The 57671-nt window shown below is 39.1% G+C and carries 50 protein-coding genes, 2 pseudogenes and 1 riboswitch (1 of these 53 running past the window's edge); of the genes and pseudogenes, 15 read left to right on the forward strand and 37 right to left on the reverse strand.

The annotated features are described in order from the left end of the window. Window positions 1–286 precede the first annotated feature (286 nt). The gene (locus AVJ19_RS06470) at window positions 287–661 is read left to right on the forward strand and encodes a hypothetical protein (RefSeq protein WP_111858955.1); all 375 of its coding nucleotides are present in this window, start codon (window positions 287–289) and stop codon (window positions 659–661) included. Window positions 662–725: 64 nt separating this feature from the next. Here the strand turns inward: AVJ19_RS06470 and AVJ19_RS06475 are convergent, their stop codons facing one another. Together AVJ19_RS06475 and AVJ19_RS06480 are read right to left on the reverse strand one after the other, a co-directional pair. Continuing rightward, on the reverse strand, window positions 726–2444 hold the full coding sequence (locus AVJ19_RS06475) for a cation acetate symporter (protein ID WP_111858956.1): 1719 nt from the start codon (window positions 2442–2444) through the stop codon (window positions 726–728). Window position 2445: 1 nt separating this feature from the next. Then, entirely contained in the window at window positions 2446–2781 is a 336-nt protein-coding gene (locus tag AVJ19_RS06480; protein WP_111858957.1) for a DUF485 domain-containing protein, read from the reverse strand. Window positions 2782–2966: 185 nt separating this feature from the next. Here AVJ19_RS06480 and AVJ19_RS06485 point away from each other — a divergent pair, with 185 nt between their 5' ends. Both AVJ19_RS06485 and AVJ19_RS06490 read left to right on the forward strand, forming a co-directional pair. Continuing rightward, entirely contained in the window at window positions 2967–6458 is a 3492-nt protein-coding gene (locus tag AVJ19_RS06485; protein WP_111858958.1) for a PAS domain-containing hybrid sensor histidine kinase/response regulator, read from the forward strand. Window positions 6459–6850: 392 nt separating this feature from the next. After that, on the forward strand, window positions 6851–7618 hold the full coding sequence (locus AVJ19_RS06490; protein ID WP_111858959.1) for a hypothetical protein: 768 nt from the start codon (window positions 6851–6853) through the stop codon (window positions 7616–7618). A 49-nt stretch (window positions 7619–7667) separates the two neighbouring features. On the opposite strand, the gene AVJ19_RS06495 is transcribed toward AVJ19_RS06490, so the two are convergent. From AVJ19_RS06495 to pyrE, 5 genes are all read right to left on the reverse strand, one after another. After that, window positions 7668–8270: an alpha/beta fold hydrolase gene (locus AVJ19_RS06495; protein ID WP_111859019.1), complete on the reverse strand. Its 603-nt coding sequence runs from the start codon at window positions 8268–8270 to the stop codon at window positions 7668–7670. Window positions 8271–8295: 25 nt separating this feature from the next. Then, window positions 8296–8694: an OsmC family protein gene (locus AVJ19_RS06500; protein ID WP_111858960.1), complete on the reverse strand. Its 399-nt coding sequence runs from the start codon at window positions 8692–8694 to the stop codon at window positions 8296–8298. 103 nt (window positions 8695–8797) lie between these two features. Beyond that, the gene (locus tag AVJ19_RS06505; RefSeq protein WP_111858961.1) at window positions 8798–9745 is read right to left on the reverse strand and encodes a pirin family protein; all 948 of its coding nucleotides are present in this window, start codon (window positions 9743–9745) and stop codon (window positions 8798–8800) included. A gap of 192 nt (window positions 9746–9937) precedes the next feature. After that, window positions 9938–10489 carry a hypothetical protein gene (locus AVJ19_RS06510; protein ID WP_111858962.1) on the reverse strand — a complete coding sequence of 184 codons (552 nt, stop codon included), beginning with the start codon at window positions 10487–10489 and terminating at the stop codon, window positions 9938–9940. A 79-nt stretch (window positions 10490–10568) separates the two neighbouring features. Then, on the reverse strand, window positions 10569–11219 hold the full coding sequence (gene pyrE, locus AVJ19_RS06515) for an orotate phosphoribosyltransferase (RefSeq protein WP_111858963.1): 651 nt from the start codon (window positions 11217–11219) through the stop codon (window positions 10569–10571). Between the two features lie 41 nt (window positions 11220–11260). Between pyrE and AVJ19_RS06520 the strand changes: the two genes are divergently transcribed. Then, a complete protein-coding gene (locus tag AVJ19_RS06520; RefSeq protein WP_111858964.1) occupies window positions 11261–12079 on the forward strand; it encodes an exodeoxyribonuclease III in 819 nt (272 codons plus the stop codon). Window positions 12080–12579: 500 nt separating this feature from the next. Continuing rightward, window positions 12580–12927 carry a Spx/MgsR family RNA polymerase-binding regulatory protein gene (locus AVJ19_RS06525; RefSeq protein WP_111858965.1) on the forward strand — a complete coding sequence of 116 codons (348 nt, stop codon included), beginning with the start codon at window positions 12580–12582 and terminating at the stop codon, window positions 12925–12927. A gap of 134 nt (window positions 12928–13061) precedes the next feature. Here AVJ19_RS06525 and AVJ19_RS06530 read toward each other — a convergent pair whose 3' ends face one another. Next, on the reverse strand, window positions 13062–13490 hold the full coding sequence (locus AVJ19_RS06530; RefSeq protein ID WP_111858966.1) for a DUF2147 domain-containing protein: 429 nt from the start codon (window positions 13488–13490) through the stop codon (window positions 13062–13064). Between the two features lie 154 nt (window positions 13491–13644). Here AVJ19_RS06530 and AVJ19_RS06535 point away from each other — a divergent pair, with 154 nt between their 5' ends. Then, window positions 13645–14559, forward strand: a complete 915-nt coding sequence (locus tag AVJ19_RS06535; protein WP_111859020.1) for an alpha/beta hydrolase — start codon at window positions 13645–13647, stop codon at window positions 14557–14559. Between the two features lie 748 nt (window positions 14560–15307). Beyond that, a complete protein-coding gene (locus AVJ19_RS06540; protein ID WP_228203305.1) occupies window positions 15308–16198 on the forward strand; it encodes a GGDEF domain-containing protein in 891 nt (296 codons plus the stop codon). 15 nt (window positions 16199–16213) lie between these two features. Here AVJ19_RS06540 and AVJ19_RS06545 read toward each other — a convergent pair whose 3' ends face one another. From AVJ19_RS06545 to prfB, 3 genes are all read right to left on the reverse strand, one after another. Continuing rightward, complete coding sequence (locus tag AVJ19_RS06545) at window positions 16214–17287, reverse strand: alkene reductase (protein WP_111858968.1); 1074 nt, start codon at window positions 17285–17287, stop codon at window positions 16214–16216. 38 nt (window positions 17288–17325) lie between these two features. Continuing rightward, window positions 17326–17625 (reverse strand): ArsR/SmtB family transcription factor, encoded by a 300-nt coding sequence (locus AVJ19_RS06550; RefSeq protein ID WP_068975610.1) that lies wholly within the window; start codon window positions 17623–17625, stop codon window positions 17326–17328. Between the two features lie 182 nt (window positions 17626–17807). Beyond that, a protein-coding gene (gene prfB / locus AVJ19_RS06555; RefSeq protein WP_100249700.1) for a peptide chain release factor 2 occupies window positions 17808–18903 on the reverse strand; the annotation gives its coding sequence in 2 pieces (ribosomal slippage) (window positions 17808–18830 and window positions 18832–18903; 1095 coding nt in all). A gap of 459 nt (window positions 18904–19362) precedes the next feature. On the opposite strand from prfB, the gene AVJ19_RS06560 reads away from it, so the two are divergent. Then, a complete protein-coding gene (locus tag AVJ19_RS06560; protein WP_111858969.1) occupies window positions 19363–20133 on the forward strand; it encodes a putative porin in 771 nt (256 codons plus the stop codon). Between the two features lie 79 nt (window positions 20134–20212). Here AVJ19_RS06560 and recJ read toward each other — a convergent pair whose 3' ends face one another. From recJ to AVJ19_RS06585, 5 genes are all read right to left on the reverse strand, one after another. Further along, entirely contained in the window at window positions 20213–21916 is a 1704-nt protein-coding gene (recJ, locus tag AVJ19_RS06565) for a single-stranded-DNA-specific exonuclease RecJ (protein ID WP_111858970.1), read from the reverse strand. A 14-nt stretch (window positions 21917–21930) separates the two neighbouring features. Then, the gene (pdxH, locus tag AVJ19_RS06570; RefSeq protein ID WP_111858971.1) at window positions 21931–22587 is read right to left on the reverse strand and encodes a pyridoxamine 5'-phosphate oxidase; all 657 of its coding nucleotides are present in this window, start codon (window positions 22585–22587) and stop codon (window positions 21931–21933) included. A gap of 21 nt (window positions 22588–22608) precedes the next feature. Continuing rightward, window positions 22609–23943 carry a phosphoglucosamine mutase gene (gene glmM, locus AVJ19_RS06575; RefSeq protein ID WP_111858972.1) on the reverse strand — a complete coding sequence of 445 codons (1335 nt, stop codon included), beginning with the start codon at window positions 23941–23943 and terminating at the stop codon, window positions 22609–22611. 173 nt (window positions 23944–24116) lie between these two features. After that, complete coding sequence (gene guaB, locus AVJ19_RS06580) at window positions 24117–25583, reverse strand: IMP dehydrogenase (protein WP_111858973.1); 1467 nt, start codon at window positions 25581–25583, stop codon at window positions 24117–24119. 74 nt (window positions 25584–25657) lie between these two features. Then, window positions 25658–25948 (reverse strand): hypothetical protein, encoded by a 291-nt coding sequence (locus AVJ19_RS06585; protein WP_162626548.1) that lies wholly within the window; start codon window positions 25946–25948, stop codon window positions 25658–25660. A gap of 115 nt (window positions 25949–26063) precedes the next feature. Between AVJ19_RS06585 and AVJ19_RS06590 the strand changes: the two genes are divergently transcribed. Then, window positions 26064–26501 carry a hypothetical protein gene (locus AVJ19_RS06590; RefSeq protein WP_111858975.1) on the forward strand — a complete coding sequence of 146 codons (438 nt, stop codon included), beginning with the start codon at window positions 26064–26066 and terminating at the stop codon, window positions 26499–26501. Between the two features lie 64 nt (window positions 26502–26565). Here AVJ19_RS06590 and AVJ19_RS06595 read toward each other — a convergent pair whose 3' ends face one another. From AVJ19_RS06595 to AVJ19_RS06610, 4 genes are all read right to left on the reverse strand, one after another. Further along, on the reverse strand, window positions 26566–26844 hold the full coding sequence (locus AVJ19_RS06595; RefSeq protein ID WP_111858976.1) for a hypothetical protein: 279 nt from the start codon (window positions 26842–26844) through the stop codon (window positions 26566–26568). Further along, window positions 26828–27193, reverse strand: coding sequence for a YkgJ family cysteine cluster protein (locus AVJ19_RS06600; RefSeq protein WP_111859021.1), 366 nt, complete (start codon window positions 27191–27193; stop codon window positions 26828–26830). The genes AVJ19_RS06595 and AVJ19_RS06600 overlap by 17 nt, the downstream gene beginning before the upstream one ends. A 136-nt stretch (window positions 27194–27329) precedes the next feature. After that, window positions 27330–28136, reverse strand: a complete 807-nt coding sequence (locus AVJ19_RS06605; RefSeq protein ID WP_111858977.1) for an MBL fold metallo-hydrolase — start codon at window positions 28134–28136, stop codon at window positions 27330–27332. A gap of 276 nt (window positions 28137–28412) precedes the next feature. Beyond that, a complete protein-coding gene (locus tag AVJ19_RS06610; RefSeq protein ID WP_111858978.1) occupies window positions 28413–28991 on the reverse strand; it encodes a TMEM165/GDT1 family protein in 579 nt (192 codons plus the stop codon). Between the two features lie 114 nt (window positions 28992–29105). Continuing rightward, window positions 29106–29251: riboswitch (yybP-ykoY riboswitch) on the reverse strand. Window positions 29252–29317: 66 nt separating this feature from the next. Between AVJ19_RS06610 and AVJ19_RS06615 the strand changes: the two genes are divergently transcribed. Continuing rightward, window positions 29318–29992 carry a methyltransferase type 11 gene (locus tag AVJ19_RS06615; protein WP_228203306.1) on the forward strand — a complete coding sequence of 225 codons (675 nt, stop codon included), beginning with the start codon at window positions 29318–29320 and terminating at the stop codon, window positions 29990–29992. Between the two features lie 59 nt (window positions 29993–30051). On the opposite strand, the gene AVJ19_RS06620 is transcribed toward AVJ19_RS06615, so the two are convergent. The 3 genes from AVJ19_RS06620 to AVJ19_RS06630 form a co-directional block, all read right to left on the reverse strand. Beyond that, complete coding sequence (locus AVJ19_RS06620) at window positions 30052–32019, reverse strand: 2-oxo acid dehydrogenase subunit E2 (protein ID WP_171334172.1); 1968 nt, start codon at window positions 32017–32019, stop codon at window positions 30052–30054. Then, entirely contained in the window at window positions 32019–34730 is a 2712-nt protein-coding gene (gene aceE, locus AVJ19_RS06625) for a pyruvate dehydrogenase (acetyl-transferring), homodimeric type (RefSeq protein WP_111858980.1), read from the reverse strand. The genes AVJ19_RS06620 and aceE overlap by 1 nt, the downstream gene beginning before the upstream one ends. Before the next feature lie 270 nt (window positions 34731–35000). Continuing rightward, window positions 35001–35744: a M23 family metallopeptidase gene (locus tag AVJ19_RS06630; RefSeq protein ID WP_111858981.1), complete on the reverse strand. Its 744-nt coding sequence runs from the start codon at window positions 35742–35744 to the stop codon at window positions 35001–35003. 106 nt (window positions 35745–35850) lie between these two features. Between AVJ19_RS06630 and AVJ19_RS06635 the strand changes: the two genes are divergently transcribed. After that, on the forward strand, window positions 35851–36291 hold the full coding sequence (locus AVJ19_RS06635; RefSeq protein ID WP_111858982.1) for a DUF721 domain-containing protein: 441 nt from the start codon (window positions 35851–35853) through the stop codon (window positions 36289–36291). Window positions 36292–36388: 97 nt separating this feature from the next. Here AVJ19_RS06635 and lpxC read toward each other — a convergent pair whose 3' ends face one another. The 7 genes and pseudogenes from lpxC to murG all read right to left on the reverse strand — a co-directional run bounded on the left by lpxC (window position 36389) and on the right by murG (window position 44523). Further along, window positions 36389–37291 carry a UDP-3-O-acyl-N-acetylglucosamine deacetylase gene (gene lpxC, locus AVJ19_RS06640; RefSeq protein ID WP_111858983.1) on the reverse strand — a complete coding sequence of 301 codons (903 nt, stop codon included), beginning with the start codon at window positions 37289–37291 and terminating at the stop codon, window positions 36389–36391. Between the two features lie 124 nt (window positions 37292–37415). Further along, window positions 37416–38599: pseudogene (gene ftsZ, locus AVJ19_RS06645) on the reverse strand (cell division protein FtsZ). A gap of 162 nt (window positions 38600–38761) precedes the next feature. Next, window positions 38762–40024 (reverse strand): cell division protein FtsA, encoded by a 1263-nt coding sequence (gene ftsA / locus AVJ19_RS06650; protein WP_111858984.1) that lies wholly within the window; start codon window positions 40022–40024, stop codon window positions 38762–38764. A gap of 62 nt (window positions 40025–40086) precedes the next feature. Then, window positions 40087–40941 carry a cell division protein FtsQ/DivIB gene (locus AVJ19_RS06655; RefSeq protein WP_111858985.1) on the reverse strand — a complete coding sequence of 285 codons (855 nt, stop codon included), beginning with the start codon at window positions 40939–40941 and terminating at the stop codon, window positions 40087–40089. 4 nt (window positions 40942–40945) lie between these two features. Next, window positions 40946–41872 (reverse strand): D-alanine--D-alanine ligase, encoded by a 927-nt coding sequence (locus AVJ19_RS06660; RefSeq protein ID WP_111858986.1) that lies wholly within the window; start codon window positions 41870–41872, stop codon window positions 40946–40948. 91 nt (window positions 41873–41963) lie between these two features. Continuing rightward, a complete protein-coding gene (gene murC / locus AVJ19_RS06665) occupies window positions 41964–43412 on the reverse strand; it encodes a UDP-N-acetylmuramate--L-alanine ligase (protein WP_111858987.1) in 1449 nt (482 codons plus the stop codon). A 13-nt stretch (window positions 43413–43425) separates the two neighbouring features. Beyond that, window positions 43426–44523 carry an undecaprenyldiphospho-muramoylpentapeptide beta-N-acetylglucosaminyltransferase gene (murG, locus tag AVJ19_RS06670; RefSeq protein ID WP_111858988.1) on the reverse strand — a complete coding sequence of 366 codons (1098 nt, stop codon included), beginning with the start codon at window positions 44521–44523 and terminating at the stop codon, window positions 43426–43428. 356 nt (window positions 44524–44879) lie between these two features. Here murG and AVJ19_RS22760 point away from each other — a divergent pair, with 356 nt between their 5' ends. Further along, window positions 44880–45599, forward strand: a complete 720-nt coding sequence (locus AVJ19_RS22760) for an MFS transporter (protein WP_322873942.1) — start codon at window positions 44880–44882, stop codon at window positions 45597–45599. A 47-nt stretch (window positions 45600–45646) separates the two neighbouring features. Continuing rightward, on the forward strand, window positions 45647–46072 hold the full coding sequence (locus tag AVJ19_RS22765) for an MFS transporter (protein WP_322873944.1): 426 nt from the start codon (window positions 45647–45649) through the stop codon (window positions 46070–46072). 64 nt (window positions 46073–46136) lie between these two features. Here the strand turns inward: AVJ19_RS22765 and gshB are convergent, their stop codons facing one another. After that, window positions 46137–47090: a glutathione synthase gene (gene gshB / locus AVJ19_RS06680; protein WP_111858989.1), complete on the reverse strand. Its 954-nt coding sequence runs from the start codon at window positions 47088–47090 to the stop codon at window positions 46137–46139. Between the two features lie 115 nt (window positions 47091–47205). Here gshB and AVJ19_RS06685 point away from each other — a divergent pair, with 115 nt between their 5' ends. Further along, a complete protein-coding gene (locus AVJ19_RS06685; protein ID WP_111859023.1) occupies window positions 47206–47406 on the forward strand; it encodes a DUF3565 domain-containing protein in 201 nt (66 codons plus the stop codon). On the opposite strand, the gene AVJ19_RS06690 is transcribed toward AVJ19_RS06685, so the two are convergent. Together AVJ19_RS06690 and AVJ19_RS22470 are read right to left on the reverse strand one after the other, a co-directional pair. Further along, window positions 47398–47940 carry a hypothetical protein gene (locus AVJ19_RS06690; RefSeq protein WP_162626549.1) on the reverse strand — a complete coding sequence of 181 codons (543 nt, stop codon included), beginning with the start codon at window positions 47938–47940 and terminating at the stop codon, window positions 47398–47400. The two genes, AVJ19_RS06685 and AVJ19_RS06690, sit on opposite strands and share 9 nt — an antisense overlap. Next, window positions 47940–48106, reverse strand: a pseudogene (locus tag AVJ19_RS22470) (restriction endonuclease); the annotation flags it as partial. The gene AVJ19_RS06690 and the pseudogene AVJ19_RS22470, both read right to left, overlap by 1 nt. 55 nt (window positions 48107–48161) lie before the next feature. On the opposite strand from AVJ19_RS22470, the gene AVJ19_RS06700 reads away from it, so the two are divergent. After that, window positions 48162–49097, forward strand: a complete 936-nt coding sequence (locus AVJ19_RS06700; protein ID WP_111858991.1) for a restriction endonuclease — start codon at window positions 48162–48164, stop codon at window positions 49095–49097. 134 nt (window positions 49098–49231) lie between these two features. On the opposite strand, the gene guaA is transcribed toward AVJ19_RS06700, so the two are convergent. The 4 genes from guaA to AVJ19_RS06720 all read right to left on the reverse strand — a co-directional run. Then, window positions 49232–50800, reverse strand: a complete 1569-nt coding sequence (gene guaA, locus AVJ19_RS06705) for a glutamine-hydrolyzing GMP synthase (protein ID WP_111858992.1) — start codon at window positions 50798–50800, stop codon at window positions 49232–49234. Between the two features lie 406 nt (window positions 50801–51206). Beyond that, window positions 51207–52388, reverse strand: coding sequence for a PstS family phosphate ABC transporter substrate-binding protein (locus tag AVJ19_RS06710; RefSeq protein ID WP_162626550.1), 1182 nt, complete (start codon window positions 52386–52388; stop codon window positions 51207–51209). Between the two features lie 452 nt (window positions 52389–52840). Further along, the gene (locus AVJ19_RS06715; RefSeq protein ID WP_228203308.1) at window positions 52841–53050 is read right to left on the reverse strand and encodes a hypothetical protein; all 210 of its coding nucleotides are present in this window, start codon (window positions 53048–53050) and stop codon (window positions 52841–52843) included. 74 nt (window positions 53051–53124) lie between these two features. Then, window positions 53125–57671, reverse strand: the 3' end of a protein-coding gene (locus tag AVJ19_RS06720) for a filamentous haemagglutinin family protein (RefSeq protein ID WP_162626551.1). Its footprint extends 7540 nt past the window's final position; only the last 4547 of its 12087 coding nucleotides appear in the window; the start codon falls outside the window, past its right edge — the gene reads right to left on this strand; the stop codon is at window positions 53125–53127.

A 57671-nucleotide genomic window follows, 5' to 3' on the forward strand; every position in this document is an offset into this window, starting at 1 on the left:
CCCAAAATTTGATAGCTACGACTACTACTGGCAAAAACATATAAAATAAGAATACTCAGTTGTACCAAAAGTAACCAAGCTGAAGGCAACAATTTGAAGCCTTTCCAGAATTGAAGCAAAGCTTGCATATTTATTCCTAATCATTGTTATTTTCGTATTTGATTCATTATATTTTACAGAAAATTTTAAAAACTCATCAATACATTCACAATTATTCATTGAATACTAAGCATGCATTCTAGTGACAGAATGTGACTTGCGAAAAAAATCACTCAAGGACATGATGATGAAAACAACAATATATTGGGTCATGTTGTCTAGCTGTATTGTGCTAACAGCATGCAGTAAAAACAGTCCACTTTTAGAAAATAACAAAGATTATATTGGCGAATGGAAAAATGAGTCGAGTACATTAAACATTGCTCAAGATGGCAAAGTAAAGTTCGCAGAACATATCAAATCAGAACGGAAAAATGCATCTAGTGATATGAAGTCCTCTACCATTTCCAATATCAATGCACCTTTAACCGAGTTTAATACGCAGTATTTTCAAATTGGACAAGGTGATTTATCCAAACAATTTAAAATTAATAAAGCACCTTTTCAGCAAGATGGGCAATGGCGTGTGGTTTTAAATGGAGAAGTCTATATGCGAAATTAATTTTTCATCCACCACCGAACATAAAAAAAGTCCCTGATGGGACTTTTTTTATGCAAGTTTGGACTTAGTGATCAGATGCACCAGAGATACCAATACCTGTTTGTGAGCGTACAAACTGTGCATTAAATGCTTTACGTTCAGCTTGTGCACGTGGTGAATTATCTGTTACAGAGAACAACCAACAGCAAATGAATGCGAGTGGCATTGCAAAGATTGCAGGACCATTGAACGGATTCACTGGTGTCTCAGAGATCCCAAAAGTATCTACCCAAACTGCTTTAGATAAGATAATTAAAGTCACTGCTGTAATTAGACCCACCAAGCCACCGATCACTGCACCACGTGTTGTTAAACCACGCCAGAACATTGAAAGTACAAGTACTGGGAAATTCGCACATGCTGCCACAGAGAATGCTAGACCCACCATGAATGCTACGTTTTGTTTCTCAAACAAAATACCTAAGATCATCGCAAAGATCGCAAGACCTAAAGTTGCAATTTTAGACATACGAAGTTCAGATTCAGGTGTTGTTTGACCTTTCTTCAATACGTTTGCATATAAGTCATGAGAAATCGCAGATGCACCAGACAATGTCAAACCAGCAACAACTGCAAGAATTGTTGCGAATGCGACTGCTGAAATGAAGCCCATGAACAAGTCACCGCCCACTGCATCAGACAAGTGAACCGCAGCCATATTGTTACCACCAACAAGTTCTAACTTGCCAGTCACCGCCATTTTTGCAACATCAAGGAATTGTGGGTTGTTTGATACGAAAAGGATCGCACCGAAACCAATGATGAATGTTAATAGATAGAAGTAACCAATGAAACCTGTTGCTACAACCACTGATTTACGTGCTTCTTTTGCATCTTTAACTGTAAAGAAACGCATTAAAATGTGTGGTAAACCTGCTGTACCGAACATCAACGCTAAACCTAGTGATAATGCATCGAGCGGATTCTTCGCAAGACTACCTGGACCCATGATTTCAGAAGCTTTTTCAAAACTTACATCATGTACTTTAGAGAATACATTGATAGATTGAGTAAACATTTCAGAGAAGCTGAAGCCAACTTCTTTCATCACCATAAATGCCATGAATGTTGCGCCTGAAAGCAACATCACTGCTTTAATGATTTGTACCCAAGTCGTTGCCAACATACCACCAAACATTACATACGCCATCATTAATAGACCAACAATGACAACAGCAATGTTATAGTTCAAACCAAAGAGCAGTTTAATCAACTGACCTGCACCAACCATTTGAGCGATCAAATAGAAAGCAACAACCACCAAAGAACTAATCGCAGCCAATGTACGTACAGGCTTTTCTTCCAAACGGAATGACACCACATCAGATAAGTTAAACTTACCTAAGTTACGTAAACGTTCAGCCACCAAGAACAATACGATCGGCCAACCGACCATGAAGCCAAGTGAATATAACAAGCCATCAAAGCCTGACATAAACACCATCGCAGAAATACCCAAGAACGATGCTGCTGACATATAGTCACCTGCAATCGCCAAACCATTTTGGAAACCTGAGATCCCACCACCAGCGGTATAGAAATCTGCTGTATTTGTGGTTTGTTTTGCTGCCCACTTCGTAATGAGCAAGGTAAAGCCAACGAAAATCGCAAACATGATAATCGCAGACCAATTGGTTGCTTGTTGTTCTGCTGCACCTAAGTCTGGACCTGCTTGAGCAAGTGTAGATAGGAGTGCCGTTGATGCTAGTGCAGCTTTCGCTTTAAAAGAATTCCATTTCTTCATATCAGTGTTGTCCTTTTTCGTGGGCAATTGCTTCTACTTCACGCATCGCTTCTTCATTCAATTGATCAAGCGAGTTATTGGCAATGTACGAGTACACACCACACAGAAGGAACGATAAAACAATAATGCTTAAACCGAGAGGAATACCCCAAGTGGTTACACCACCCTCTGATATTTTCGTCAATAAAAATTCTTTGTTATAGCCCACTAAAAGCATAAAACCAACATAAACAAACAACATAATTGCAGTTAATGTCCAGCTTAGATTTCTCTTTTTAGCGACCATTTCTTTGAATTTTGGATTTTGTAGAATCGCATCTACCTGTCTCTCATCCATAATCTTGCTCCTTGATTAGCGACCAGTCCACTGGTTGCAATTTTTAATCATTATTTTGATGAGCTAAAATTAACAATGTTGTTGCCTTACGTAACTTAGACTTTGGTCTTTAAATTTTGAACAGAATGAACGTGTCAGTTCATGGATGCGTTATCATAGTCTGAGATTTTTGGACTGTAGCTGCTATGAATAGTTGGTTGATTATTGGGGTTCTCGCCCTTTACATCATCATTTTGTTTGCTTGTGCATTCTTTGGTGAAAAACATGCAAGTCGACTGAGCACCCGAGGGCGCATGCTTCTCTTTAGTCTAACATTGGGGGTGTATTGCTCATCTTGGACATTTTATGGTGCGACAGGTGCAGCGGTTCGTGAAGGCATTATTTTCCTACCCATCTATTTAGGTCCATTACTCTTTGTCGGACTTGGTTATGACATTTGGCGGCGTTTAGGACGTGTGCGTCAGCATCATGCCATTTCTTCGATTGCTGACTTTGTCGCTGCACGTTATGGAAAAAGTGGCACATTGGCATCCCTCGTGACCATTCTTGCTGTGATTGCCATTATTCCGTATTTAGCCCTACAGTTACGTGCCATCGCACTCAGTGCGTCGGTGATGCTTGATCATAATACCCAAGTGGTATCGACCACCACCAATGGCGTTTTAGCTTTGACTGCTGTACTTGCTATTTTAGCGATGATGTTTGGAACACGACAAATTGCCAATACAGAACAGCATGGCGGTTTGATGCTTGCTGTGGCATTTGAATCTTTTGTAAAACTCTTTGCACTACTGTGTGTTGCATTCTTTTTCATCTTTGAAAACCCAGCCAACTTATTACAGATTTCCAAAGATGTCAGTAAAACATTTCATGAAGTACAACTATTTGGTGTGCCTGAAACCTTTTGGGTACAAACCTTACTCGCAGCCTTAGCCATCATTTGTTTACCACGTCAGTTCCATGTTGCTGTCGTTGAATTACGTGATGAAAAGCATATTCGTGGTGCACGACGTTGGTTTGCGGCTTATTTAATTTTAACCATTATTGCGATTATTCCAATTGCTAGTTGGGCACTGCATGCAGCACCTGCTTATCTGAGTATTCCTGATGTTGCAGTGCTGTCTTTGCCTCTAAGTTATGGACAAGATTGGCTGACTTTACTAGCATTTTTAGGTGGCTTTTCTGCCTCTACAGGTATGCTATTAGTCTCCTCTGTTGCCTTGTCAATTATGCTTAGTAATGACTTAATCATGCCTGCACTATGGCGTTTAAAAATCTTGTCACGCCATGATAAACGCTTACCACAAGTTCTCAAATTTACACGCCGTATTTGTATTTTGGCAGTGATGTTCTTGGGTTTCTTATTCTTCCATTTCTTTAATGACATTGACCAACTTTCTACTTTTGGTCTGCTTGCATTTAGTGCAGTTGCTCAGTTCTCACCTGCACTGATTGGTGGATTGTATTGGCGTGGTGGTAGCCGTCAAGGTGTTTATGCTGGTTTAGTGATTGGTTTTATTTTATGGACTTATACTTTACTGCTACCCACTGTATTGCGCAGCTTACCAAGCGAATATAGCCAATTTGCACACCAGTTTTTAATGGCAGGTCCTTTCAATATCCAATGGTTACGCCCTGAAGCTTTGTTTGGTTTCGAGTCTTTTGCCCCACTCACCCATGGTGTGACATGGGCATTGGGTTTAAATATCATGCTCTATATTTGGATTTCCCGAATTTATCGTCCATCTGTGGCAGAGCAAATCCAAGCCGAAAGTTTTTTCTACTATGAAACTAAGCCCTTGCCTGCACAAAGCACCTCAACAGATATTAATTATTTAAATCATGATGTAGCACGTTTAAAAGTCGGTGACTTGATCGCTCTTGCTAAACGCATCACAGGCGAAGGTCCAACCATTCAAGCCTTTCGTCAATTTTGCATCATGAATAATGTCGTGCTCAATGAAAATAGCAGTGCCAATGGCATGTGGTGGCGCTTCACTGAGCAATATCTAGCAGGCACGATTGGTGCTGCATCTGCTCGTACTCTACTGACCACAGCAATGGTGAATAACGGCTTAGCACTTGGGCAAGTGGCAAATATTCTTGACCAAGCCTCACAATGGCAACGTTTTAACCAAAATTTGATTATGACCATGATCGACCACATGACTCAAGGTGTCAGTGTAGTCGATGAAAACATGTGCTTGGTGGCGTGGAATAATCAGTATCTCAAACTATTTGATTATCCCAAAGATTTAGTTTATGTCGGCTGCCCGATTGCAGATTTGATTCGTTACAATGCTGAACGTGGTGAATGTGGTCCAGGTTCTATCGAAGAACATGTTCGTAAACGTATACACTGGATGAAAGTGGGTAGTGCACATGAGTTTGAACGTATCCGTAAAGATGGTCGTGTCATCCAAATGCGTGGTAATCCAATTGAAGGTGGTGGTTTCGTTACGACTTTTGCTGATATTACTGCATTCCGTGAAAATGAAGCTGTACTCGAAGCCCGTGTCTCTGACCGTACCCAACAGTTAGCAAATGCTTTAGCAGAACAACAACTCGCACGTGAACAAGCTGACAAAGCCAATATGTCAAAAAGCCGCTTTATTGCTGCGGCAAGCCACGATCTATTACAACCCATGCATGCAGCACGTTTGTTCAGTACTGCACTTGAGCAAAGTGTACAAACTGATGAAGATCGTAAGACATTACAACAGCTTGATCGTGCCTTACATGGTGCAGAAAGTATGTTATCTGCACTTTTAGACATTGCCCGTTTAGAAGGGGGTACGATTCAGCCGAAACGCCAAATTTATCCACTGCACGATTTACTCAGTGATTTAGAGCTTCAGTTCAAATCCATCGCTGCACAACGTAAAATCAAGTTGGTGGTACATGATGCACAGTTCTGGATCGACACAGATCCTCAATGGATTCGCCGTATTATTCAAAACTTTGTTAGTAATGCCCTACGTTATACTGCCAAAGGTCGTGTCGTGGTCGGTGTATTACGTTCTGCACCACATGCCAAACATATTCGTATCGGGGTTTGGGATACAGGTCCAGGTATTGCCGAAGAACAACGCATTAAACTATTCCAAGAGTTTGAACGTTGTGGACACACTTCGCCTTGGGGTGAACAAGGTCTCGGGCTGGGTTTAGCCATCGTCCAACGTATGACGAGTTTACTCGACTACCCTGTGCATGTTTATTCTGAATTAGGTAAAGGCTCATGCTTCATGATCGAAGTACCCATCGTGGATGCACCAAAAGTGGTGGCAACACCTGTACAAGCTGTTCCATTACGTACCAAAGCCTATAAGATTTTATGTTTAGATAATGATGAAACCATTTTGGAAGGGATGAATACTTTACTGACCAAATGGGGCTATCAAGTGTTTAAAGCGACCGAGCCTGAGCAAGCACTCGACATTATTCAACAGGAAAACATCCAAGTATGGTTAGTCGATCAGCACTTAAATGACCATAAAATTGGGCTAGATTTTATTATAGAAAATCGTCAGGAAAATGTCCCAGTGGCATTAATTACAGCCGATTCCGATCCTGAATTGCCACAACACTTAAAGGACTTGAATATTGTCTTACTGAAAAAACCACTGAAACCTGCATCATTACGTTCTTGGTTATCTGGTTTAAAAATCTCGAAATAAGCTTTTTAAACTGTCTGAAAATATGTTTTGATACATTTACAGCGCTTAAAAATACAATTTTTAGGCGCTTTTTTTAAGTAAAATGACCGCATTTTGAAACTATTAGGCAAAAGTGATCAAAAAACTGCTGATTTAAGCAAAATTTATTGACCAAAAAATTCAACATGCTGTTTTCTATGGCAAATTCGATCAAATTTATTACTATACACTTGTACACTTGGTTACAATTACTTAAATTACTGATTTTAATAAATATAAAACAAATAAAATCAAACATTAGACTTTAGTCTTATTCATATTGCATATCAGATAAATCATAAAATCTACACATTGCTTAGATAAATTTGCATTTGGACTAATGCAACACAAAATTTTAAAAATAGGAGCTTTCCATGAACCTTTCAGAAACGACCTCACATAACATTCATCAAACTCAACAATTCCATCGTCAATACGGCGTGAATGCCATCTTGCCTGAAATCAATTGGGCAGAAGTATTTCCATATAGCAAACTTGATGATGCACAATTGCATGCACTGAATGCGCTGTATCAAGCTGCTGTACCCTTAGCACTAAAAGTCTTTGAAGATTTAAAATTTGATGTGTTTACCCCTGTTGCTTATCAGCCTCAAGGCTTAGGTCTATTTGACAAAATCGCACAACAAGAAGAATTACTTATTCAAGAATTGAAAGATCAATGTAAATCTTTAGATGATGAAACTCGCCATCAAATCTGGAGTATGCTGTTACGTGGTGGTGCAGTGTTAGTATTTAAGGCATGGTTAGGCAAAGTTAAAACAGGGGAAAATATTCTGGATCTCACCCAGTTTGATGAACTCTCTGACTTGTTATTTGTCAAAACCTCACCAACAACGTTGGCACAACGCCTAAATGTTGACACGCATGCAGCCTATGATCATGTATTTTTGATGTATGGCGATGATATTTTCCTAGATCGTTTTAACAGCTTAGAAACGGCTGCCCTATTTGTAGATCTAGAAGTTTATGATGCTGCGTTCCTCAGCCTACGTGATGACCGTGTTGCGGACTATTTAAAATCAAAAGGCTATGTTAGCCAAGAACAAATCGAAGATTTAAAATGTGCGCTTAACCCTTTGGGTTGCCCAGACCTTGTTTCGAAACAAGATTGCTTAGCTTAATTTTCTGAATTTAGCCCAATCAAAATGCTCAATCTCATATTGGGCATTTTTATTGTATCTTTGCCAAAAAATCTAAAATCAATTTCGACACCTGATCTGCATAGACATTCGCCAAGTCATGCTGCCCATATTGAATCACAACAAGCTCAGCCTTGGATAATTTCTGCTGTAAATACTCACCCACTGCCACAGGACTAATCGGATCAGCATCACCCCAAAGCAACAACACAGGACATTGCACTTGCTCAAGCTGCGTACTAACATCAGAATGGTGCGTGACAAACCAATCAGGCACAGCAAAGTTTAACTGATAGTCCTCTCGCCAATCCGCCACAGCAAAAGCACTTAAATCAATACCGCCCGAGGTTGCGACTAAAACCAATGCTTGAACTAAATCAGGCTTTTGTAAAGCAGCTTGTACTGCAAAAATTCCACCCATTGATTGGGCAACAATCACACTAGGCTGCTGAATCTTTTGCAATACATAATGTTGTAAGTCTATAAAGCTTTGTACTTCTGCATGATCAGGATATCCACCAAAACTTGGATAAGCCACAACTGATTTCTGTAAATGGCTTGGCAAAGCCTGCATCACAGGCTGCCAAAATGCCGTACTGCCTGAAGCACCCGGCAAAAATATAAAATTGTGCAAACTTACATCTCTTTCAATAAAAGCTTTAAAGCAATGTTGTCTCAATCTCAACACTACGCAATAAAGTCTTGGTCACAGGTGTTTTTTGGCAAATATCCAAAACCTTTTGCTTTAATTCCTCAGATAATTCTTGTTCAAAAGACAAACGACGCTCAATCCATTCTTTGCCTTCTTTATTGGCATTAAAATCCGCTTCAACACGAAACTCACCCAAATCAATTCCTTTATGCTGTGCATACATACGCAAAGTGATCATGGTGCATGAAATCAGACCTGAACAAATAAAATCATACGGTGCTAAGCCTTGATCCCGCCCACCAAAAGATTCAGGTTTATCGGTAATGAGTTGATGCTTGCCACTCGTCACTTGACCCGACCATGCTTCAGGACAGCTTTGTACTTTTGCATTTGCGATTATTGCCATTATTATTCTCCTCAGTCATTTAAAATATTTCTAATACTATGTGATTTTAAAACTCAGCAGCCATGCATCATGGTGCTGCTGAATTTATTTGGAAAATTAGAACTTATTTTGAAGGGCGCATTTTATCTGGAAATGCAGGTGCTTCTAAGCGTGGACCTTCATAATCAGGAATCGAACCAAAACGAGTATCATGATTAATCCATTGTTCACGCGCAATTTTTAATTCCTCTTGTGTGCGTCCAACCAGATTCCACCACAACAAAATCGGTGACTCAAATGGCTCACCACCTAGTAATAACAAACGACTACCCGCATGTAATTGTATTTCTATTTCGCTTAAACCCGGCTCTAACACCACCATATTATCATCCGTCAGTTCATGACCATTAATGATGGCAGTTCCTTCTAAAGCTAAAAAGCCATATTCAAACTGAGGATTTAAAGGAATACGTGTTGTAGTTGATGCTTGAGCGGTTAAATCTACACCCAAAAGTTCACTATGTACTTTGACAGGTGAAATCGTATTTAGATATTCACCAACTAGCACAGTAAATTCAACACCCTCTCGTGTTACTATAGGCAACTCAGGATAATGATCAAACTGTGGTGCCATATTAAGTTTATCATCAGGTAATGCGATCCAAAGCTGTGCAGCATGCATTTTGGTTTCAGTGTCAGGTGCAACTTCTGTATGAGAAATCCCATAACCCGCAGTCATCAAATTCACTTGTTTCGGGCGAATCAGCTGTTTTGAACCTATGCTGTCAGTATGCATCATGGTGCCTTCAATCATCCATGTAAATGTCTGCAAACCTGTATGTGGATGCGGTCCAACATCCAAACCATCACCTTGTGGAAAACTGACAGGACCTGCATGATCCAAAAAGCACCATGCACCAATCATGCGTTTCTGGCGACTCGGTAATGCGCGTTTAATGACAGTGCCTTTGCCAATCTCAGCAGAACGAATTTCAAAATCTTGAATAAATTTATTCACATATTTTTCACAATCGTCTGAATTTGAAATCTCGGTATAATTGGTATTGGTCATATTGTTATCCTCAATTACCTGTCCACAAAATTATTATGCTCATGTTTGCTATATTGCATTGTAGTCAATTTCAAATCCTTGACCTATAGCCCAATTAATACGCTGAATATCAGTGATAGGACAATAGTAAAATTGTGTTTTATTTTCATTTTTTTAAGCGTCAAAGCCACATCATGCAACTTAAATTCGGCTTTATTTGGTCTGTGGTGCTTGTACTTTCGAACTTAAAGTCACTTGTTCAGCAACCAGTAAATTAACGATCTCATTTGGATCTTGCGGTAGGCTCAAACGCATTTGACAGATCTGTTCGCAGCTATTTTTTTGTAATACCAAAATTTCTGCTAAAACCTCAATTGGACGACCAATTTCAAAATCAGTTTTGACTAAGCATTTTCCGAATTGTTGTGCATAATTACGCTCTAATTCAGCGATTTTAATGTCATTCAATAGAACTTGAATGTGATATTTTTCTTGTCGAGTTTCTGGTAGTCGTTGTACACGAACTTTTTTATAAATGGGCTGAGTCGAGACTTTCAGCATCTGTTCCGTGATCATTTTACGCTGGGTTGCATGGCTTAATTTCAACACATAATGAAAGTCTTCTAAGTCTTGTATCAATAAAGGATGATTACGAAAAAACATATCTCTTTCAAACTGATAACGCTGCCATCGCCGTTCATCTAATTGTTGGATCATAAAAAAACCGAGTACAACCACGATCACCACTAAAACTAAAAAAAGCATCTATCCATTCACCTGAAGCAAATCCAGCACAAAAATAAGGAGCTCACGCTCCTTAGTCTAAATCATTATCTTTACAATTTTAAATCCCGTATTTGACACGATAAGCTTCCATTTTTGCCAAAGCTTCTTTTTCGCCTTTGGCATCAAGATAATCCATCAAATCTTTCATGGTGATTAATGCATGTACTGGAATTTCAAGCTCTTGTTGTACTTCTTGAATCGCAGATAATGAACCTTGCCCCTTTTCTTGACGATCTAATGCAACTAAAACACCTGCAATTGTTGCACCTGCATTTTTAAGAATGGTGACAACTTCACGAATCGCAGTACCTGCTGTGATGACATCATCAATAATCCATACTTTTTTACCTTCAACGGCTGCACCTACCAATACACCACCTTCACCATGATCCTTGGCTTCTTTACGGTTAAACCCCCAAGGAACACTTACACCATGAATTTGTGACAGTGCCACAGCTGTTGCTGCTACAAAGGGAATGCCTTTATATGCAGGACCAAATACCACTTCAACATTGTTACATTGTGTGAGTTTATCTGCATAACCTTGAGCAAGTAGCGATAATGCTTCACCATCGTTGAGTAACCCTGCATTAAAAAAATAAGGGCTCACACGACCTGATTTTAAAGTAAACTCACCAAATTTAAGCACACCACGTGATAATGCGAGTTCGATAAAAGCTTGCGGGTTAAACTGAGCTGGCGTTGACATGAGGTGCTCCAAATATTCTGTAATAGAGGTAAGACTTGCGCATGATACCAAAGAGTAGCTATCCAAGTGATCAAAAAATTTTAAGAGTTGTCTCAATTAACGTAAATGGTTTACGAGCTTCTGTCACAAAAGGTCTACTTGAATGGATGGAACAATCCGATGCAGACGTGATCTGTATGCAAGAAAGCCGTATTACCCATGCACAATGGACAGATAAGTTTAAACCCGAAGGTTGGTACACACACCTATTTCCTGCCGAAAAAGCAGGCTATGCAGGGACAGCCATTTATAGTCGACTGCCTTTTGTATCCGTGAAAGATGGTTTGGGTTTTGAATTGGCAGACTCACAAGGACGCTTTATCAGCGCTGAATTTGATCTAGGTTTAGGTCAAACAGCACATATTTGCTCCTTATATTTACCATCTGGCTCTTCGGGTGATGAAGCACAAGCTCGCAAAGATCATTTCTTGGATCAATACAAAACCATTTTAAAACAATGGCGTGATGAAAATAAATCTATCATTGTTTGTGGTGACTACAATATCGTGCATAAACGCATTGATATTAAAAACTGGTCGGGCAATCAAAAAGCATCAGGCTGTTTACCCCATGAACGTGCATGGCTTGATCACATTTATGATGATCTAGGCTATGTTGATACGTTTCGTGAAGTCCGTAAAGAAGCGGAAGTATATTCATGGTGGTCAAACCGAGGACAAGCTCGTGCTAAAAATGTCGGCTGGCGCATCGACTATCAAGCTTGCTCACCTGACTGGAAAGACCGTACAGTGAATGCTTGGGTCTATAAAGAACAATGGTTTAGTGATCATGCACCCGTGATTATCGACTACAAAGTTTAACATGCTGTTACCTGTTGCCAACATATTAAGTGAACACATGTTCACTTAATATATGTAAATATCGCACAATAGTTGTCGTGTTAACGTATTCTTTATTCACCACAATAAGCGCATTATTGTTTCACGGCACAGGGACATTGTCAGGATGACAGCAAAGGGATAGGACGCCGTAGGACGAAAAGAAAATATTCACTTTAGTTTATATTTTCAAAGGATGTGACATTGGACGTTGTACTGAGACCCGCATAGTCAGGATGATTAGATGCGGGTTTTCTCTTTTTTAACTGATCTATTTATTATTCTCAAGTGATTTCGTTGTTGATCTTTGTAATATTTCTTCATGTCTATATTCATAAATTTAAACAATCAATCTTTCATTTTGATGACAATACACATTTTCAAGATGTAATTTTTATCTGTTCAATACCATAATGTTTTTTGCGATATTTTTTGCTAGGCTTAAGTCATTCACCTATATGATTTAAAATAGAAGACACACTATGCTGAAAATTTATGGAATTAAAAACTGTAATTCAATGAAAAAAGCCTTTGATTTACTCAATGAATTGGCTTTGCCTTATGAATTTCATGACTATAAAAAACAAGGCATTGATACCGAAACAGTCAAAGTTTGGTTAGATCAATTGGGGCAAGACCTTATACTCAATAAAAAAGGGACAACTTGGAAAAAGCTTTCTGAACAAGAACAACAAGATGCTTTAGCAAGCCAAGACAATCTGATTCAAGCCCTAACCACACATACCAGTATGATCAAACGCCCTGTGATTGAAAACAATGGTGTATATATTGTTGGTTTTGATGAAGAAAAAATCAAAGCGCTTCAATAAATACCCTATACAGAAGTAAATTTGAAATAATTTGATCAAATCTCTCGCTGTATTTTTGAAGTTAAATTTGAAATTAAAAATAAAAAAGCTCGATATAACCCATCGAGCTTTTTTAATCATGCATTTATACTAGATTAGTTGGCACGAATCCAAGTTTGGTTACGACCAAGCGCAGAAACCCCCATATAGCCACGTAGGTTCAGCTTATTACCCGCTAACTCACCTTTCAGTTTGTAGGTTTTACCATTTTTTGGATCTAAAATCGTACCGCCTTCATACTTACCATTGACATTTTTTAGACCATAAACAATCGTGACACCTTTCAACGATTTATTGTGGTATTTACCTTCACACTTGGTACAAGAATTTTCTTCACCCGGCGTTACAATACTTTGAATCGTTGCTGAAAGCGTACCATTCTTTTGTTCTGTAAATTTCACTACAGCTTTGGCTTGCTTAGTTTCATCATCAATGGTTTTCCATACCGTACCATTAAGAGGATCTGCTGCGTTGGCGAAAGCAGTTGCAGTAAGCAGCCCCATCATCAGTGCAATTTTTTTCATTTTTTTGATTTCCCTAGTCATGATTGACATATGATAGTATTCAAAAGTTGCAACAAATATGCAATTTTTCAATGTGACTATTTGGTGTACCCTTGTAAATAATGTTGTTTATTCAACAAATAAAAATAGTAAAAGTAAACAAAATGGAAAAAGCATGAAGATTAACCCCTTAATGAAACAATTCATCACTGAAGCGGTTTTAAAAACCAGTTTTAAAATGCCAAGTCGTTTAAATCTCCCCCCGACTGCATTACGTTTCGCACTGGAACAACTCACACGTGTTTTTCCTCAACCTAAAGGGGTTGAATTTCGTGCTTTACGCATTGCGGGTATACACGCTGAAGAAATTAAACCGCAGAAAAAATCAACACAAATGATTTTGCATATTCATGGTGGTGCATTTTTTGTAGGTTCTTTAAAAACCCATCGTGCTTTTTTAGCAGAAATAGCTGTACGTACACAGATGCAAGTGTTGCATATAGACTATCCTCTCGCACCTGAGCATCCTTACCCTGAAGCAAGTGATGCAATTTATGACATTTACCAAATGTTGATGGATCAAGGTGTGCAACCTAAAGATATTATTATTTCAGGTGATTCTTGTGGTGCAAATTTGGCATTGGCTTTAGTGCTTAAATTAAAAAAAGAAGATCCTGAACATGTACCTAGTGGTCTGATTTTACTGTCTCCATTTTTGGATTTAACTTTAACCAGTGAATCTTTACGTTTTAATCAAAAACATGATGCTTTACTGTCCGTAGAAGCACTTGAGGCAGGCATTAATTATTATGTTCCTAAAGATGTCGATGCATCCATTCCTGAAATTTCACCTATTTTTGGCGATTTCGCAGGTTTACCGCCAACATTAGTACAAGTCGGCTCTAAAGAAATCTTAATGGATGATGCAATTCGTTTTGAGAAAAAAGCGAAAAAAGCTCATGTAGATGTCACTTATAAATTATATACAGGTATGTGGCACAACTTCCAAATGTTTAGCCCATGGTTTGATGAAGCCAAAAAAGCCATCGCAGATATTGCTGAATTTGCCCATAAACTTGATCAAACATAAGTTACCTTTCATAAAGCATAAATAGCCAGTATTTCTGGCTATTTAGAGTAAAAAATCAAATCTTTCACAACCTAGACGATATACATAAATAACATAAGTTTTATGCTTATTTTTCTCATTTAAATTATAATTTTGGTTTATAATTCTATATATTAGAGTGACCACATCATATTTTTGTTCGAACAAATAAAATCATGTATACATTCTAATCAAGGTAATTTTTCAGTTTGGCGGTGAATATAATTATTGAGCAATAGTTTTGGTACAATAATTTATTATTTATACAGATATAGTAAATTATATCTTAACAATATACCATAAATACTCATATTTCACTTAATGAGTTATTTATTTTTAAATTTATAAATATATTTAATACTTCACAATCTCTCCCGCTCTAGTGGAAATCAATATATTTAAATCTGTTATTGGTAGGCTAAAAACAATTAACATGAATGATTTAGCTAAAAAAATATTCAACTATATCCAGTCCAATAGCATTATGAATTGGACAAATATCCAAAAATGTATTTTGGTATTAACGCTTGCCATTATGATCCACTTTCTTTGGATTATATGGAAAGTCTATATTCTTTATACACCTGATCTTTTGCAGTGGGTGAATATTCCTTTACTTAAAAATCAACTTTTAATTAATTTCATATCAATTATATCTTTGATTATTTTAATTTGTATAAGTATTTATAATCGCAAAAAGGAATGGGTTAATCACTTTTTTAGTTATTTTGTGATTACAATTTTCATTCTTATTTTAGTCTTAGATGGTTATTTGGTTGGGATCTACAGCCCAGCGACAATCTTTACCAGCGTCTGTGTCACAGGTATTGGTTTGGTTTTATTTAATCAAAAAATTATTTATTTTAACTTAGTCTTGTCCACTTCCATTTTTTCAACATTAATTTATTTAACGACTCAAGACGCTATTCCTTATTCACCTATTTTTAGTCAAAAATTACTGAATGGTATTCCATATTATAACTATTTCTGGGTATATAGTATGGTTTATTTCATTATTCCCGTGATGCTGATTGGATTATTATTTTTTGAAATATTATTAATGCAATGGCGTTATCGTGAATCATTATTTGAAAAAATTAGTCAGATTGATCCTTTAACTGAATTGTATAATCGCCGTTTTTTTAATGAGAAAGTCACAGCATTACAACAAAATGAACAGTCTTATATTATTATTTTATTAGACTTAGATCATTTTAAAACAATTAATGATACCTATGGTCATCATGTGGGCGATACCGCATTGGTTCATATTGCGCAAACTTTGTCTAAAACAGTACGAAAAACCGATATTGTGGCACGTTATGGTGGCGAAGAATTTATTTTACTACTGCCTGAAATTACGGTCACTCAAGCATTTGAAATTGCAGAGAAATGTCGAAATATTATTGCTTCACAAGCTTTGCAGTTCACAGATGGACAGTGTATCCATATCACAGCAAGTTTTGGTATAGGAGTGAGCTCGTCAGAACTCAGCATAGATCAAGCTATTTATTATGCAGACCAAGCTTTGTATCACGCCAAGCAATCTGGGCGTAATCAAGTGCAATTATATGATGGAAGCTCCTTTCAAAGCTTCCAATCTGAAATTGTGCTGCCTTAAAGAATTAAGGCATGATTAAATAGCGGACTCTACACTGAGAAAAGGATAATCAATATACCCTTCCGCAGTTTGTGAACCGATCATATTTTCAAACACTAGTTCATTCAAAGGTGCATCCTGAACCAAACGCTCAAACAAATCAGGATTGGCAATATAAGCCTTACCAAAAGACACTGCATCTGCTTTGCCTAAAGCAAGCAAGTCGATTGCATCATCACGGCTCAACTTCATATTGGCAATATAAGGCACACCGCCTGAACGCTGTTTCATCTCTTCACTGATACTGTCATCCGCCAGATACTCACGGGTAAAGAAGAACGCAATCTGACGCTTTCCTAACTGCTCAAGAGCATAACCAAAGGTTTCACGTGGAGCAGCATCCCCCATATCATGCTCATCGCCACGTGGTGCAAGATGCACACCAACACGACTTGCTCCCCAAACCTCGATCAATACATCCGTCACTTCCAGTAATAATCGGACACGATTTTCAACTGAACCACCGTACTCATCTTCACGCTGATTGGTTGAACTTTGTAAGAATTGGTCGATCAGATAACCATTGGCAGCATGAAGTTCAACGCCATCAAAACCCGCAGCTTTGGCACGGATTGCAGCCTGTTTATATTGCTCAACAATAGTTTTGATTTCTGAAATTTCTAAAGGACGTGGTACAACATAATCACGTTTTGGACGCAATAAACTCACCTGACCCGCTTGTTGTACGGCACTTGCAGATACAGGCGTTTCACCATTGAGAAGATCAGGGTGCGAAACACGACCCACATGCCATAACTGCGCAAGGATTAAACCACCTTTGTCATGCACAGCTTGAGTCACAACCTTCCAACCTTCAACTTGTGCATCCGTGAATAGCCCTGGGGTATTTAAATAACCATTGGCTTCTTCAGAAATCACCGTTGCTTCGGAAATGATTAAACCTGCACTGGCACGTTGCGCATAGTATTCCGCCATCATTGCAGTTGGAACACGATCCGCTGTTGCACGACTGCGTGTGAGTGGCGCCATGATGACACGATTTTTGAGATGTAAATCGCCTAGGACGAGAGGAGAAGAAAGTTCAGCCATATTTGCCTCATCACTCGCTTTTCCACCTGAATCAGGAGTTAAAGCGAGTTTTTAAGATATTCAATATATTGCTGAATTAAAGCTTCATTACGTGAAAAGTATGACCATTGACCATACTTTTCTGCTTGAATTAATCCTGACTGTTGCAAAACTGACAAATGATTAGACATCGTAGACTGAGAGACATTACCGAGTTTTTCGATATTCCCTGCACATATACCACGACTAAAGCCACCGCACTGCTCTTCACACAGATACTGTTGTGGATTTTTCAACCACTCCAGAATCTGGCGTCGAGTCGGATTTGCCAATGCTTTAGAAATTAAATCAATATCCATAGCCACAACCCGTATCAGATACATCCAATTTTGAACAAAGCTCTATTCAGCATCTTTGTAGATAATATATCGTATTTTTTCGATTTTAATATCGATTTTTTTAGATATATTGTAAAGATACCGATAAAGCTTTGCTATTTATCACAATTTAAATAGAAAAATTTGATGAAAAATGCGCTGAATTAAAGCCCTTGCTTTAAACTCGCTTCAATAAATTTATCTAAATCACCATCAAGCACCGCACCTGTGTTGGAATTTTCCACACCTGTACGCAAGTCTTTAATCCGTGAGTCATCTAAAACGTATGAACGAATTTGACTACCCCAACCGATATCAGACTTAGAATCTTCAAGTGCTTGCGCTGCTTCGTTACGCTTACTCATTTCCAGTTCATACAATTTTGCACGTAACTGTTTCCAAGCATGGTCACGGTTCGCATGTTGTGAACGTTGGTTCTGACATGCCACCACGATACCAGTTGGCGCGTGGGTTAAACGTACCGCAGAGTCAGTTTTGTTAATGTGCTGACCACCCGCACCTGATGCACGATAAGTATCGGTACGGACATCGGCAGGATTGATATCAATTTCAATATTATCATCGACTTCAGGTGATACAAACACCGCTGAGAAAGAGGTATGACGACGGTTACCTGAGTCAAATGGTGACTTACGTACTAAACGGTGTACACCAGATTCGGTACGTAACCAACCGTATGCATACTCACCTTCAACACGGATGGTTGCAGATTTAATCCCCGCAACATCACCGTCAGATTCTTCCATCAACTCAGCTTTAAAGCCATGACGTTCGATCCAGCGCATATACATACGCAATAACATGGACGCCCAGTCCTGCGCTTCAGTACCACCTGAACCTGCTTGAATTTCCACATAACATGGGTTCGGGTCCATAGGGTTGCTGAACATACGACGGAATTCAAGCTTCGCCAATTCTGCTTCTGCTGTATCTAACTCAGCCTGTACATCTGCCAATAGACTTTCATCATCTGCTTCGACAGCTAAATCTAAAAGTGCTTGTGCATCTTCAATTTGTGTAGCTAAACCTTCCAAAACGTTGAGTACGTTTTCCAGTTCGCCTTTTTCTTTTGCCATAGCTTGTGCACGGCTTTGATCATTCCAGATCGCAGGATCTTCTAACTCGCGGAGAACCTCTTCTAAACGCTCTTTCTTCAGATCGTAGTCAAAGATACCCCCGTAGTGTTAGACCACGGTCATTTAAGTCTTTTAGCTGTAATAGATAAGGATTGATTTCCACGAGTTTTAATCTCACATTGGCTGTTTTTTAATTCGGACGCATTCTAACACAGAGTGTATCAACTTGAAAAAATGCTTTTATTTGGCAAATTAATCCTGCCATCCATCTACAAAATATTACCCATTTTTTAAGTGACATCATTTTTCAAATCGGTAAATTAAATTGCAAAATACTTTAAAAAATGACCATATTTATGCACTACCTTACAATAAGTTCTGGATGCTTTTTAAACACAATTTAAGCTTCCTCACATTTCCTACACAGTTTTAATAAAACAAAACATTAATAAAAATAAATAAAAATCAATTATTTAAAAATTAAAATTTACACAAAATTACCAACATTACAGTTTCATTACCTTGTGCTGTTGACGATATTTTATTTTTCCCTAGACTTGGAGTTGTAACAAAAGATTTAAAACACAGATGAAAATCACAATTTCAGAGGGGAGTAGAATCCATGAAAAAATTAGCAATCGCTTCAGCAATCGCACTTTCAGCGATCGCAGTTTCAGGCACTGCAAATGCTTATCAAGCAGAAGTAGGCGGTTCTTACACTTATACTGATTGGGATGATTTTGATGCAACACATCAATTCGGTGTAGACGGAACTTATTACTTTAACCCAGTACAAACACGTGATGCACCACTCAATGAAGCTGCCTTCCTTGACCGTGCAAGTAATGTAAAAGCGCATGTAAACTATGCTGATAATGATGGTGTAAAAGACTCACAATATGGCGCAGGCGTTGAATACTTCGTTCCTGGCAGTGACTTTTATGTCAGTGGTCGAGTCGGACGTGACGAACTTGAAGTAGACGATACTCATATCGACAGCAAAGTAACAACATATGGTGCTGAAGTTGGTTATTTACCTGCACCAGGTTTATTACTTGCATTGGGCTTAACAGGTTACGATGAAAAAGATGGTGAAGATGGCGTAGACCCAACTGTACGTGCAAAATATGTGACTAAAGTGGGTCAATATGATGCTAACTTTGAAGCATACGGTGCTTTTGGTGACCTAGACGAATATAAAGTTCGTGGTGACTTATACTTAGACAAAACTTTAAGTGTTGGTGCTGATTACTACAACAATGACTTAACTGAGCGTGATGAATTTGGTATTTCTGCGAAGAAATTCTTAAATCAAAATGTCAGTGTTGAAGGTCGTGTCGGTTTCGGTGATGACTACAATACTTATGGTGTACGTGCAGGCTACCGTTTCTAAGATTAAACGAACTGAATCAAATAAAAACCGCTTAACTTTGAGCGGTTTTTTTCATGCAAAATAAACAGTGTAAAACATCTTATTGCTGTAAATGCAACATTCGCAATTGCACACTGACATTGCCATTAAACTGATTTTTATCCAACTCATAGACCAAATGCACATGGTTTTTCGCAGGATCAAAATCAAACTGATCTGCAACATTAAATGCAATCGCATCCACAGATTGTCCATTGCCCAATGACAATTTAAGTTTTAAGTGCACTTCTTTTAACCAACGATGTTCCAACACCTGAAACTGCCCTTCAAATACAGGCGCAGGAAATTTTTGCCCCCAAGGTCCCAAATGTTCAAGCGTATTGACCGTACTCAATCGAATCTCATGCAAAGGTAGCTCACCATCTGTCCATAAAGTCGCTTGAAATAATTCATCGTCTGATTCAGCAATTAATGCTGTAAAAACCTGTTTAAATTCCTCAAAATTATCTTTTTGAATGGTTAAACCTGCCGCTGCCGCATGCCCACCAAAAAAGCTGACCAAATGCGGATATTGCTCTGCAACTTTTTCAATGCTGTCACGGATATGCACCCCTTCAATCGAACGGGCTGAACCTTTGATATGAATACCATCTTTATCGGCAGCAAAAACGATACTTGGTCGATGAAATTGTTCTTTTAAACGCCCTGCCACAATCCCAATCACCCCTTGATGCCAATCTTCATCAAACATCACCAAAGCTGCGGGTAAATTGTCCTGATCAAAATGTAATTTTTCCATCTCAAGCAAGGCTTCTTGCTTCATTTGTGATTCGACCTGACGGCGTTCCAAATTTAAATCATTCAGTTGGCGTGCCAAAGCATAGGCTTTTTGTGCATCGGTTGCCAACAGACATTCAATGCCAATGTCCATGGTATCCATACGTCCTGCCGCATTGATCCGAGGACCCAATACAAAACCCAAGTCAGAAGCTTTTAATTCGGTAGGCTCACGCCCTGCGATATCGAGTAAAGCACTAATGCCCACACGACATTGATTTTGTTGAATACGCTTTAAACCTGCATCGACCAAAATACGGTTGTTATAGTCCAAACTTGCCACATCAGCATAAGTGCCCAATGCGACCAAGTCCAAATACTGTGTCATTTTTGCAGTCGACTTACCCTGTTTAGCCCTATAACTGCTTAAATTTGCAAGTAAATAAAAAGCAACCCCAACCCCTGCCAAAGCCTTACTTGGGAAATCACAACCCAACTGATTTGGATTGACCACTGCTTCCGCTTTGGGTGTTGCTTTGGTGGTTAAATGGTGATCTGTAATAATCACTTGCATACCGTGTTGCTGTGCCTGTTCCACACCTGCATGGCTGGAAATACCATTATCCACAGTAATCAAAAGATCAGGCTGAAAGCTTTCAAAAGCCAAATCTGCAATTTTAGGCGTTAATCCATAACCATATTTAAAACGATCAGGCACGAGATAATGTACATCTGCACCCATTTCCGTGAGTGCTAAAATCATCAAAGCTGTACTCGTCGCACCATCGGCATCGTAATCCCCGACTATGACAATTTTTTTATTTTGATCAATGGTTTGATCAATAAGTTCTATTGCTGTTTGTAAACCTTTTAACGTCGGTGCGAGTAAATATTTAAGTTTTAAATCGAGTTCCTGCTTAGACTGTACACCACGTCTTGCTAAAATTTCAGCGATAAATGCAGGCACGCCCTGAAATTGTTCAGGGCGTGTCAGTAATGGGCGTTGTTGTATTTTAATATTTTGCATGCTTACTTCTATTTTCAAGGCATTAAACGTTGAATCTGCCAAGTTGCATCGACTTTTTCATAGCTTAGACGATCATGTAAACGATTTGGGCGACCTTGCCAAAATTCATAATGTTGCGGTTCTAAACGATAACCACCCCAAAATTCAGGTTTCGCTAATTCAGCTTTTTCAGCAACTCGATCATGCAATTCCTGAAAGCGCTGTTGCAGTAATTCACGACTTTCAATTACGCCACTTTGTGGGGTACTGATATGCGCTGCAATTTGACTGTCACGTGGGCGTTTATGGTAATAATCGGTCGATTCTTCAAGTGAAATTTGCGTGACATAACCGCCAATTCGCACCTGACGCTCCAACTCAGCCCAATAAAATAAAACTTCTGCATAAGGATTGGCAGCTAAGTCCAAACCTTTTTGACTGTCATAATTGGTATAAAAATCATAGCCTGCTTCAGTCGCTCCACGCAGTAGCACAGTACGTACATGCGGACGACCTTTGCCATCCGCAGTCGCCAAAGACATGGCATAAGGTTCATGTAATTTTGCAGTTAAAGCGAGATTGAACCAATTTAGAAACTGCTCATGTGGATTGGCTTCCACCTGATCTTCATGTAGTTCACCTTTTTCATAAGTCAGACGTAGCTCACTTAGATCTTTAATGACATCACTCATGTACCTTATTCCCCTTGAGTCTTAAGCCTTGGCATTTTGGCGGACTTGATCTGCCAAATGATTTGCAAGATCAGTCACTTCTTGTTGATTATCACCTTCAACCATAACACGGATCACAGGCTCTGTACCTGATTTACGAATCAAGATACGACCACGACCTTTCAATTGCGCTTCAACTTTATCAAACTCAGCAACCAATGCAGGCACTGCAAATGGATCGTACATTTCTTCCAAACGCACATTAACCAATACATTTGGTAAAAGTTTAAAATCAGCAGTTAATTCATCAAGTGCTTTATCTTGCTCAACCATCACGGTCAATACTTGCAATGCCGCAATAATGGCATCGCCTGTGGTACTTTTATCCAAAGTCAGAATATGACCCGATGGTTCGCCACCTGTAACCCAATTATTATCTTCAAGTCCTTGTAATACATAGCGATCACCAACTTTGGCACGTACAAATGGCACTTGTGCTTTTTCCAAAGCAAGTTCCAAAGCCATGTTGCTCATCACCGTACCCACAATACCCGCAGGTTTATTCGCTGCTTGAGTTGCAAGAATATATAAAATCGCATCACCATCGACCAAATTACCCTGACGATCAACCAAGACCACACGATCTGCATCACCATCAAAAGCGATCCCTAAATCTGCTTGATGTTGAAGTACTGCTTTTTGGAGATTTTCAGGATGGGTTGAACCACAGTCTTTATTGATATTTAAACCATCAGGCTCGTTATACAGCGCTATGACTTTGGCACCCAATTCACGAAAAACCGCAGGACCAACGCTGTAGGCTGCACCATTGGCACAGTCCACCACAATTTTTAAATGGCGTAGATTAAAATGGTATGGGAATGTCGATTTACAAAATTCGATATAACGTCCATTGGCATCTTTGACACGGACACTTTTACCCAAGTTTGCGGTATCTTCGATGATAATGTCTTTTTCCAATTCTTTGTTAATGGCTTCCTGAATCGCATCTGGTAATTTTTTACCTTCATCAGAGAAGAATTTAATGCCATTATCAAAATATGGATTATGTGATGCTGAAATCACAATACCCAAGTTAGCATGCAAAGCACGGGTCAAATGTGCAATTGCAGGGGTTGGCAATGGACCAAGCAAATGCACATAAACACCTGCGGCATTTAAGCCCGCCTGTAAAGCAGCTTCCAAAATATAACCTGAAAGACGAGTATCCTTACCCAAAACCACAATCGGCTTGGTTTTAGGACTGATTTGCTTGAGTACTTTCCCTGCAGCAAAGCCTAATTTTAATGCAAATTCTGGGGTAATCGGGAGTTCACCAAATTTTCCTCGAATCCCGTCTGTACCAAAATAACTCATTTTTTACCCACTTATTTATCGTGTTGTTTAACAGTTGATTTTCAATCGCATTACTTTACACCAAAATAAAAAAACCGTCATAAAATGACGGTTTTTTTCAATAAAAACACTACAAAAGGCTAAGCCATTCGATCATTTAGCTAAATACTAAATGAAGTGAAAAGCTTGTAATATTAGCCTACACGATAGTTCGGTGCTTCTTTAGTAATCGTGACATCATGAACGTGTGATTCAGACATACCTGCTGAGGTAATTTTCACAAATTTGGCATTTTGACGAAGATCTTCGATCGTAGAAGAACCCGTATAGCCCATAGATGAACGTAAACCGCCCATCATTTGATGTACGATATTGCCCATAGGACCTTTGTACGGTACACGACCTTCAATGCCTTCAGGAACAAGTTTCTCAGCACCTGCTTTAGAGTCTTGGAAATAACGATCCGCAGAACCTGTTGCACCCGCCATCGCACCCAATGAACCCATACCACGGTAAGCTTTGTAGTAACGACCTTGGAAGAATTCAACTTCGCCAGGTGCTTCTTCAGTACCCGCCATCAGTGAACCCACCATAATGGTGCTTGCACCTGCGCCAATCGCTTTCGCCATATCGCCTGAGAAACGAATACCACCATCCGCAATCAACGGAATTTGATCTTTCAATGCATTGGCAACGCTGTCAATCGCAGAGATTTGTGGCATACCAATACCTGCAACGATACGTGTTGTACAGATTGAACCAGGACCAATCCCGACTTTCACTGCATCCGCACCTGCATCCAATAATGCCAATGCAGCATCACCTGTTGCGATATTCCCACCAATCACTTGCACTTGAGGATAATTTGCTTTCACCCAACGTACACGTTCGATCACGCCCGCAGAGTGACCATGCGCTGTATCGACTACAATCGCATCCACACCTGCTTCAACCAATGCTTCAACACGGCTTGGCGTTTCTACACCCGTACCCACCGCAGCACCAACACGCAGACGACCTAAGTCATCTTTACAGCTATTTGGATAAAGTTCAGCTTTACGGAAATCAGTGACCGTAATTAAGCCTTTCAATTCATTATGTTCACCCACCACAATGACTTTTTCAATGCGATGTTGTTGTAATAATGCTTGGATTTTTTCTTTCGATTCATTTTCACGAACCGTTACAAGACGATCTTGACCTGTCATGATATTGCTAACAGGTTGCTCAAGATTGGTTTCGAAACGAGTATCACGACCTGTCACGATGCCAACCACTTTGCCATCTTTCACTACAGGCACACCACTGATGTTGTTTGCTTCTGTAATGGCAATCAACTCACGTACAGTAGTTTCTGGGGTTACAGTGATTGGGTCTTTCACCATACCTGCTTCAAATTTTTTCACACGGCGTACTTCAGCGGCTTGCGCTGCGATATCCATATTTTTATGTAAAATACCGATACCGCCATTTTGCGCCATTGCAATCGCCATACGTGACTCAGTCACAGTATCCATTGCTGCTGAAACAAGGGGAATATTCAGTTGAATGCCGCGGGTAAGGCGTGTCTTTAGGGAGACATCTTTTGGAAGGACTGTTGAATAGGCAGGGAGTAATAAGACATCATCGAAGGTTAGGGCTTCTTGAACGATGGTCAACATAACAGGCTCGCTGGTAATTTCCGTGAGCTATTATATACAAATTTCAGTTTAAATTTCATTTTTTATTGTCTTTTTTAAAGTTGCCCTGCACTTTCATATACACACATTTCATTTAGCTTTGGAGGCTTTACTGTTAATTGCATCTTAAATGAATAAAAATAAGGATATTTTACAAACCAATCCTGATTTCTTAACCCACTTTGTTTTTTTGTTAATATATAGGTTTCAGGGCAATCTATATGATTCTGAATTTGATTCACCTTTTGCCAACGTATGAAATAGATATAGTGCGCTGAGATAGAAAACCATTTTAAAACTAGAAATATCAAAGTAAGACCTAAAACGATACAAGATATAATTTTCATTGATTTAATCACCACATCATATTCTGAACAATAAAACATCTATTGTGAAAAAAATTTTTAACTCCTATACTGCGCAAAAATTCAAAATAATGAAGACGCTAAAAGGTAAATATAAATGCGCAAAAACATTTCACTTTTAATACTCATCTTATCTCTTCCTGCAATGGGTCTATATGGTTTCTATTTGGTGCTTGAAACTTATGGGTTATTTATACCTGATATGTTCTTATCAAAAGGGGGAATTCCAATCATCAGCTACCCTATTGCATCTATATTCAAAATTTTTATTCATTTTTGCGGTCTTGCAACTTGGATTTTAATCATCCCTATGGCAAATGCATGGTGTAAAAACACAATGGTCAGTAGAAAAATATTAACAATGTTTACTGCGGCAATGTGTATCGGTTTATCACCATTTTATCCCATGAAATATTCTTTATGGGGTGGTATTGCAATTGTTGCTTTGCCCACGATTATCTTTGCCATTTATTTGATTATTTGGCATATAAATGATCACACTCAAGAAAAGACGCAACTTTTATCAAAAGCATAAAGATACTTTAAACCTCAGGCTCAATCTTATTCATTTATATAGATTGAGTTCACTGGCTAAATAGCTATTTTGACGCATAACTACACGCCATTTCATGCGTTTTTGGATCATAAATTGTCAGTTTTAAATCAATCAAGCGATGTTGAACATCCCACGTTTTTCCACGATCTTCAAAGCGTACATGTTCAAATGGTGAAGTATCCGAACATTCGACACTTCCCACTCCTGTATCACTGAGTAACCAATGTGTATTTATCAAACTAAAGGCACTCGTAATAATCACATAATGTGCAAGCACCGCTAAACCAATATAAAGACCAACATGATTAACAGACTTGGTCATAGCCATCATCATTACTTGGCAATACAGGCTCGATTTCAATCAATGGAATCAATCCATGTGCAGCACGTGCCTTATTACACTGTGCATCACCCGCTTGGACTTCCTTACAACTTGAGCTGCGCTGTTCATACATGGTACAACTCACCTGCTGCCCGATCTCACCTGACAACATTACACAGCGTGGGTCTTTCTGATTGGTGCCTTTCATACAGGAGTACACGGCAGTCAATGGTTCGACCACATCTTCAGGCATGCTTTCGCCTTCAGCCCAATAAAATGACACTCGAAAAAAGGCGCAACACGCCCCACAGCTTAAGCACGAATCCTGTGCTGGGATTTGAGACAACATATTTTTAAAATTCTCGTGGTCAAAAAAACCTCCTTCATCTTGCTGCAATGAAAGAGGTTTAAAAAAGATTTTGGCAACTCAAATCTTAAAAATATTTTTTCTTCAACTCAATATTTTTTTAATTTTTTTTGTTCATTTATTGTGGATATTGCGGACAAGTAAAAACTGTTTCATCCATCAAATCGATACCACATTGTAAGTTTTCGATCCAATCCAAAAACTCATTAATCATTTTTTTACCCACAAAAGGAGTTCCATGTTGCGGTACGATCATTTCAATGTCCATTTGACGCACCATTTTAACCCATAAACGAATAATACGGTTTGAACACATATAACGCTGATGAAAACCTTTCATGGTTGGGATATGTGCTGCAAAATTTTCTAAAGGCACAGATGCATCTTTGACCATTGATGCCCCCATATCCCCTGAAAATAGAATTTTTGCAATCGGATCATAAAATTGGAAATTACCTACGGAATGTAAAAAATGTGCAGGTATCACAACAATTTGACTTTGCCCCAACGTAATAGAGCCACCTTGGTCAGGTAATTCAATTAAACGCTCAAGCCAACCACCTTTCATACGATCACTCATAAAAGCTGAGTTTAAATGCGGTAAAAAGCGCGCCCAAAGTTTAGATGCAACCACTTTGGCATCTGTATAGACCAACCAACGTGGCATAGAGGTAATAATGTCAGGATCTTGATGTGATGCCATGACATAATCAAGATTTTGCAGACGAGTATATTTATTTAGTTCCATTGTAAGGGGCACATAAGTCAAATCGCCACCCGGATCTAATACTGCAGCTCTTTCATTATCCAAAATTAAAAACTGATTGGCTTGTACACCCTCACCTTTAACCAAACTCGTAAAACTAATACATTTATGTATACCGTTATCAAACAGTACTTGCGATGTGGTGCGATCTAAAGCCATACCCCAACCTCTAGAAATTATTCATATAATTCTCTTCTTTCACTTTCTTTTTCTACAAAAAATCCGACATTGATGATATGACATGTCATGCAAATCATTTATAGATGAAAACCCTAATGAAAGAATACGAAAGCGCATTTTAAATTCCTTATAATTTATAAGTATTATGAAAAAATTACAATTAAAAACAAATGCAAGTTGTCGAATATTTTATTTTTATGTTAATTAAATAACACTTCACAGATCATCCGCCAAGTGTTATTTAAAAATGTACTTTTAAAAAAAATAATGCTGCACCAATGCCGTAACACCGATCACAAGGAAAATCAGCGCACCAATTTTATGAATCAATGAAATCGGCAGTTTATCCGCCAATTTATTACCAATAAATACTGCGGGTGCATTCACCAACATGATCCCAAGCGTAGTACCCAAAGTCACCCAACCAATATCATCAAAACGTGCAGCCAAAGCGACTGTGGCTATTTGGGTTTTATCACCAATTTCTGCGAGGAAAAACAGTACAAAGGTTGCACCAAAGACCCCATATTTTTGCCATTTGTTGATACTTTCAGATTCATCATCAAGTTCATCAGGAATCAGCATCCAACCCGCCATCGCAATAAAACCGAGTGATACGATCCACAGCAAAACGGTTTCGCTTAATACGGTAGTGATCCATTGACCCAATATAGCGGAAACACCATGATTGACGACTGTCGCCAGAAAAATTGCGATAAGAATAGGAACAGGTTTACGAAATTTTGCGGCAAGGAGCAAAGCAAGCAGTTGTGTTTTATCGCCCATTTCAGACAAAGCAACAACCACTAAAGAGATAAGGAAGGCATGTAACATGTCAATTTCTCTGGCCAGCAATATTTACCGATGACTTATCTCTCCCGCCAGCCAAAGATCACACAGCACAAACGCACTACATGAAATGCAGAGAAATAAATCAAAGGTCTTGCCAACAAAAGAATGCTGAAAATTTGCAATTCAGCATAATTGGTTCTTTGCTATGATGACCATGTTCTGTTGAACAATTATGTTGACCATCACCTATTCACAGTCATAATGCGTGAATAGCGGCTACTCCCCAATGAAGTGCCTATAGTTTACAATGTCTATAAAAATTTTACAGCTGTTTTCCGATAATTTAACTTAAAGAAATATTCTTAATCATGATGACTGCCCATTTTTCTGACTATGTTCAAAGCCATTTGCATCCAGAAACCATTTTTGTGGTTGGTGGTGGGCCTTCCTTAAACCAACATGATTTGACCGTCCTGAACCATACTGAACATTTTGTCATCTGCTGTAACCAAGCTTTTAGCCTGATTCCATCCGCAAAAATCGCCCATCACAGCGATTACGCATGGTGGGAACAGTATCAATCCCAATTGGAAAGCCAATTTACGGGGGACTTTATCACAGGCTGTGGTTTAGGTAATACCAAAGCTTATCCAGATGTTGTGACGCATATGGGCTTTATTCAACATCATAATCATCATGAATTATTCAACTCCAAAATGCATGTTTTTGGCAATAATTGTGGCTTACAGGCATTGAGTATCGCTCATCTATTTCAACCGCAAAACATTGTGCTGATCGGTTTTGACTTTAAAGCTGAACATGGTCAAAGTCATGGCTATGAAAAAAATAATCTTGCATCCATGGAACATTATCAATCTTTTTGGCGGATGTTTTTGCGAGGTTTTTCAGATTTTGAAAAAATTAAAGCCACACAATGGCAAAAAGCATATCCAAATCAAGCCTTACCTGCCATTTGGAATGTCAATCCCGATTCAGCGTTGACACTGTATGACAAAAGCAAAAACCTGAGCGATTTCTTATAAATTTCAAGCCTTATAAATTAAAAAACCCCGCCGTAGCGAGGTTGATTGAATATCTGAACTTAAAGCAAAATATTTCGAATGTCTGCCAAAAGTTTGGTCAGCTTATTGGTAAAACGTGCTGCATCCGCACCATTAATCACACGGTGATCGTATGACAATGACAATGGTAACATCAGCTTCGGATCAAAGCCCTCACCATTCCATACAGGTTGCATCGTTGCAGGTGAAATACCCAAAATCGCCACTTGTGGCCAATTCACTAAAGGCGTAAATGCTGTCCCACCAATTGAACCTAAACTTGTAATGGTAAAGTTTGCACCTTGTAAGTCTTTCGGAGAAAGTTTCTTATCTCGGGCTTTTTTACTCAGCTCACCCAATTCAATCGCAATTTGCTTAATTGATTTTTGGTCAGGATTGCGCAGTACAGGTACAGTCAAACCATCAGGTGTTGCTACTGCAATACCCATGTGAATTTCATTACGCAATAATACTGACTTTTGATCATCCGCCAAATGCCCTGCAAAATATGGCTCTTCTTTCAGCAGGAAAGCCACTGCTTTGGCAATGAATGCAAGAATCGTTAAGCTAATACCATCTTGTTTAAATTTACCTTTGAGTTCACCACGCCAAGCTTCAAGCTCGGTAATGTCTGCCAAATCAAACTGTGTCACTTGTGGGATGAAATTATTCAATGACAATTGCGGTACAGATACTTGCTGTAAGCGTGTCATTGGCGCAATTTCACTACCACCAAATGCACTGAAGTCAGGTAATGTAGGTAAGCCCGAAGCCACTGGTGCAGCTGCTGTTTGTACAGGTTGCGGTGCGGTTAAGCGTTGCTTCACATAAGCAAAAACATCTTCTTTCACCACGCGATCATGCGGACCTGAAGACTCTACTTGTGCCAAAAGCACACCAAGTTCACGGGCAAGTTTACGTACCGCAGGACCTGCATAGACTTTGGCATTTTCAGCTTGTTGCGCTTTGCTGAGTTTATCCGAACCATTCGCTACAGGTGCTTGTGCTTCAACTGTTTTTTCAGCTTTCGGTGCAGCTTTGCTCTCAGCTTTAGGTGCAGCCGCTTGTTCTTTAGCAACTTCCGATGGCTGTACATCCGCAACACCTTCAATCGTGACCAAAGGCATGCCTTGTTTCACTTCTTGATTGTCACTGACATGGATCGCTTTGATCGTACCTGAAACTGTACTTGGCACTTCAACTGAAGCCTTATCAGATTCAACTACAACAAGGCTTTGATCTTTTTCGACACGATCACCGACACTGACCAAAATTTCAGATACAGAGGCTTTGTCCACACCTAGATCAGGTACAGCAATGTCTACAGGTCCTGATTGTGCAGGCTTCGCTTCCGCTTTCGGTGCTTCAGCAGGTGTAGAAGTCACAGGGGCTTGTTTGGTTTCAGCAACAGCTGCTGTGGTTTGAACAGAAGTTGTTTTCACCGTGATTAAAACCACACCTTCTTTCACGCTATCGCCTTCTTTCACGATCACGCTTTCTACTGTACCTGCTACTGTACTTGGAACTTCCACAGTCGCTTTGTCAGATTCAACCACCACAATACTGTCATCAATTGCGATTTCATCGCCTGCTTTGACAAGAATTTCACCAACAAGGGCTTTTTCCACACCAATATCAGGGACTTTCACTTCTACAGTTTGCGATGTTGTCGCTGTAGAAGTCGTTTCAGCTTTTGGTTGTTCAGTTACTGTCTCAGCTTTCGCAGGTGCTGCTTTCGTTGTTTCTTCAGTTGGTACAGGCGTTGATTGTGTTGTTTCCGCTTCCGCAGATTCAACTTCAATCAGTACTGCACCTTCTGCAACTTCATCACCTTCTGACACAGCGATGCTTTTCACCACGCCTGCCGAAGTGCTTGGCACTTCAACAGAGGCTTTATCTGACTCAAGCAACACAATGCTGTCATCGACTGCAATGGTGTCACCCACTTTCACCAAAATTTCAGCGACAGTGGCTTTATCTACACCAATATCAGGAGTTTTAATTTGCATTATTTATTCTCCTCAGTTGGTTCAGCATAGGCTGCAACGTCTTGTACTGATGGATGTGCTTGTGGCAACCATGCCACAGGACGATCAACATCAAGCTCAAAAGTCGAAATTGCATCTTTCACCAAACGTGCATCGACTTCGCCTTCATCTGCCAATTTTTTCAATGTTGCTACAACAATGTGTGCTGCATCTACACCGAAATAGCTACGCAAATTACCACGAGTATCTGAACGACCATACCCATCTGTACCCAAAGTCACATACGGACGACTGTCAGGCAGGTAAGCACGGATCTGTTCACTGTAAGCACGGATATGATCTGTTGCTGCAACCACGATCCCATCTGTGCCACGCAGTTGTTGCGACAGCCAAGACTCTTTACCATCTTCAAGCGGATGTAAACGGTTATATTCTTCAACCGCCATACCATCACGTGCCAATTCATTGAAGCTTGTTGCACTCCATACATTGGCATGGATTTGATATTCATCTTTCAAGATTTGCGCAGCTTTAATCACTTCACGCAAGATCACACCTGAGCCGATCAATTGAACAGTGGCTTTTTCATCTTGCTCAAATAAATACAGACCTTTTTTGATGCCTTCCACTGCTTCTTGTGGCAATGCAGGCTGATCATAATTTTCATTCATCAATGTTAAATAATAGAACACACGCTCTTGATTCACATACATACGTTGTAAACCATCGTGAATGATCACAGCGAGTTCATAACCGAAACAAGGATCATACGCTACACAGTTCGGAATGGTATTCGCCAAAACATGAGAATGACCATCTTGATGCTGTAAGCCTTCACCGTTCAATGTGGTACGACCTGCGGTTGCACCAAACAAGAAGCCTTGCGCCTGAGAATCACCCGCTGCCCATGCAATATCACCAATACGTTGGAAACCGAACATTGAGTAATACATATACATCGGAATCATTGGCAAATTATTGGTTGAATAACTTGTGCCCAATGCAGACCAAGCACTCATTGCGCCTGCTTCATTGATCCCTTCTTGCAACATATGACCATCTTTGGCTTCACGATAATTCATGAGCTGTTCTTGGTCTTCAGGCGTATAATTCTGACCATGTGCCGCATAAATACCCAACTGACGGAACATACCTTCCAAACCGAAAGTACGTGCTTCATCAGGGACAATTGGCACAACACGATCTTTAATCGCTTTTTCTTTCAATAATGCTGCGATCAAACGCACCATCACCATGGTCGTTGATTGCTCTTTACCACCACTGCCTTTCAATACACCATCAAATACTGAAATATCAGGAATCGCCAATGCTTCGCTTTCTTTACGACGTGCAGGTAAATAACCACCCAACGCTTCACGACGCGCTTTCATATATTTCAATTCAGGAGAATTTTCACCCGGACGATAGAATGGTAATTCTTCAAGATCTTCATCTTTGAATGGAAGATTGAAACGATTACGGAAATATTTTAACGATTCCAAATGCATTTTTTTGATTTGGTGGGTTTTATTCACCGCTTCAATTTCTTCTGACAAACCATAACCTTTGACGGTTTTCGCCAAAATTACAGTTGGTTGACCATTACGGGTCATCGCTGCTGCATAAGCTGCATAGACTTTGTATGGATCATGACCACCACGATTTAGATTTTCAATATCTTCATCGCTCAGTGCTTTAACCAATTCTTCTGCTTCAGGATATTTACCAAAGAAATGCTCACGGGTATAGCCACCACCTTTCACTTGATAACGCTGATAATCACCATCCAAAGCTTCTTCCATACGGGCTTTTAATGCACCTGAAGCATCTTTATCAAGCAAAGGATCCCAATGACGACCCCAAACCACTTTAATTACACGCCAACCTGCACCACGGAATAATGATTCAAGTTCTTGGATAATTTTACCATTACCACGCACAGGACCATCGAGACGCTGTAAGTTACAGTTCACCACCCAAATCAGATTGTCGAGTTTTTCACGACCTGCAAGCGAGATTGCACCCAAGCTTTCAGGCTCATCCATCTCACCATCACCGAGATATGCCCAAACTTTACGATCTTCTTCTTTGATCAGGCCACGATTCATCAAATATTTTTGAATGTGTGCTTGGTAAATCGACATGATTGGACCCAAGCCCATCGATACGGTTGGGAACTGCCAATAATCAGGCATCAAATACGGATGCGGATAGCTTGAAAGCCCTTGACCACCCACTTCACGGCGGAAATTATTCAACTGATCTTCAGTCAAACGCCCTTCTAAGTAAGAACGTGCATAAATCCCCGGTGCACAGTGACCTTGGTAATAAATCATATCACCACCAAAGCTGTCGCTATTGGCACGGAAGAAATAGTTAAAACCGACATCATATAAGGTTGCAGATGATGCAAAACTTGCCAAGTGACCACCTAAGTCATCACCTGTTTTATTGGCACGAAGTACCATTGCCAATGCATTCCAACGAATCAATGCACGAATACGGCGTTCCATGTCTGGATCACCTGGCATTGCAGGCGATTCTGCAACTGGAATGGTATTTAAATAAGGAGTATTTAGCCGTTGAATAGGGACATGCTTCGAAATTGCTTGTTGGTATAATTTTTCGAGCAAGAAAGCAGCACGTTCACTGCCCATATGTTGTAACACAGAATCAAAGGCATCTTGCCATTCTTGTGTTTCTTGAGCGTCAGTATCACCGTAATACGCCATGTTTCACCTACTCCTTAGACTAATTTTCTATATCTTATATGTATCATGTTTTAAGGGTGTTAAGTTATCGTTACAGATGAATGTAGAGCTGTAGCATTATTTAGTAACTAAATACTCATTGACCAAAGCTTACACAAGGAAACAAAAAAACCGCCAATAAAGGCGTTTTATATACACTTGAGATTTTATTTAATGATAATCTCTTGAAAGAGGTAATGAGATATGCCCTTTCAAACTCAAGCTATATGTATACATCAAATCTGACTTAAATTATGGCAACATTGCTAAATAAGTAGATGGATTTTTACGTTGACCATCTTTCACTACTTCATAATGCAAATGTGGACCAGTACAACGACCAGTACAACCGACATTAGCGATATGCTCACCAGCTTTCACTTGATCACCGACACGAGCAATTAAACGTGATGCATGTGCATAACGTGTGATATAGCCATTACCATGGTTAATTTCAACATACTGACCATAACCTGTACCCCAACCTGACTTGGTTACAATGCCAGGACCTGTAGCATAAATTGGCGTACCACTTGGTGCAGACATATCTAAACCAGAATGGTTTTCCGCACGACCACCCATAGTACGACCACCATAATTTGAACTCACACGTTTCAAATCTGGCAGTGGATGTGTCACTAACCATGAATACTGAGAACCCGCTGAGTAGCGAGGAGCTGTAGATGTAGAATATGTAGAAGAAAGTGCTGCTGAACCGTATTTTTGAGCAATGGTTGCATTATTCAATTCAATTGGCTTTTCATCTTGAGTGCGTAAATGTGGTTGGAATGTTACACCACCTGGAATATCCATATCATCAGGATGTGTATAAGAACCTTGAGACACTGTAGTTGGTTGAGATAAAGTTTTAGAAAGCTGCTCTAAACGATCTGGAGCAGAAGGATTAGAAGCATCTAATTGAACTAAATCTGCGAATGCAACCGATGCAGCAGAAGCTGCTAAAGAAAATGCCAATAAAATACGTCGCGAATGCATAAAAACCTCTTTTAACTGTTCTTAGTCAAGTTCCTTGAGTGATCTCGTCCTTGATATCTACTGAAACGAGGGCTTAAGATAAGACATAACTATGTAGGAATAATGTATGTCTGAACCTAAAAATCTCTTTCATCAAACAAGACAACACGTAAAAACAGGAAACTTATCGTTTCTAAAAAAGCAAGTTGCCGAATGGCAAAGACTTACTAAATTAATTCAACCCTTATTACCTCAGCCAGAAGTATGGCAGGTTGTCTGTTATCAATATGGCATTTTGACGATTACCGGTGAAAATCAAGCCATGATTAGTCAACTCGGTTATCTTCAAAAGCAATATATTTCTCAATTATCACAACTCGAAGAATTGAAAGACTTACAAAAAATCCAGATTCGCCTTCGTGTGAGAAAAGTTGAACCTATAATTTCTGATAAACCTGTTCAAACACTTACACCCGCAACGCAGGAAATGTTACAACACGCTGCAAGCTTTGTGAACGATGCTAAGCTTAGCCAAGCTTTATTACGTTTGGCAAGCAATAAAAAGTAAACAATAAAATAAAAAATAGAATATTGAGTTTACAAAAAGCCAACCAAGTCACATTTTAAAATGTTACTTTATAACATTACCACCGAAAAGCAAGGACTTATAAGACTTGTACATATTGGATTGGACAAGATGCCATGTCATCAAATGTTACAATTTCATAGCTGCTTGGATCGTTTTTAACATTGCGTAAAAGCTGATTATTGAGTGCATGTCCCGATTTATAGCCATCAAACTTGGCAATAATTTGATGCCCAAGTAAATATAAATCACCCACTGCATCTAAAATTTTATGTCGTACAAACTCATCAGCGAAGCGTAATCCTTCTTCATTCACTACGCCCGTATCATCCAAACCTACCGCATTGTCCAAACTTGCACCAAGTGCTAAATTGTGTGCCTTGAGATAATCCAAATCTTTCATAAAGCCAAAAGTACGTGCACCACTCACTTCATAGACAAAAGTTTCTGTAGAAAAATCAATGGTGGCAGACTGATATTCTTTAGCGAAAGCAGGATGATCAAAATCAATTTCAAAATTAATCTTAAACCCATCGTATGGAGAAAATATCGCTTTTTTATCATCAATCAATGCTGAAACAGGCTTAAGCATTCGAATAAACTTTTTCGGCGCATCCAATTCAACTAAACCGCCTTGCATAAGTAGATAGATAAATGGTCCAGCACTACCATCCATAATTGGGATTTCTGATGCAGAAACCTCAACAATCAAGTTATCTATACCCAGACCTGCAATTGCGCTAGTGACATGCTCAATCGTGCCAATTTTGGCATCATTTTCGACCAAATTTGAGCACATAAAAGCTTCTTGCACCAGCATTGCATCAGCACGAATTTCTACAGGCGGATTTAGGTCAATACGGCGAAATACAATACCCCCATCAGCCACATGTGGCAAAAAGTTAATCATGACTTTTTGTCCACTATGCAGTCCGATGCCACTCGCTTTCACGACACGTTTCAGGGTACGCTGTTTCAACATGCTTCTGTGTTCTTCAACCTAAATCTGCTATACGTTAGCACATTTAGCCATTGATAAAAAACAAAAAAGGCAGTGAAACTTACTGCCTTTTTCGATCATGATTAGTCTTTATTTGAATAATCAATTATTTACGTTGTTGGTTCTTCAAATAATCTTGAATGCTCATCGGCGTAGAACGTGGTGATGCACTTGTGCTCGCAGCAGGTGCATCACTATTTTGACGCTTGCTGATCGCTGGAATATCATCTTCATCTACAGGGGCATTTTGGTGCGACTGCTGCACATTTGCAGCAACATTCACAGGTGTACGACGTTTAACCTCTGCTTCATTAGCATTACGTGTTAAACCTGTTGCAATTACAGTCACACGAATTTCATCACGTGCATCTGGATCGAACACTGTACCAAAGAATACTTCACCTTCATCCAAATCAACGATTTGATTCACAACATCAGTGATAATTTCAGTTTCACGAAGCGTAACATCTGCACCACCTGTAATATTAATCAAAACACCTTTGGCATTCATAATATTTACATTATCAAGTAATGGACTACGAATCGCCAACGTGCAGCTTCTTCAGCACGATCAGGACCACTGCTCTTACCTTCACCCATCATGGCATAACCACGAGTACTCATTGCTGTTTTTAAATCAGCAAAGTCAAGGTTAATGTGACCTGGACGAACAACCAAATCAAAAATACTACGTACCGCATTCAGCAACACATCATCCGCTTTACGGTAAGCATCTTGCATAGAGATGTCACCATATACGCTGAGTAAGCGTTGGTTTGGGATAATAATCAAAGAATCAACATGTTGCTCTAAAGCTTCAATCCCTTTTTCGGCTGAACGTTGACGGCGGCGACCTTCAAAGTTAAATGGTGTCGTCACCACACCTACAGTCAAAATACCCATTTCTTGTGCAATTTCAGCAACGACTGGTGCAGCACCCGTACCTGTACCACCACCCATACCTGCGGTAACGAATACCATGTCCGCACCCTCAAGGTGTTGACGGATCAATTCACGACTTTCTTCAGCAGCAATTTGACCAACGTCTGGGTTTGCACCCGCACCCAAACCACGGGTACTTTGTTCACCGAGTTGGATTTTAAATGGTGCATTCATGCGATCTAAAGCTTGTTTATCAGTATTTGCACAAACAAATTTTACGCCTTTAATGTCCGACTGCACCATGTGCTGTACAGCATTACCACCACCACCACCAACACCAAATACAGTAAAACGGGCTTGACCGTTACTATCGGTTTGTTCATCTTCTAAAAATTCAAATGAGGCCATGACCTTTAGATTTCCTACTTAATGTATGGCAGTCACTTAAGCCCGTATACTGCCTTGATCTTCAATAATAAAATTTGTTTTAGGATGCTTCTCATTGCTCAAATTGTCAAGTACAGGACGACATGCTTACAACTTTTTAACAATATTCCCAAAAAACCACACCTAAAAAATACCTTTCAATTTGTTATTCATTGCAGTCCAACCACTGGCTATACGCTCCAAAATTGAACGATGGCTACTAACTTCTGGTTCTTCCACAGCATCTTGCATTTCACTTTGACTAAACAACAACAAACCAGATGCAGTCGCATACATAGAACGACGCAAGGCAGATAAATGCTGATCATCGGCATAAACATTCACTGTCGGGTTACCCAAATGAGCAGAAACACCCAACATTCTACGCGCTAACGTTACCATACCTTCGATTTGACATACATCCCCCGTTAATACCACACCATGATATAAACTTTGTAATGCACCACGTTGTTCTAATTCATCACGAACTAAACCCAAAATCTCTTCATAGCGTGCAATAATAATTTCAGCAAGTTCAATACGGCTAATGGTTTGCGGACCATCAATTGCTTCGAACTGAATCATATGTTCAGGTTTAACTTGGTGAATATCCACACAACCATAGAGTAACTTAATTCGCTCAGCTTCTTCTGTAGTGGTTTGTAATACTGCTGCAATATCTCTTGTTACATTCTCACCACCACGTTGAATGGTGTGAGCAAGAACCAAATGCCCTTCAATATATACAGCGATATTGGTGGTTCCTGCACCGATATCGAGTAAACAAACGCCATATTCTTTTTCGTCTTTTAGCAAACTACCTTCTGCTGTGGCTAAACATGACACCACCATTTTCTCAACAGAAATATTCGCACCTTTCATTGCACGATCTAAATTTTGCATGGTGGCAATCGGCATCATCATCAACTGGTAATGTGCTGTCATACTATGTGCAGTCAGATTAATTGGGTTTTGCACCCACTCAGTTGAGTCATCTAATTCAAAACCCAAAGGCACAGCTGTTGCTAAATAATGATCCGCTGTCAAATGACTGGCTTTTGCAAGATCCAATGCACGTACAACTTCAGATGTCGTAATGGTTCGATCTGGATTGGCAATTGGGGTACGCCCCACAGCATAATGGCTTTGTAATTCTGTACTTGGAATAGACACCCATGCTGAATGCACACGACATTCCGCCATGTCTTCGGCTTCTTGCACAGCTTGCTTTATGGCATTAGTGACTTTATCTAGGCTGACAATTTTACCTTTATTCATACCTTTATTGCGTGCACTTGCCATACCAATTACCTGAATATTATCAGGGGCATGCACTTTACCAATTAGAACTGAAACTTTATGTGTCCCAATGTCTATCGCAACAACTGAGGGAACAGCTTCACTCATCACTTCACTACCATTATCTTCATTGTTTGTCTTCGGCTCATCGCCTCTTATAAAGCCATCTATTATGGCTGCACTACTACTGCATCTGCAATGCTTGGCGTATTATTGGTTACAACAAAGCCACCATTTATAATTTTTGGCACTTTAGCATCTTTCCACTGAATCGCAAGCCCATTTCGATAACGCAAATCAATCGCAGAAATATTTGACCAAACTGGTTTTAAATCAGTTTGCGCTAAATGGCTTAAACGTTGTAATTTACTCATCGTTTGATCTTGATCAACGATAATACGCAGACCTGAATCAAACTGCATAAACCATGTCATTCTTTCTGTTAAATATAACTCTTTTAATCGAAGATTAGCTGGGTGAAAAAGTTGATTAATCTCATTATATCGACGCATCATGACTTTAGACTGGCTCAGTGGTCCATGCAAAAGTGGCAAATTATGATGATCACGTACTTGCGCTTCACTATAAACATTACCACCGTCACTCAGTAATCGCCCCGTTCCCCAACGTGCAATTGCATGACGAGGCATTACTCGAATGCGAATCCCATTCGGCCATGCTCGCGATACCACAACACGATCAACCCATGATACTTCTAAAGCTCGATCTCGAATTTGTTCTAGATCAGAAGTAAAATAATTATCCTTAACCACAGGTGCTAAGTGCTGTGATAAAGTTTGATTTTCTATAGGTGAATCTACCCCAACCACTTGCAAGGTCGCAACTTTGGCATCAGTAACCACTTTATACAAGCCAAATAAACCAACGAGTAAAACCAAAAAGGCAATACACAACAATACCCACCCACCCGCATTGATTAACTTTTCTTTGCGTGTTGGTGGCTTGTCATGTATGGATGTAATTGCTGCCTTTTTACGGCGCATTGAAGCAGGGAGTTGAGCCATAAAATTAGTGTGTATCGACCAAAGTTTGTTCTAAAATCGCCACACAAAGTTGATCAAAGTCATAACCCACTGCTTGTGCTGCTTTAGGTACTAATGAGTGACTGGTCATGCCTGGTACAGTATTCACCTCTAGTAACCAGAAATTCCCCTGTTCATCAAGCATGGCATCAATACGCCCCCAACCACTTGCACCTACAGCTTGGAAAGCACGTAAACATAATTCTTGTAGTTGTTTTTCTTCTGCTTCACTCAAACCACATGGAATACCATATTCCACATCATTACGGTTATATTTTGCTTCATAGTCATAAAAAGCAACATCCGCAGGTGGTTGTAGACGAATCACTGGTAAAGCCTGCCCATTTAAAAAAGCAATGGTGTATTCACGACCTGTGATCCATTTTTCAGCCATGACAACAGCATCATGAACTGTGGCTTTATCAATCGCTTTGGCAAGATCTTCAGCTTTTTCAACCTTGCTCATGCCCACACTTGAACCTTCATGTACAGGTTTGATAATGAGTGGTAGACCTAAGCTCTCAATCACTTCCTGCAAATCTGAATCTTTAGAAATGATGCGATAAGGTGCTGTTGGCAACTCAGAACCTTGCCAAATTTGCTTGGTTTTGACTTTATCCATGCCAATCGCAGAGCCTTGTACGCCAGTCCCTGTATATGGAATATTTAACCATTCCAAAACACCTTGGATCTGACCATCTTCACCACCACGACCATGCAACACAATAAATGCACGATCATAATTTACAAGTTCCGTCACACTACGTTCTTGCGGATCAAAGCTTTCAGCATTTACCCCTGAACGTAATAATGCTTCTAATACAGCTTTACCACTATCTAATGACACCTCACGCTCAGCGGATTTACCACCAAGCAACACCGCTACTTTGCCGAATTTAGAAGCATTTGACACGTTTAAATCCTTAAACTTATAAGTTAGTCAAGTTAAATTAACCTACTGGGCTTCACTGCTTTTATGTCACACAATCAAACCCAAATGTAAATTATTTTAAATACAGTTGGTTTTGAGCCAATTCTACCGAAATTGCCCCCACGTTACCCGCACCTTGTGTTAATAACAAGTCATTCGCTTGTAACACTTTTTGTATGACGTTCTGTAAATTACCTTCTACAGGGTCAATCAAGATTGGCTCAACCTCGCCACGCAAACGAATACTACGTGCCAATGAGCGACTATCCGCACCCACAATCGGTTTTTCACCCGCAGGATATACTTCTAAAAGTAATAGTTGATCAACTTGTGACAACACATCAACAAAATCATCAAAACAATCACGAGTTCGACTAAAACGATGTGGCTGGAACATCATCACCAAACGACGATCAGGATGACTCGCACGTGCAGCTTTAATCGTAGCTTCTACTTCTTTAGGATGGTGACCATAATCATCAACCAATTTCACATTGCCATCACCCAAAGCATATTCACCTTGAACTTGGAAACGGCGACCTACACCACTGAAGCTTTCTAAAGCACGTGCAATGGCAGCATCTGAAACACCTTCATCGGTTGCAACCCCAATCGCAGCCAAAGCATTTAAGATATTATGTAAACCTGGTAAATTAATCGTTAAACGCAATGGCTCACGGTCTTTACGTAATACAGTAAAATGCGACTGCATCCCTGTTTGTTCAACATCAACCGCACGAATATCATTATCTTCATTAAAACCATAGGTTAAAACGGGACGACCTATACGTGGCATGATCTCACGAATATTAACATCATCACCACACACCACCGCCAAACCATAGAACGGCATTTTTTGTAAGAATTTAATGAATGTATCTTTCAATACATCAAAGCTGCCTCCGTAAGTGTCCATATGATCTGCATCAATATTGGTCACAATCGCAGCCATTGGTTCTAAGTGTAAGAATGATGCATCAGACTCATCGGCTTCTGCCACGATATAACGACTTGCTCCAAGTGCTGCATTGACACCCGTACGATTCAACAAACCACCGATCACATAGGTTGGATCCATGTTTTCTTCTGCCAACATACACGTCACCAGACTTGTTGTTGTGGTTTTACCATGTGTTCCTGCCACAGCGATCCCATGACGATAACGCATCAACTCACCCAGCATTTCTGCACGGCGTACCACAGGAATACGTGTATCAATCGCAGCCTTAATCTCTAAATTTTCGTGATCAATTGCTGTTGAAACCACCAACACATTTGCACCCTGAATATTTTCAGCGGCATGCCCGATATAGACTTTAATCCCATTTTCTTCAAGCTGTGCTGTGGTTTTAGACGCTTTAATATCTGAACCAGAGACCTTATAGCCTTGGTTTTTCAACACTTCTGCAATACCGCACATCCCTGCACCACCGATTCCCACAAAGTGGATATGTTTAATACGGCGCATTTCAGGAATTTTGATCAGGTTTTTTGCTTTATCAGCAGGGCTTGTTGGTGACATAATGAACTCTAACTTACAAATCTTGAATTAAACCAACCACACGTTGAGTTGCATCTGGTTGCGCTTGTTGACGAGCTTTCACTGCCATTTCCATCAATAACTGACGGTTCATCAACGGCGTGAGTAAATCTTTTAAAGAATCAGGTGTCATGCTTGCTTGTGGGCAAATTTTCGCAGCACCTGTTTTTTCCAAAAATCGAGCATTGGCAGTTTGATGGTCATCCACTGCACTTGGTAAAGGGACGAATACCGCAGCCACACCAGCTGTTGCTACCTCAGTCACAGTCAGCGCACCTGCACGACAAATGATTAAATCAGCATTGCTATAAGCGAGTGCCATATCCTCAATAAAAGGCTGAACTTCGACTTGTAAATGCTCAGGAGCATCGGCATATAATTGTTGCGTTGTCTCTTGCTTATTTTGCCCACACTGATGAAACACATTAAGTGGAACATTAAGCTGTTTTAATGCTTGTGGTACACATTCATTCAAAGCTTGCGCCCCTAATGAACCACCAACAATTAAAATGCGCAATGGTTCATTTGAATTTTCACGTTCTTTATAGCGATAAGATGGATTGTAAATCGCAGTGATTTCTGCACGTACAGGATTTCCTGTTGTCACGATTTTATCACTTGCAGGAAATGTATTTGGAAATGCCTGACACACTTTTTTCGCTACACGAGAAAGTTGTGTATTGGTAAAACCCGCCACCGCATTTTGCTCATGAATAATGACAGGAATACCCAACACACGTGCAGCTAAACCACCTGGCCCTGCGACATAACCACCAAAGCCTGCAACCGCATCAACTTTCAGTTGCTTCATATAGCGCATTGCACTCAAAGTTGCTTTTAATATTTTAAAAGGTGCAACCAATTTTCGTACAACACCATTGCCCCGTACACCTTGAATATCAATTTGATACAGTGGAATATCATGTTGTTGTAATAAACGATTTTCCATACCCGCTGGAGTCGCTAACCAAGAGACTTGACAGCCTTGCTGTTGCAATTCTTTTGCGACTGCCAATGCAGGAAATACATGCCCACCCGTACCTGCCGCCATCATCATGACGTGTTTCGGTGCACTTTGTTGAGGTCTGGTCACAGTCTAATTCTTCAATACCAAAAATAAAAATTAACGAGTCTTTAAGCCGACAATTGTAATCACAAACAATGATAGGGAAAAGTTTATTTACTTTTTTTCACCTGACACTTCATTGTTTTTTTCTACCGATTTGAAAGTTTAAACTAGTTTTGTTATTAATCTATCAGAAAATGCTGATTTTTGTACGATTTATATTTTTAAATGCAGCATTCCTGTAGCCACATATGCTTTCTTACTATCTTTCTCTATATATGCAAAATTTTACTTTAAATTTCTCATATTATTTCTACAAATATTAAAACTTTCTCCTTATACTCAAATTTAGTTTAAAAATTATTCATGGAAGAATATTCATCGTGACACAACACACTTCACGACATGACCTTTGGATTATTGCAGCAGGTTATTTGGCTGCGGTTCATGTCGGTAAACTCTCACCTATTATTCCCATTTTACAAAAGCAGTTAGATTTAAGTCTTGCCCAAGCAGGTCTTGCATTGTCTTTGGTACAAGCTGCGGGCATGCTCTTCGCTCTATTGCTTGGCAGTTTTAGTGAAAAAGTTGGGCTTAAAAAATGCTTTATCGCAGGTTTGGTCATTTTAGGCTGTGCCAGCATGGGTGGAATTTTTATTGATTCGTTATTTAGCCTATTTTTCTTGCGCTTTTTTGAGGGAATGGGATTTCTTTTGATTACTCTAACTGCACCTGCCATTTTAAAGCGAATTTGTGACCCAACCACCATGAACTTAAAAATGGGCATTTGGGGCTCTTATATGGGCTTAGGCGTCGGCATTGCGATGCTCAGTATTCCGATTTTATTACAATATTTTTCTTGGCAACAGATTTGGTTCGCTTTGGGAGTACTCAGCTTAGGCTTTGCCGTGGTGGTACAATATTTATTGAATATTCCTCAAAATCATCATGCAAATACAGCAGTACAATCTTTTTTCAGTGTGCTAAAAATGACGCTCACACATGCACCTGTGGTGTGTTTGGCTTTAATTTTTGCAGCATATACCAGTCAATGGCTGACTGTGATTGGCTTTCTGCCCAGTATTTACCTTAATGCAAAATAGATTTTCAAGTCGCTGGCGTACTGACTGCGATTGTATCTATTGCGAATATTTTCGGTACTTTAGCTGCAGGTTGGTTACTGCACCATGGTATTACGGCACCTAAACTCATCACCACAGGTTTTTTAACGATGTGTGCGATGTGTTTTATGATGTTTGTTTTTAATCAGTATTTGCCTTTTCCACTGCAATATTTAAGTGTCATCATTTTTTCAGCTGTTGGCGGCTTAATTCCTGCAACCGTTTTTGCAATTACTTTACATTATGCACCTCACCCAAATGCTATCGCTGCAAGTGTCGGTTTAGTACTGCAAATCTCAGCCTTTGGGCAATTCATTTTGCCACCACTTAGCGGTATGTTGGTCTCATATACCCATGATTGGGGCAATATTGTATGGATTACCACATTACTATCCGCTATAGGCATTGTTGCGGTATGGACTTTATTTAAGCGTCATCCTTTAAGCAATAAATAGCAGTTAAATTTGTTTATTTTTCAAATAAAAACACCAACAGAAGTGTTGGTGTTTTTTAAAGCATTTAACGACTTAAATTATCCACGCCAGTTTCTAAGACATTAAATAAATCATCAGCAATCGAAGTTCCAAACTGGGTATCAATCTCACGGATACACGTTGGGCTAGTCACGTTAATTTCAGTGACATAATTTCCAATCACATCTAAACCTACAAACACCAAGCCTTTTTCTTTTAAAAATGGTCCGACTTTTGCTGCAATGGCTTTGTCATTTTCAGTCAATGGGCGAGCTTCTCCCAAACCACCCGCAGCCAAATTACCACGTACTTCACCATTTTGCGGAATACGTGCCAAACAATATGGTACAGGCTCACCATTGATCATCAAAATACGTTTATCACCATCCACAATTTCAGGAATATAACGTTGTGCCATGATCGGCTGTGTACCATTTTCCGTTAGAATCTCAATGGTTGAACCAATATTCACGCCATCTTGATATAAACGGAAAATCCCCATCCCACCCATACCATCTAATGGTTTCACGATCACATCACCATGTTCTTGTAAAAATTCACGAATTAAACTTTGCTGTGAAGTCACCAACGTTGGTACTTGTAACTCAGGGAATTGGGTCGCAAATAGCTTTTCATTACAATCACGTAAGCTTTGCGGCTTGTTAATGATCCATGCACCTTCTCGTTCTGCTTGCTCTAAAATATACGTGGTATAGACAAAGTTCATATCAAAGGGTGGGTCTTTACGCATCAACACCACATCATAATCAGCAAGAGATTCTTTGCGCTTTTCACCTAATTCATAATAATGATCGTAATCTTCAAACACTTGCAACGGACTGATCAAACCAAATGCTTTACCTTGATCAATATATAAGTCTTGTTGTAAAGCATAACCCAACTCATGCCCTCGGCGGGATGCAGCCCAAAGCATTGCCATAGTTGAATCTTTTTTAAGATTTACATTTTCAATTGGGTCCATCACTACAAGTACACGCATATTGCTGCTCTTTTTCAATGTCATATTGCTTTAGTATAGCGGAGATTTTTCTTGCATTTCCCTGATTTTTGGTAAACCTTTAGCTGATATTATGCTGAATGATTTGGGGAATCTTATGCAACAAGCCATGATCGACTTTCACCTAGATGAAGAAAACCATTGGGTTGCTGAGCTTGCCTGTGGTCATACGCAACATGTGCGACATACACCGCCTTGGCAAAATCGTCCTTGGGTCATGACGGAACAAGGTCGTCAAGAGAAGATTGGGATGATGTTGGAGTGTAAGGAATGTGATCACATCAATGAGTTATCTTAAATCAAGAGCTAAGTTTCTTTTTTGCCAATACATAGTTGCCATCACTAAAAACATACTCAGTAGAATAATCATAAAATACCGATAAAAAGACTGACGTGCTGTTTTAATTTTTTCTGCCCAATCTACTTCATAAAAATATCGGTCATCGTCTATATCAGAAAAATCACTTGCTTTAATCATTTCTAGTTTGATCAAATCAGGCTTATACCCCATTGGATAATTGATCAATATCATGTCCTTCACCTGATAATCAGCATAAAATCTTAACTCATTGCATAACGTGCTTTCATTCATTACACGTTCTATGCCTTGATCATAAAAATGGACAAGATTACCTTTTTTATCAGGTTTACAGACTAATTTTATATTTTCAGGATTTTGAATATGTTCAATTTTTTGAAAAATAGGAAAACTTGCAAAAATCAAAGGTAAAATCATGAGCATGGCATAAACAGCAAAAGCGCAAGGCGCCCACAATGGCATAGCTGCTGATTTTTTTATTCGCTCTTTATACTCTGGATGATTCAATATCATTAAAAAGCATCTTCATCAAAACGATCTTGGTCGATTTTATAAATGTGGAAACTTCTTTCAATTTGTACACCTAATCCAAATTCGATTATAAGAGTGTTAATAAATCACCATTTATTAAAACGATATCTGATTTTCTAGCAGACTCGATAGCTTCTTTACTGAAATTAAATATAACATAATAATTTATTTTTCAAAATATTGAAGTAAATAAAGGATAATAAATGACGATTTTGAACTTTAAAGATATTCCTGAAGCTAATGGATCAGATGCACCTGATACATTTGAACTATTTGCACGTGATTTTTTAGGATACTTAGGTTATACCATTTTAGAAAATCCATCACGAGGAGCTGATGGCGGAAAAGATTTAATCATTCAAGAAACAAGAAGTGGTATCTCTGGTAATACATATATAAAATGGCTAGTAAGTTGTAAACACTACGCTTTTACAGGAAAATCCATAACACCAACTGATGAACAAAGTATTAGTGATCGAGTCGAACATCACAAATGTGATGGCTTTATTGGTTTTTATTCAACTTTAGCAAGCTCAGGTTTAATGGCTAGATTATCTAGTCTAACTGACAAATTTATATTTCAAGTTTTTGATTCTTCTTTAATTGAATCAAAACTTATAGGTAATTTAGAGGGCGAATTACTAGCAAGAAGATACTTTCAAAAATCAATGAATACCTTTTTAATTGAAAATCCAAGACCTATTCAACTTTTTGATGAAGTACCGACATTACTTTGTGAAGTTTGTAAAAAAGAACTTATAAATAATGAACTTGTTAGAAAATCTATAATAGTTTTCTATTACAAGTTTACATCTGAACCTTTTCATAAATCGTATGTCAAAATTACCACATGCTGTAAAGGTAAATGTGATCGAACTTTAAGTGAAAATTTAGATTTTTTATCAGGATGGGAAGATTTGAGTGACCTAAAATCACCTTTAATTTACTTAAGGCATATTATTGGCTTTATCAATGAACTTAACTCCTCACATTCTTCATACTCCCAAGAAGCAATCGACTCATTAAAAACTATTTTTATAAGATTATTTCCTTTTGTTTGTAGAGAACTTAATACCCATGATAAAGAATTAATTGAAGGTTTATACAAAATTCCTTCAGCGTTAGGCGGGTTAGGATAAAAAAGAGCGCCTAAGCGCTCTTTTCATTTAAATGATTTCAATCACTGCCGAAAGCATCTTGAAATACTGCACTGCCGCGAGCGTAGCTCTTGGCATAATTTAGGCAAGAAGTTTCACTTCTTGAAATCCCTAAATTACTCCCATTCAATCGTAGCAGGTGGCTTAGATGACACGTCATAAACAACACGAGAAACATCAGCGATTTCATTCATGATACGAGTCGAAATTTTATCAACAAGATCATAAGGAAGATGCGCAAAACGAGCCGTCATAAAGTCAACCGTTTCAACCGCACGAAGTGCAATCACCCATGCATAACGACGACCATCACCCACTACACCCACTGATTTCACTGGTTGGAATACAGCAAATGCTTGCGCAGTTTTATCATACCAACCGCTTGCACGAAGCTCTTGCATAAAGATGTCATCAGCAAGACGAAGAATATCTGCATATTCTTTTTTCACTTCACCAAGAATACGAACACCTAAACCTGGACCAGGGAACGGATGACGGTAAAGCATTTCGTGCGGTAAACCTAAAGTTGTACCTAAACGACGAACTTCATCTTTAAACAAATCACGGATTGGCTCAACCAATTCAAACGCTAAATCTTCTGGTAAGCCACCCACATTGTGGTGTGATTTAATCACATGCGCTTTACCATTTTTAGTCGCAGCAGATTCGATCACGTCAGGATAAATCGTACCTTGTGCAAGGAAGTTTACACCATCAAGCTTACGTGCTTCTTCAGCAAAAACTTCGATGAATTCACGACCAATGATTTTACGTTTTTTCTCAGGATCAACTTCACCTGCAAGTGCAGACAAGAAACGCTCTTCAGCATCAGCACGAATCACACGGATACCCATGTTTTTTGCAAACATGTCCATCACTTGCTCGCCTTCGTTCAAACGAAGTAAGCCATTATCTACAAATACACAGGTCAATTGATCGCCAATCGCTTTATGTAAAAGCGCAGCAACTACAGATGAATCCACACCACCAGACAGACCTAAAAGAACTTTTTGATCGCCAATTTGCTCACGTAATTGTTCAACACGTAAGTCGATGATGTTTTCAGAATTCCAAAGGTTACGACAACCACAGATGCCATGCACGAAGTTCGACAGAATTTCTGCACCTTTTGCAGTGTGTGTCACTTCAGGATGGAACTGGATACCATAGAAACGACGAGTTTCATCGGACACCATCGCAAATGGACAGCTTGGCGTGCTTGCAGTCACTTGGAATCCTTCAGGAATCGCAGTCACTTTGTCACCGTGGCTCATCCACACTTTCAGTTGGTTCGCTGTATCTTCAAGATCACCGATTAATTTATCACGAACTTGAATATCTACTTCTGCATAACCAAATTCATGCACATCACCTGGCTCAACTTTACCACCAAGTTGTTGCGACATGGTTTGTAGACCATAGCAAATACCGAGTACAGGCACACCTAAGTTGAATACAACTTCTGGTGCACGAGGACTACCCGCTTCATAAACACTTTCTGGACCACCTGAAAGGATGATCCCGTTTGGGTTAAATGCACGAATGTCTTCTTCAGACATATCAAATGCGTACATTTCTGAATAAACACCAGCTTCACGTACACGACGTGCAATCAACTGGCTATATTGAGAACCGAAATCCAAGATGAGGATACGATCTTCAGTAATTTGGGTATTGGTCGTCATGGTATACAACTATGTAGGCAACGAATATAAGCGCCACATTCTAACATTTTTCTTAGCCTAACGCATACCATTGCAGAAAATTTAGGTCTCTTTTGATAAAGGCAATATCTATCATAAAAAGTTGAGATATTAAAATTTCTATAAAAATATTTTTTAATTATATACCAATAGATCATTTTTAATTTTCTGCTAAATATTGATTAGCATATAAAAAAACTGAAACTTCATATGCTAATTTTTATAAAATATTTTCCTTTAAAATAAATACAACAATATTTATATTTTAAAACATAATGATACTTTTAAAACTAAGCCATGATTTAAAAATTTTTAAAGGCTTATTATATTTATTCATTTTATAAAAAAGCACACTCTGACGAGTATGCTTTTTTATAAATAATAGAGCTTAGTTAACGATCTGATTAATCGCAGTAGTTACTTTAGTTGTTACTGGTAAAGCACTAAAACCCTTTTTAGCATTTGTAGATAATAAGCTAAATTTAGTAGATGGCGAATTTATCAGTCTTTTCAGTGCCGCTACTTTTGCAGCATCACCATTGTTATTGGTATAGGTTAATAAATACGAAATTGCTACGATTGGATAACCGCCTGCTGGGTTTGCGTAAGCTGAAGGATTTACCAAGGTTACAGAAGCAGGAGTACCTGTCAACGTTACCACTTTCGCAGAACCATCTGGATTATTCGTTGCGCCATCAATTGCACCACCCACAACAATATTTGCATCTGTGACAAATGTCGTTGTCGGTGTTGTTGGTAATAAACTGTTAATTTGAGCGATTTTGGTTCCAGTTGTTGCATACGCATTTGCAGCTTCAGCATACCCAATCGCACCAGCCGTTGCATTTACAACTGTAATCAAATCTTGGTTACTTTTAATATCTGTACCATCTGCTTTTTTAGTCGTACTCGGTGTTGTCACACCTGCGGTATAAACCTCTTTCACCAAGATATTTTTGCTTGGGAATTGAGATAAATTGGTTTGAATCACTTTATTTAAATGGTTGAGAAAGCTAAATGTCGTACCACTACCTGAAGTACGTCCAACCAATTTGATCGCTAAATTAGGTCCACCTACTTGGTTCCAGTTGGTAATTAAACCTGTAAAAATCTTTGCAAGTTGAACAGAAGTTAGATTAATCGTTGCAGTACTTGCTCCAATGTTATAAACCACAGCAACAGAACCTGCAATTGCAGGAACTTGAACGGGTTTAACATGTGCAGTACCACCTGCTCCTGCTAAAAAGTCAGCATAGTTCTGTTGAGTAAATGGTGAATCTGTACCTGCAAATTGCTTGGTATTTGCAATAATTGAGGATTTTCCTGCACCACTTCCTGTTCCAGCATACGTCGCTTGATGAGCTGCATTTGCTGGATCCGCATTATATTGACCAAAAATTGAATCTGCAATGGGTGCAGGAGGGGTAGCTGTAGCATTCACATTTCCTGTATAAGCACGTTCAGGAAGACTTGCACCTTCACCATTAAACACAGCAGCTTGAGCAGAAGCAGATACACCAACTGCAAATGCAATCGCATTTACAGAAGCAAATAATTTATTCATTTTCATTACAATTACTCCATTACATGTAGGGATGTTATTTATTGTGACCATGACGCATTGTTATTAAAAACATGTCATTTCTTAGACTTTTTATTTTGAGTCAGCAGCGATGACATAAACCAAAATAAGGATGAATTATGAATAAAAAGTTAAAAATCACTTAAGTTATTATATTAATATTCACTAAAATTATTATTTTTACTGTTATAAAACAATAAACTTAAATCCTAAAATCAAGATATTTAAAATAAAATAAGCATTAACAAACATGTAACTAAAACATTATATTTACATATTTTTACACAAAATAAAAAATAAAATGACTTTAAAAAAACAATTATAAAGTTATCATTTTTTATGATGAATTTTATAAATTAAAGTATTTTTAATTTATTTTTATTACCCAAAAAAAAGCAGGATTATATGAAATATAATCTGCTTAGATTATCTAAAATCAATCAAAACTTATTTTGATTATTTTTATTACACTGCGATTTACCATGTTCATCTACAGAACAGTCATTTTGTGCTTTGCCACCAAAACCAACGATCTCAACATTGATCATGGTATCTGCATTATGTGTATTTGATTTATTTCCAAGTGCACTGCTTTGTTGTGCCGCAGCCGCTGCTGCATTACTTGCAGCAGACAGCGCTCCTGTGTCCACGGTTGCAGCAACAGGTACACCGACACTTTCACCTTGTACTTGGATGTTATCGGCATTAGCAACTTGTTGTGCAGCTACATAAATGTTCCCCCCACACGAATCCCTGCATCCCCTGCATCGACCGTACCACGTGGTGCAACCAAGAACGTATCGCCTGCTTCTTCATTTGGTTGTGTTTGCAATGCTGCGATCCCTGCTCCTGACACCCCACTGATTGGATTCAGCGTACAGTAATGGTCAACATTACAGACATAGTTTGCTTGTGCCAGTTCACTGGTAGTTTTTGCGCCTTTTCCTGCATTGATGTCTCCATTGGAACTCCAGATCATCATATCACCGCCCTGTAAAGCGAAAATTCGGCTTTGTGCAAGAAGCACACTACGGTCAGAGAAGATATTCACATCGCCTTTACCCGCAGCGATGATACCTGATGCACTTGGTTTATCTGCAGGTGGTGCGGCGATACTACCAACCAATAATTCACCGCCCGGTGCAGATATCGTAATATTTCCACCTTGTTGGGTTTGTAAGGTGGTATTACGCATATCTAAATTACCAGTATTCACGGTTTCCGTTGCACCAGATGCGCCACCAGATAAGTTGTTTTTGGTATAACCTAACTCAGCAGGATATAAGGTATTGATGGCTTCATAACCACGTGCATATTTTTGGAAGTTATCACTTTTTGGATCGTTATAGTCTTTGGCGGTGGTGGTCAGTATTTTATTAAAGACTTGATCAACGAAGAGTTGCTTACGCTCCAAACTCAGTTTTTGGAAATCTGTCCATGCTTGTTCTTTACTCAGTGGTTTTAACACACGGTCTTTAACTAAACCTGTATTGAGCTGCTGACCATTTTCATATTCTTGCATAAACTTAACTAAGTCTTCACTAAAATTGGGTAGCTCTGTCGTTGTTGCAGTTGGTGCGATATATTTATCGATAAAGGCTTGGGTTTTGATACCAGGTGCAATACCAAATTTGATGTTCAGATTCGCACCTTCCGTGGATAGGGCATGGTTATCACGGTTGCCTATAGTCAGTATGCCAAAATCGCTATTGCTATTATCACCACCTATTTCTTTATTTGCAGAAACAGGATTTGTTAAAGGTCCTATGTCTTGACCAGCGATCACCTCTAAAGTACCGACACCCCCTAATATGATCACAGGCAAATTACTACTCGTCCAAGCCAAAGGTGTATTCACTATACTTTGCCCAGCGACGATCCTTGTAGTATCGGATTGATGTAAATTTTGACCATAAAAAACTAAATTCTGAATATCTTTTCCTGCATAGATCTGCGCAAGCTTAGGAAGCTGTAGTTTTAATCTTTGCGTCCAAGTGCCTGTATTGGCTTTTTCAACACCATTGATGATACTGCCATTTAAGCTGTAGATACGTGCAGGCATTTTATCGAGTGCATGTAAAGTCGAACCAGCACTTATGTTTGAACTCGAAGAATTTTCAGGGAATTTACTAATAGCATCATGATTTCGATTCACTTGTTGCAAAGGTGAAGGTAATACATCATCGCCGATGTTATCTACAACAAAATCACTCATTCGCAATTGATCATTTCTATTTAATGAGTCTATAAAACGGATATCTTTTTCTGCAATTAGTTGCAAGTTACCATTTTGTGATGGAAATAGAATACCTCCACTATTCAACTGAGTACTTCCTGCTAATGCAATAAAATTTAGATTTGCGGGTAAAACATCATCCCCAGCAAATGAAACATAGTTAGTTGTAGTTGCGCCGTAAAATGGAGAAGTTTTTGATAGCGTGTTAAACTGAATATCGCCAGCAATGGAATTTAAATTGACAGTTGAACGTGTACTGTAGGGTTGAAGATCTATCGTACTAAACCCATTAAAGAAAGGTTGTGCACTGTCCTGATTACCAAAACCAAATAAATATGATGGATTAAATACATGTGCTATATCTATATCTTGTTTAGCAGTGATATTGAGTTTTGCATCTTGTAAAGCCAACACAGTGGATGCTTTATTATTTCCCGTTAACAGATCACTACTTTTAATTGCACCACCAACATTGATATTTCCTAAGCCTTTGGAAACAAAATATTGTCCACTTAAAAGATCTCGCCCGACATTGAGATTTAGATCTCCGCCACCCAAAACCGCATAATTTTTACGATCAGGAGCCGTAAAATGCCACGTGGTAGGTAGAGAAACTGATAATTCTTGGATATCTCGTCCTGCTGAGATATCTACATCACCACCAACACTCATGATGCCTTGGGCAAAGTTGGCAAAATTAATTGAACTACTATTGGCGATTTTCACATTTTTATCTGTTTCTTGATATGGATTCCCTGTCTGCATCCATTCCCACCAATGTTGTGCTAATGACCGATCCAGTTCGCCAGATACTCGACCATCCTGATCTTTATAATGCTCGTTCCCCATTATATCTTGTCCGACAGCGATATGAATATCTCCAGCAGTTTCAGGGTTTACAGCACTTGTGACAACAATATTTTGATAATCTATATAATTTGAATTATATGTTCGAATATTTGCAGAATAAGTCTGTGCCACCCCTTGTTTAGGTTGTCCTGCTGTGTATATGACTCCTGGCGCAACGTCATCATTTAAGTTTAAGTTTTGAGTTGCATTAATGTCGATCTGCCCTGTACCTGTGCGTAGTACTGTTGGAGACATAATTTTCCGATCTTTTGCTGCATATTCATACTCAGTATGTCCTTGAAGCTGAACATCACCATCTTTATGTAGTGTTTGTACATTGGTTGGTGAGCTTGAATTAAAATCTCGCCCTGCGCTAATACGATATGAACTGCTTGCACCTCCCAACAGATTTGCCGCTTGCATTGGCAAAGGATTATCTGCTGTGCTTATAGGTGAAGGGGTATTATTCAAATTTGGTTTGATTTCTGACAACTGAGTTGGGGGTGGGGCTAACATCTCCACTTGGATTGGCATAAATGTTGAGTTGTATAATGTTTTTATTTCATTAATATATTTTTTCCAACTGATTAAATATGCAGGATAATCAGCTAAATCGGTAGGAACTGTGGGTGCGACAATTCCAGACTCAGCATCAGCTTTACCATTTGGATTATATTGAGATTTAATCTGTACATAAAGTGAGGCTGTAGTGATCGGATCAACTGCCAATACATCTAAATAGTCTTGGTATACACCATAATATTGCGCTACGACATAAGGATTTTGATCTTTGAAGAGTTCATATGCTTTGTGTAACTCTATTTCATAAGTTCCACCAGCATTAATTTTTGCTTGTTCAATATTACTTAGAGTTTTATTGAATTTAATTTTAGCCTCATTAAATGTTGAATTTTTGATATTTGAACGACTTAAATTCTCAAACTGGAAAAAACCATCCGAAATACTGGCATTGAGATTGACATCATTTTCTGCATTTAGGTTGAGTGTCGGTGCTTGGTCTTTATAACGATAATCTAGTTTGGTGACTTCTCCACGATGGCTTTTCCCTGCTGCTAAGTTCCAAGGGGTAGCTACCGTGATATCACCGTAATTGATGTTTTTATCAGGGTTATTTAACTCAATCTCAGGACGTACACTCAGGTTTTTAACTCCACTTAAACGTGACTCAAAAGCAAATTTTGGCTTTTGTACAAAGCCCATCAGTGTGCCTGCTTGTGCTTGGTTTGCATCACCATCCACATAGCCATAAAAACTTTGATGGTCTTTGTTGGCAGCATCAGGAACAAAAGTATATTTAGTTAAGTATTCATCGATTTGTTCATCTGTTAATCCTGCATTGCTTCCAACTGTTTCACCTTTTTGGTCAATAAATGTTCCTGCAACCAATTTTCCATGACGGTCATACCAACCTGCTGGGTCAATGATGCCATCAAAATGTTTGCTCGCATCTGTATTTTTATCCGTAGTACTCCACACCGCATAGGCATTGACAGCGACATCACGTGCGCCTTTGATCTGTGCTTTCGGTGCAATGTTGACTGCAATATCACCATTGCTCAGTAGTGGCGCACGAATATTGACTGTGCCATCTGAAAGTCCTCGATCAGTTCCACCCGATACATCTATAACGGCATTTTGTCCAATCTGAATCCGTCCAGAATCTGCCGCATCGACATTCTGATAACCATAGTCTTTATTTAGAGTGCCATTAGGTTTGCCAATGGTATTTAAGTTGACTGTACCACCACGTTTTTGTTTGTCTGTCGTAGAAACTAAAAGTTGACCATTGACATTGATAGCACTTTTAGCACTTAGCGTAATGGTTCCGCCTGCTTGTCCTTGTGTTTTACTGCTGGCATCAATGACGCCGTCAATATTCACATTGCCATGATTTAGTTCCAAACCTTTGGCACTGTTTCCTTGCCCACCATCTGCTGTGAGTTTAATTTCTTGCGCAACCAATTTCTGATCTTTTGTAAGGTTTAGATTGCCTTGATGTGTGGTGATATCAATTGATCGATTTATCCCACTACTTGCCATCTGTTGTGCTAATTGGTTGAGATCTACGGCTTGACCACTGTCAAAGCGCAATGAACTGCCTTTACCTTTTGCAGCATTTCCTTTTAGTGTTCCCAATAACTGGATCGCTTTGCCTGCAACTGTAC

The sequence above is a fragment of the Acinetobacter sp. CFCC 10889 genome, from assembly GCF_003268395.1.
Lineage (GTDB): Bacteria > Pseudomonadota > Gammaproteobacteria > Pseudomonadales > Moraxellaceae > Acinetobacter.

What these genes read in the sequence shown, in the direction of transcription:
- recJ (WP_111858970.1), bottom strand. Translation starts at nt 21,916, where the DNA reads ATGCAAAATATTAAAATACAACAACGCCCATTACTGACACGCCCTGAA.
- guaB (WP_111858973.1), bottom strand. Translation starts at nt 25,583, where the DNA reads ATGTTGACCATCGTTCAAGAAGCCCTAACCTTCGATGATGTCTTATTA.
- AVJ19_RS06615 (WP_228203306.1), top strand. Translation starts at nt 29,318, where the DNA reads ATGATGACTGCCCATTTTTCTGACTATGTTCAAAGCCATTTGCATCCA.
- AVJ19_RS06700 (WP_111858991.1), top strand. Translation starts at nt 48,162, where the DNA reads ATGACGATTTTGAACTTTAAAGATATTCCTGAAGCTAATGGATCAGAT.
- ftsA (WP_111858984.1), bottom strand. Translation starts at nt 40,024, where the DNA reads ATGAGTGAAGCTGTTCCCTCAGTTGTTGCGATAGACATTGGGACACAT.
- AVJ19_RS06510 (WP_111858962.1), bottom strand. Translation starts at nt 10,489, where the DNA reads ATGCTTTTTTTAGTTTTAGTGGTGATCGTGGTTGTACTCGGTTTTTTT.
- AVJ19_RS06585 (WP_162626548.1), bottom strand. Translation starts at nt 25,948, where the DNA reads ATGAAAATTATATCTTGTATCGTTTTAGGTCTTACTTTGATATTTCTA.
- gshB (WP_111858989.1), bottom strand. Translation starts at nt 47,090, where the DNA reads ATGCGTGTACTTGTAGTGATGGACCCAATTGAAAATGTAAATCTTAAA.
- AVJ19_RS06500 (WP_111858960.1), bottom strand. Translation starts at nt 8,694, where the DNA reads ATGGCAATAATCGCAAATGCAAAAGTACAAAGCTGTCCTGAAGCATGG.
- AVJ19_RS06490 (WP_111858959.1), top strand. Translation starts at nt 6,851, where the DNA reads ATGAACCTTTCAGAAACGACCTCACATAACATTCATCAAACTCAACAA.
- aceE (WP_111858980.1), bottom strand. Translation starts at nt 34,730, where the DNA reads ATGGCGTATTACGGTGATACTGACGCTCAAGAAACACAAGAATGGCAA.
- AVJ19_RS06545 (WP_111858968.1), bottom strand. Translation starts at nt 17,287, where the DNA reads ATGGCTGAACTTTCTTCTCCTCTCGTCCTAGGCGATTTACATCTCAAA.
- AVJ19_RS06630 (WP_111858981.1), bottom strand. Translation starts at nt 35,744, where the DNA reads ATGCATTCGCGACGTATTTTATTGGCATTTTCTTTAGCAGCTTCTGCT.
- AVJ19_RS06605 (WP_111858977.1), bottom strand. Translation starts at nt 28,136, where the DNA reads ATGGCTTTAGATCGCACCACATCGCAAGTACTGTTTGATAACGGTATA.
- AVJ19_RS06655 (WP_111858985.1), bottom strand. Translation starts at nt 40,941, where the DNA reads ATGGCTCAACTCCCTGCTTCAATGCGCCGTAAAAAGGCAGCAATTACA.
- AVJ19_RS06590 (WP_111858975.1), top strand. Translation starts at nt 26,064, where the DNA reads ATGCGCAAAAACATTTCACTTTTAATACTCATCTTATCTCTTCCTGCA.
- AVJ19_RS06635 (WP_111858982.1), top strand. Translation starts at nt 35,851, where the DNA reads ATGTCTGAACCTAAAAATCTCTTTCATCAAACAAGACAACACGTAAAA.
- AVJ19_RS06690 (WP_162626549.1), bottom strand. Translation starts at nt 47,940, where the DNA reads ATGATATTGAATCATCCAGAGTATAAAGAGCGAATAAAAAAATCAGCA.
- AVJ19_RS06595 (WP_111858976.1), bottom strand. Translation starts at nt 26,844, where the DNA reads ATGACCAAGTCTGTTAATCATGTTGGTCTTTATATTGGTTTAGCGGTG.
- AVJ19_RS06525 (WP_111858965.1), top strand. Translation starts at nt 12,580, where the DNA reads ATGCTGAAAATTTATGGAATTAAAAACTGTAATTCAATGAAAAAAGCC.
- AVJ19_RS06485 (WP_111858958.1), top strand. Translation starts at nt 2,967, where the DNA reads ATGAATAGTTGGTTGATTATTGGGGTTCTCGCCCTTTACATCATCATT.
- AVJ19_RS06560 (WP_111858969.1), top strand. Translation starts at nt 19,363, where the DNA reads ATGAAAAAATTAGCAATCGCTTCAGCAATCGCACTTTCAGCGATCGCA.
- AVJ19_RS06710 (WP_162626550.1), bottom strand. Translation starts at nt 52,388, where the DNA reads ATGAAAATGAATAAATTATTTGCTTCTGTAAATGCGATTGCATTTGCA.
- AVJ19_RS06550 (WP_068975610.1), bottom strand. Translation starts at nt 17,625, where the DNA reads ATGGATATTGATTTAATTTCTAAAGCATTGGCAAATCCGACTCGACGC.
- AVJ19_RS06600 (WP_111859021.1), bottom strand. Translation starts at nt 27,193, where the DNA reads ATGTTGTCTCAAATCCCAGCACAGGATTCGTGCTTAAGCTGTGGGGCG.
- AVJ19_RS06685 (WP_111859023.1), top strand. Translation starts at nt 47,206, where the DNA reads ATGCAACAAGCCATGATCGACTTTCACCTAGATGAAGAAAACCATTGG.
- guaA (WP_111858992.1), bottom strand. Translation starts at nt 50,800, where the DNA reads ATGACGACCAATACCCAAATTACTGAAGATCGTATCCTCATCTTGGAT.
- AVJ19_RS06535 (WP_111859020.1), top strand. Translation starts at nt 13,645, where the DNA reads ATGAAGATTAACCCCTTAATGAAACAATTCATCACTGAAGCGGTTTTA.
- pyrE (WP_111858963.1), bottom strand. Translation starts at nt 11,219, where the DNA reads ATGTCAACGCCAGCTCAGTTTAACCCGCAAGCTTTTATCGAACTCGCA.
- lpxC (WP_111858983.1), bottom strand. Translation starts at nt 37,291, where the DNA reads ATGTTGAAACAGCGTACCCTGAAACGTGTCGTGAAAGCGAGTGGCATC.
- AVJ19_RS06480 (WP_111858957.1), bottom strand. Translation starts at nt 2,781, where the DNA reads ATGGATGAGAGACAGGTAGATGCGATTCTACAAAATCCAAAATTCAAA.
- AVJ19_RS06475 (WP_111858956.1), bottom strand. Translation starts at nt 2,444, where the DNA reads ATGAAGAAATGGAATTCTTTTAAAGCGAAAGCTGCACTAGCATCAACG.
- AVJ19_RS06505 (WP_111858961.1), bottom strand. Translation starts at nt 9,745, where the DNA reads ATGACCAATACCAATTATACCGAGATTTCAAATTCAGACGATTGTGAA.
- AVJ19_RS06620 (WP_171334172.1), bottom strand. Translation starts at nt 32,019, where the DNA reads ATGCAAATTAAAACTCCTGATATTGGTGTAGATAAAGCCACTGTCGCT.
- AVJ19_RS06470 (WP_111858955.1), top strand. Translation starts at nt 287, where the DNA reads ATGAAAACAACAATATATTGGGTCATGTTGTCTAGCTGTATTGTGCTA.
- pdxH (WP_111858971.1), bottom strand. Translation starts at nt 22,587, where the DNA reads ATGAGTGATGTCATTAAAGATCTAAGTGAGCTACGTCTGACTTATGAA.
- murC (WP_111858987.1), bottom strand. Translation starts at nt 43,412, where the DNA reads ATGTCACCAACAAGCCCTGCTGATAAAGCAAAAAACCTGATCAAAATT.
- AVJ19_RS06610 (WP_111858978.1), bottom strand. Translation starts at nt 28,991, where the DNA reads ATGTTACATGCCTTCCTTATCTCTTTAGTGGTTGTTGCTTTGTCTGAA.
- AVJ19_RS06520 (WP_111858964.1), top strand. Translation starts at nt 11,261, where the DNA reads ATGATACCAAAGAGTAGCTATCCAAGTGATCAAAAAATTTTAAGAGTT.
- AVJ19_RS06530 (WP_111858966.1), bottom strand. Translation starts at nt 13,490, where the DNA reads ATGAAAAAAATTGCACTGATGATGGGGCTGCTTACTGCAACTGCTTTC.
- glmM (WP_111858972.1), bottom strand. Translation starts at nt 23,943, where the DNA reads ATGAGTTATTTTGGTACAGACGGGATTCGAGGAAAATTTGGTGAACTC.